A 57,671-nucleotide genomic window follows, 5' to 3' on the forward strand; every position below is an offset into this window, starting at 1 on the left:
CACCGGGAAACATGCTTGGTTTTCTAATTTTAAGTAATCCATCTCTTGCTGATTGTTGAACAAATATACATTGAGTAAAATTAAATTGTATACAATTTAATTTTACTTGACAATCTGATTACATTGAGCTTTTACAAATAGCCATGATAGTTTGTATAACTGATAAGTGTTAAATAAATATCAGAGCATAAAAGCGAAACAAGGAAATCAATATATCACACGAAATAATAAGTATAACCTGCAATACGGATATCATTATGCACGGTTTGAAAGGATATCTATTTGTTAATCAATAGACTTATTTCCCCGGTAACCTGACAAACGTTTAATTGATTGTTAAGAATGAAGAATGTTTTCGGGTTTGAACAGTTGGGTTCAATTAAAAGAATGCCTGAATTCCAGCGGGGATAGGGCTGTTTTTGTCTTGAATAGTTTACTGAAAGATTGCAGGTGTTCAAAACCCAGCTCATAAGCTATCTCACTAACAGAAAGATTGGTGGTTGAAAGTTTCTCCTTTGCCAGTTCTATCAGTTTGTTGTGCAAATGCTGCTGGGTATTTTGGCCTGTGAGTGATTTGAGAAGGCCGCTCAGGTAACCCGGTGAAATATTTAAGTTTTCGGCAATGTAAGTAACACTGGGTAAGCCTTTTTGAGCAAGCGCACCGCTGCTAAAGTAATTGCTAAGCAGGTTTTCCAGCTTTATAAGTATCTCATGGCTCGCAATTTTACGAGTGATGAATTGCCTTTGGTAAAATCTTTCCGAATAGGTGAGTAATAGTTCCAACTGGGCAATGATAACGCTTTGGCTAAACCGGTCGATATTGGCATGGTACTCCTGCTCAATATTTTGGGCTATGGTGGTGAGCATGGTTTCTTCCTTGTCAGATAAGTAAAGCGCCTCGTAAACCGAATAGTTGAAAAACTCGTATTGTTTGATGTTTTTGGCCAGCGGGGTATTCCATAAAAAGTCAGGATGAATTAATATCATCCAGCCTTCGGGGCGGTGCATTACACTGCCCTTCTCAATTTCTACCCCAAAAACCTGGCCCGGCGACATGAAAAAAAGTACGCCTTCATCAAAATCACTGGCTTGCTGGCCATATTTAAATTTGGCATTTTTTACCCTTTTCATCGATATTGAATAAAAATCATAGATCAAACTGAACGCACCCTCGGCCAGGGGCTTGTTCAGTTCGTCCATGTGTACCAGGCTGATGAGCGGGTGTGCCGGTTTAGGCAGGCCCGCGGCCCGGTGATATTCGGTAATTGTATGAAAATGGAAAAGCTGCCCGTTCATAGTAAAACTTAAAGTTCGTTATTTTTTATGATAAGCTGCGGCAAACTCTTTGGCGAAATCAGCGAGTTTAACCTTACCCATTTTGGGCTGATGGTTGTGAAAGTTCTCCATCGTTTTGCCGCTGTGCATAGCTGCCTGCATTTCTACCAGGGTTTCTGCCAGCTTTTCCGGCACTTTGGCCATCTTTAGTCCCCGTAACATTTCTTTATTTGTAAGTAGTACCCATTTTAACCAGGGCTTACCCACCGCACTGCCAATTATCTTTGCAGCTTCATTACAGGTCATTTCCTCACTGCCTACGTAGCGGATGTTGTTTTCACCGGGTGATAACAGTAATTCCTCCGCAACCGCATCCGCGATATCCTTTGGGGACACGAAAACGATACGGTCTTCGCCGCCATAGTTGCCCATCAGCAAGCCTGTTTTGCCGGTTAGCAAAGCCCAAAGGCCGGAGTAGCGCAGCGTAAGGAATTTACCGATAAAGCCTTTGCCTTTTATCAGATCTATAGATTGATAGAAGTTGGTATAAAATGCCGCAGGCCGCATAATAGTAATAGAAGCATCCAGTTCATTAAACAAGTGCTCTACATTTTCGGCTTTAACCAAATCTGCCGCCCATCCGCTCATGAGTACTATCCGTTTGGTACCGGCTGCTTTAAGAGCCTGCACATAATTTTGTGCCATACGGTGCAGATAATCACCCAGATCAGGCTCTGTAAAACTCAGAGGAATCATGGCGTAAACTGCATCCGCACCTTTAAAAGTAGCTGTAAGGAAAGTTGTATCTGAAATAGAACCAATTGCAGCCGAAGCTCCTGATGCCTCAATAGCTGCCTGTTTTTTGATGTCGCTGCTAATTACAATAACATTATTACCCTGCGCAATTAACATTTCAGTTAACGGTTTACTGATATTCCCTAAAGAGCCTGTTACAATAATTTTCATCTTTTCATTTGGTTTTACAACGGGTTATTTGGTATAAATACCATTTTCAATATCGGTAAGCAAAGTGGCATGTGTTGGGTGCCAATGCAATTGCTCTTGTGTGTATGTGCTTGATGTAGGGCAGTCTATCGCGGCCATGTGACCAAACCAGCCAAAGTGTTCGGCAACCGCTTCGGGCGCTATCGAAATCACCGGGATGTTCAGTTGTTTGCCTATGGCTTCGGCTATTGTTTTAACAGTGATAGCTTCTTCGGCAGCGCCATGAAAACGGGCTCCCGGTGTTGCATTCTCTAAAGCCAGTCTGTATAAACGGGCGGCGTCCAGCCGGTGCACAGCATTCCATTGATTAAGTCCTTCGCCAATATATGCTGAAACGCCTTTGTCGCGGGCAATATTAACGAGTATGGGTATAAAGCCATGTTTGTCATCATCGCCATGTACTGATGGCGATAAGCGCACCACCGATGCACGCACGCCCACTGTTGCCAACGCATCTGCCGCTTGTTCTGAAGCCCGTGGCCAGGCCGGGTTGAACGGCGGAATGATATCTTCAGTAGCCAGCTTTCCGGGGCTTACCAGTGCTGTACCCGAGGTAACAATAAGAGGACGGTTAGTACCAGCCAGTACCTGGCCAATGGTTTCAATAGCTACTTTATCTACTTGGCAAACTTCATCGAAGCGGGTAAAATCATGAATGAATCCGGCATGGATCACGCCATCTGCCTGTGCTGCACCGCTGCGCAGACTTTCAAGATCTTCCAGATCGCCCCGGTGCACTTCGGCACCTGCATCTATCAGTTTTTGGGCTGATGCATCTGAACGGGCCAGTCCTAACACCTCGTGACCGGCTCCTATTAACTCCTGCACAATGGCAGTACCTATGAAGCCTGTGGCTCCTGTAACAAATACGCGCATAATTGATTTATTTTGTTAGTACAAAGATGAAGGCGATTGCCCGCCGAAATTTATCCAAATCAGCTTTTGATTTAGCCAAAACCTTAAAAAGCATACAAACATCCTGAATTTGTATTACCTGTACCCCGTGTTTTGAACTGACCTTTGAGTTATTATATAAAACATAAAACAATGAAAAAAACTATTTTAATAACAGGGGCCAGCAGCGGTATAGGCGCGGCCACTGCACAATTATTTTTAAGTAAAGGCTGGAATGTAGCGATCTGCTTAAAAAAGAAACCGGCAAAAATACCCAGGACCATATTCACTTTTATGTGATAGAGGAAGCCAAAAATTTGTTGCTCGGTACTGATAGATCTGTTGGCGAAATAGCCTATGCTTTAGGGTTTGAATATCCGCAGTATTTTAATAAACTATTTAAGCAGAAAACCGGAAGAACACCTGTTGAATTTCGCAGTATGAATTAAATGGCAGATTCTGCGGTAATGATGTTTATCAATCTTTTGAAGGCTCCGTTTGATTAAGCTGCACTAAGAGTTTTCTTATAGATTCTTCAGTAGGGGAGGCAAAGTCTTTTATACCTTCAATTGCCTCTTGCCCTAATATAGCAGCTTTGGCCAGCATACGTTTCTCGTATGCAGCAATAGCCGCTTGTAAACTTTCAAATTCACCGTTGGTTAAACACTCGCTTAAATCCAGGGCATCCAGCATTGCTGTGTTAACACCTTCGCCTGATGGCGGCATTAAGTGAGCGGCATCGCCAATAAGTGTGATGTTAGCTTTTGCATCCCAATGCTGATCTAAAGGAAAATAATTCAATGGCCTGGGAACAAATTTGGTGCATGCTTTAAAAAGTGTAAAAAATATGGGGTTCCAATCTTCGTAATAATCAACTAAATAGGCAAATACCTCGTTGCTGGTGTTAAAGTTAATACCGCTGGTTGTAACCCAGTTTTCTGGGTATAATGATGCCGCGTAAAATGTTAACCCGCCATCGCCTCTTGGTTGCGCGGCTATGGTTTTTCCGGTTCCCATGGCAATCAAGTTGCCTTTGTTAACCAATCTGTAAATTTCGGGGCATGCAGTTTCAGGATTCTCTATTTCGCCCTGAATGATGGTAGCACCCGAATAAAGCGCTTTAATATCTGTTACATAAGGCCTGATTTTTGACCGGTAACCGTCTGCCCCAATCACTATATCCGCGGTAGCTGTTGTGCCATTTTTAAACCGAAGTTGCCACGTATCATTTACCTGTACCATATTTTCCAATTGACTATCCCAAACAATTGTATCCTGCAGCAGTGAATGTGCCAAAACATTTCTTAACGCGCCCCTGTCAATCTCCGGCCTGAAGTGTTCATTGCCGAAATCGTCATTAATTTCCAGGCTATGTTCATCAAGGTATATGTTCGCATCTTTATCAACCATGCGGTATTTATCGGCACCCTGCATATAGCTTGCTTTAAAAGCATCCATCAAGCCTGCGGCTTCCATAACTTTAAGGCCCGAATCAAAGTGTAAATCTACTATGGCTCCCTGTACCCGTGCTTCACTGCTAAAATCCCTTTCATATACTTTTACGTTTGCGCCTTTAAGTTGTAATAGCCTGGCTAATGTTAAACCGCCGGGGCCGCCACCTACTATGGCTATTTGTTTATTTTGTAATAGATATATTGCTTTTGATGTTTCCATTTTTTACCTTCTTTTTAATGAAGACAAAGGAACACGTTATGGTAGGTGTACACAATGCAGATACGCAGTGAGTATAGCACTAATCGAAGTTTTTGCTTCGGAAGCTTAATGGTGTCATTCCCGTTGTTTTAACAAACAAACGCGTAAAATAAGAGTAATCATCGTAGCCCAATTCAACGGCAATCTCTTTTACAGATCTGTTGGAGTGGAAAAGTAACCGTTTTGCCTCTAAAACAACACGTTGCTGTATTTGATAAGAAACGGAATGCCCGGTAGTGTTTTTAACACACTCGTTTAAATACGGCGTAGATATGTTTAATTGTTTAGCATAAGCTGTGGGGCTTTTCACCGTTGTAAAATGATGCTCCAAAGCTAATTTAAATGCCTTGGTGATCACCTCGAATCGCGAAAAACTATCGGTTGTTTTAGCTTGTGCTAAATACTGGGAGATAACCAATGCTACCAATGTATTACAGCTTTCTTTTAGAATAGCATCAAATAATTTTTCGTGTTTTCTTTCAGCAAGTTTAATACACAGTGAAGCGGTTTCTGAAATAATTGATAGTGTCTCCGCTGTTAAAGTTAAAGCGTTCACGGGGGTAAGGCTATCCAAAATATTTATATACTCGGGGTGCAGGTTTTCATTAGTGATGATCCAGCTGCTTGTCGTCGCATTTTCAAACGCTATTAAACGGTGTATTTGACTGGGATTTATATATATAATGGAAGATGCTTCTATATGGTGTATTTGAAAGTCGATTTCAATATGGGTGGTCCCTTGCTCCTGTAGTATGAATAAATGGCCGTTATCCCGGTGCGACCGTTCAACTTCTTTAGTGTTGGGTAATCCGTTAAACGATGTTCTGGCAATGTATATTCCTTCCCTTGTTCCGGCAGGCAGGGTGTTTTCAGGAATATGTTTGCTTCTTTTCTGCATTGTATACATGCAAAGATAGCTTTTTACGATATCGGTTTGAGCTGATCAGCCGGTTTGCCAATGACTTGAGTTACTTTCAGTGATAAATTGTGCACAGATGCCTGGGGTTTTCGCGATACTAAAATTAACCACTTTTTTATTGAAATTCCCCGATAAAACAGTGGTTAATACTATTGGTTAAAAGTGAATTATTCCTGTTGATTTTTACCGGTAACTTCTTTTCTATGCTCCATTCCCCAGGCAGTAAGATTATCAATAATGGTTTTTAGCGTTTTGCCGTGTTTGGTAAGCTCATACTGAACGGTGATGGGGTGTGTATCTAAAACGGTACGCTCAATTAATTTATTAATTTCCAGCTCTTTTAACTCCTTGCTTAGCATTTTGTTAGAAATACCGGTTACATCATTCAGTATATCAGAAAATCTTCTTTTGTTATAATGGCAAATAGATGAGATGATATATATCTTCCACTTTCCGTTCAGCACATCCATGGCGTCGTGAACAGCCATCATCTCTTTTTTACGATCTGTTTGAAATTCCGGTTTGCACTCCATAGGTTACTTTGTTACTTCAAGGTTACTGTTACTTTTTGATACAAAGTTACCAAAATATATTTTAACGCTATAGTTTTGCAGCTCAAACATCAGATAAATAAAATGAATAAACTAAAAAACAAAGTAGCTATAGTTACAGGCGCATCAAAAGGAATAGGCGCGGCTATAGCTAAATATTATGCGGCAGAAGGCGCAAAAGTGGTTGTAAACTATGCATCAAGTAAAGATGGTGCGGATAAGATTGTTAAAGAAATAACCGATAATGGCGGTACCGCTATCTCGTTACAAGCCGACGTATCGAAAGAAGCAGACGTGATTCGTTTGTTTGAAGAAACAATAAATGTCTTCGGCGCATTGGATATATTGGTAAATAATGCCGGTGTGTATAACTACGAACCCATAGAAGCCGTATCGGAAGCTACTATAACAGCGCACTTGAACATAAATATACTTGGCCCTGTGCTAACAATTCGCGAAGCTGTAAAGCTATTTGGTGATAAAGGTGGGAACATCATCAACATTAGTTCGGTAGCAGGTAAATTGCCAATGGCGACAGGATCAGTATATTCTGCAACAAAGGCGGCTTTAGATGCAATTACTGTTTCTCTGTCAAAAGAATTTGGTGGAAGAAATATACGGATAAACTCCATTTTGCCCGGTTCTGTAGAAACCGAAGGTACACATAGTTCCGGTGTTATGGGAAGCGATTTTGAGAAGGTATTAATTGCTAATACACCATTTGGACGTATGGGGCAGCCTGATGACATTGCGAAAGTGGCCTTATTCCTCGCGTCTGATGAAGCCGCGTGGATAACCGGAGAAAAGATCTCAGTTTCAGGCGGTATTTATGGGTTTTAATCAGTCAATAATTTAAATAAAAATGGCACAAAATAATTATGAAGGAGCGTTACAGAAACCGATAGGTTCTGGTTTTAACGCAGCATCAACCACAAATGATGTAATAAAAGGGATTGATCTTAAAGGAAAGATCGCCATTGTGACAGGTGGTAATACAGGTATTGGTTTGGAAACTGTAAAAACGCTTTCTAATGCCGGCGCAACAGTTATTGTACCAGCCAGGGATGTTGACAAGGCAAAGAAAAATCTGCAGGGAATTACTAATGTTGAAATTGAAGAACTGGACCTTAGCAATACGGTTTCCGTTGATGCTTTTGCCGGCAAATTTTTGGCTTCGGGGAGGCCATTGCATTTGCTTATTAACAACGCGGGTATTATGTTTGTACCCTTGCGTCGTGATGCAGAGGGGAACGAATCGCAGCTTGCTACTAACTACCTGTCGGTATTTCGGCTTACTGCCAAACTGTGGGATGCGTTGAAAAAAACGGATAGCGCCAGGGTGATCAACGTTTCATCCCTTGGTCACCATTTTGCACCTTTCAATTTTGATGACCCCAATTTTAAATATCACGATTACGAAACATTGCAAGCCTACGGGCAATCAAAAACTGCTGTCAATCTGTTTTCGCTCGAACTGGACAATCGCGCTAAAGCATTCGGTGTAAGAGCATACTCGTTGCACCCGGGTAATATATGGGGAACAGAATTGGCCCGGGAAGCACCAATAAAAATATTACAGCAATTTGGTTTTTTAGATGACAAAGGGAATCCTGTACCGGAAGTTATCGATTCGCTTAAAACCATACCGCAAGGTGCTGCTACAACTGTATGGGCAGCCACAAGTGCTTTGTTAAACGAAATAGGAGGTGTATACCTTGAAGATGTTGATATAGCGAATTTAGCGGCTGATCCGGCAGTGCCTAATGGTGTAAAATTATATTCCTTAAATGAAGCCGCTGCTAAACAATTATGGGAATTGACCGAAGAGCTAACGGGCGTTACATTTAATTTTAATTGATTCATGCGCGTAACATAAGTATATGATGTAATACTTTTAGAGCAGGCCTCAACTGTTACCGTAAGAAAAGCAAAAGCCTCCAAATGATTTATTTAGAGGCTTTTGCTTTTATAGGAAACCGTTTTTTGTACCCTTCATTTAGTATATTGGTGGATATGGCTTAGGCTCGTCAACACGTATAGCTTTCTCGCTTGTAAACGTGCGGCCAAAAAGATCGGTAGCGCGAATGTGCAAAGTATGATTGCCTACCGGTAATTCGGTGCTCACACTACCCTTCCACAGGTGCGATGATACTTCGGCATTTGACGGCCGTCTTCCCGGCATCAAATCATTAGTTAAATCCCAATGCAGATATGCTTCGTAATAACTTGGGTCAATGGTTTCTACGCGCCTTAGGGCTGTCCATTCTGTTTCACCGTCAACACGGTATTCTACTTTGCTGCTTTCGGTTCCCATAAAAAAATTCACAAAAAAATCAGCCCGGGTATCCTTTCTGTGCCCTATTACCTTGGGCGCAAAAATGTTCATCTGATAGTCGGAGGGTTTTCCGGCCACTTTATAATCTATTGAATAGTTATTGCCGTTCAGGTTTAAAAACGCGTAGCCTTTTTCGGTGCCATCCCTCATGGTGGCGTAGGGCACATTGTTTTTATCCAATTCGCCCGAATACCAGTCGCCAGATGTTGTACCGGCATTGTATTCATGGAGTTTATCGTCTTGCAGCCAGCCTTCTTCTTTGGTGTAAAAGTTTTGTTTTTGCAAATGAGTATGGCCCGAAAGCATCAAAACATGTTTATGATTTTTCAAAAACCCGAACAGCTTTACCCTGTCGGCAGTGCGAAATGCACGTCCGCCGTAATCTTTCATCGGGATATGGAACGCCAGTACGATCAATTTGGCGGTATCGGTATTCGCAACATCGTTCTTTACAAACTCCAACTGATCGGGTCGTAAACCGGCCCAGTAACCACTGTTCTTTCTCGGGTCGGGAGCCAGGATGTCATCCAGCACAATAAAATGGGCGCTACCGTATTCAAACGCATAGTTAGCCGGACCAAATACAGCCTCATAACTCTCATCAGAAAGGGAATCCAGCCCGGTATCAAAGTTGAGATCGTGATTGCCCACCATGTTATACCACGGGATACCGAGGGTGGCCATCTCCCGCTTATAATCAGCAAACAGGTGCAGGTTGTCGCCAACCAGATCACCCAGGCTCATACCGAAAGCAACATTTTTAACACCCTTAACCTCTTCAAGGATACCTTTGCGAAACCAGTCGAGATCCTGCTGCGAATATACCTGCGGGTCGCCGAATATAAGTGCCCTGAACTGCTTGGGTTCGTTCTTAGGCACTAAGGCGAAGTTGATTTCTTTAGGCAGCGGCCCGGTTGGCGCCACACCCGGATATTTCATTGACGCGGGCGAACCACCGGGTTTATGAATATAATAATATTTAGGCAACATGGCCGAGTCAACCGGTACAGCATAGCCCGACGGTTTGATAACGAAAAAGATATTATCATTACCCGCAGGTAGTTTGTATTGTCCGTTTTTATCGGTTTTTACCACCTGTATACCATTACTTACCGCTATGTTGGGTATCCCGGTTTCACGGGTATCTTTTTTACCATTGCCGTTTTTATCTACATACACAAAACCGGTAGCCGTTTGTGCCATAACGGCGCTTAAATGTAAAATGCCGAACAGGGCTATGAGAGAAAGCTTATACATGCCCCGGCATTTTGGTATATTTATTTTTGATATTTCAATTTTCATAAGGGGTTTTATAACCGATTAAAACAGATCGGGATAATACTTTTTAATAAGCGCCTGATCATCGGCAGATAGCTCGCTCAACAGCTTAGGAGTATCCTGCGGGCGCAAACCTTTCTGGTTGATCACATTGATCAGGCTCCAGTCTTTAGCAGGTTTATTGGGCATAGGGTCGGCGGGTTCTTTGGCAGGCAGATCATAACGTGTAAAATCAATAACATACGTTGGCGATGCTTTTTTGTGCCAGTCGCGCTGCAATGCCAGCCTGAAACTTTTGTTCATGAACCATTTAAGTTCGAGGTTATTATACGAGTCGCCCAGGCCCGATCCCCTTTCAATGAATTTATAGTTCCAGTCGTTAGTTTTGTGTGCATTGCGCCATAGCGTACCAAATTCGCCAAAGGATACAAAGCGGGTATCGGGCCAGCGTTTTTTGGTATCGGTTACCCACATTTCCATGGCTTTGCAAATAAACTCCTGGCCAAACTCATGCACCAGTTGTTCTTCCCAAATGTTGGTAACCCAGGCAAAACCATTCTGCTTAAAGCCTTCATCAAAATGAATAGCCTCGGTGTGCATCACCTCACGGTGACCAAGATCAAGCCCCCAGCCTTTATAGGTTTCAATAGGGCCAACACCACGGCGGCTGTTAAAACCTTCAATACCATGCCCCATAGCGCCACTGCGGCGGGCACAAATAAAATCCATCGTCCAGCCATCCAGGTTCACACAATCAATAAAATCTTTTGGTCCCTGGGCGGGCTTGCAAAAGTGTTCGGCAGATGGATAAAAAGGATACGATGGCGAACCATCGGCCCCGCCGCCGTCTATATTATGCTGGCTCCATATAGTTGCATGCGCTACATGGATGTTTTCTTTTTCGGCCAGGTATTTCAGGTTATCGGCAGATAAAAACCCACCGATGATTGATTTGGGGCGATAACCGACGCCAACCATTTTACTGATGATGTTTATAGCCTCTGTCATTTCGCGGTTTACGCGCTCGCGGGGTAAATACATAGCCGGGAAATAGCCCGGGAAATAAGATACCTCATCGCCATATTTTTTTTGGCAGGCCACCACATATTCGCGTATTTGTTTGTAGTTCTCCCGCTTATCTTCAAGCGCATTAAGGGTAAAGCCCCATGTTAAACGCCCATCAGGATTGTTTTTAGCGAAAGCCTCACGCAAAGCACGTGTACCGGCAAGGGTATGCCAATCGCCTTCGTCGCGCGGGTGCAGTTTCACATCGCGCGACACCTCCCAGGGTGTAGTGCGTATCATAATGCAAAGCGTTACAAAACGGTTGCCTTTCAAACTGTCGGCAGGCGGCCTTGTACCCGGCTGGGCAGCTTTTGCCGGTGATGCTTCAGCGCAAACTAATACAGTACCCCATATTAGTATTGCTTTAAATAAAAATTTGAAAAACAGTGTTTTATTTTTCATGGCTGATGTGTTATTACAGGTAAGAAAAAGTTGCCGGCATTGCCGGCAACTTTTTAATTAATTAGCAGAAAGGGAGGGGCTTATTGCCAGCCCGGATTGTTAGGCGCCAGGTTAGGGTTCAAAAACACCTCCGACGATGGCACCGGATAATAATAATGTTTAGGAGCAGTAAAGAAACGGCTGCTCGCCGGCTCTACAATCAGGAAACCCTGATCATCTACCAATCCCGGATTACCATTGTTAAGCACTTTTTTGGTTTCGTATTCGGTACCTTTATATTTAATACCCCTCAAAGGCTTAACCAGTTCTATCTCCGCGGTTTTCCAACGACGCAAATCATCGCGGCGGAAACCTTCAAAGGCAAGTTCTATAGTACGTTCGCGGCGAATCTCGGTAAGCATATCCAAACCATTGGCCTGTACAAAGCTGTTGGTAAGGCGGGGCATCTCTACCCCTTTACGCGCACGTATCATATTGATCGTTCTGTCGAGCAACGCATCGCTTACAGACCCACTTTTTTCAAAACTTGCTTCGGCCAATATAAGCAATACTTCGGCATAGCGTATAAGATGCACATCAAAGGTTGATTGGGTTGATAATGCCTTTATTTCGCCCATAAATTTCCATAGCTTGTAACCAGTGCGCGTTTCGGGACGTACCGAAAAATCGGGCACGCAGGTAAATGAACCTTCCGGACTCAGGAAGCTGGTTCCGGGTATAAGGATGGTTTGACGCATACGCGGGTCGCGATCCTGAAATTCATCTGCAATGTTCTGGTATCCTTTAAAACCCGAATTTGTTTTTTCAATAGGCAGGCCGGTGGTTTTAGATAAATACATATCAGCCAGCTTACGTGTTGGCGAACCGCGCCATCCCCAGTAAACAGAACTGCCCGTTGGGTGTGTACGGATATCCAGCTGGTACCTGTTGTCAAAAATAGACTCCGGCGAATCATCTCCGTTATCTATAAAAAGCTTACGATAGCTTTCGTCGCCCGCGCCTTCAAATAGTTTATAATCGCCAATGGCTATTACACGTTCGGCAGCATCAATTGCCTGATCCAGCAACTTAGGGCCATCGGCACGGTGCTGATGGTATTTGGCCCAGGTACCGGCAAACAAAGCTACACGCGCCTTTAAAGCTAAGGCTGCGCCCTGTGTAACGCGGCCAAGCTCAGTAGCTGCCAGCTGACTTTGTTTGGGTAATTTAGCGGCAGCCGTTTCCAGTTCCGCTAAAATAAAATCCTCAACCTCGGCTTGTGTTGCCCTTTTGCTGTATAACTCCGGCGATTGCGTAGTAAGCACCTTGGTTATGATGGGTACGCTGTTGAATTTTTTAAGTAAACGCCAGTAATTGTATGCTCTGAAAAAGTGTGCTTCGGCTACGTAACGCTCAATTTCTGCAGCATTGCCTGCATAAGTGGTGCTTTTTTCGAGTATCTTGTTACAATCGCGCAAATCTGCAAAGCGGTTGCTCCAATCGCCATCGTTACTGGGCGTGCTCCAGGTACCGTTACTTACGTTATTTGGGTTAAGCTCGTAAGAGATGTCGCTCTCTACCTCCAGCAAAGCTAAAGCTTCAACCGTGCTGTATAATTGGTTAGTAGCTTTCTGATAATCACTGGCGCTTTTCCAAAACTGACTGTCGTCAAGCTCATCTTTGGGCGATAAATTAATTTTCTGGCAACCTGATATTCCCATCAATAAAACGGAGGCGGTTACAATAATCGCAATATATTTCTTCATGTTATTTTAATAATTGTTGTTGTATAAATTAAAAAACTATACTTGCGCCAAACGAATAGTTACGGGTAAAAGGATAGCTCACATAGCTGCCGCTCTCTTCAGGATCCCAGCCGCCGGGCGCGTTATGAAACTCAAACAGATCTTCGCCGCTGAAGTACAGTCTGATCTTATCGATCTTCATTTTTTGCGTAAACCTTTTTGGTATGGTATAGCCTACCTGTAAATTTTTCATGCGTACGTAGGCCACATTATGTTTGGTATTGGTTGATACCGCATAATTGTATGAGCGTTTACCGGTAAGCGTAATTGCCGGGTATTTGGCATCAGTGCGTTCCGGGGTCCAGGTTTTGCCGTACCAGTACGAAGCCGACTGGAACCATGGCTGCGAGAACGGCATGCTGGCTTCACCCTCTAAAAACATAGTACGCTGGCCCACGCCTTGTATGAATGTGCTAAAGTCAAAACCCTTATAGCTTGCACCAAGGTTTAAACCAAAGTTATACCTTGGGTTAGTGTTGCCTAAATAGCGTGCATCGCCTTTACCGGGGCTGCCATCGCCAAGTACCGAAAGCCTGCCATCGCCATCCAGATCCTGGTATTTGGCATCGCCCACTTTAACTTCCGACTGTATGATACCCTCTTGCGGGAAACGGGCGCGGTAGGCGGCCAGTTCCTGTTCGTTTTGAATAATGCCGTCAAACACATAACCGAAGTAAGAGTTTGTTGAGTAACCCAGCGGCGTGCCGTTTAAGCCCAAACCTATCAGGTTATTACCTACCCTGCTGGCAACTTTGTTTTTGGCATCGCTTACGTTGGCACGTACCGAGTAAGAGAATTCGCCAACCTGATCTCGCCAGCCCAGGGCAACTTCCCAGCCTTTAATTTCTAAACGGCCGCTATTGGTAGCCGGTGCCGAAATACCCAGCATTGAAGGATACGATACCGGGATCAGCATATTCCTGTTCACTTTCCAGAAATAATCGAATGATCCGTACAACCTGTTTTTAAGTATGCTGAAATCAACACCTATATTTTTTGAAACTATTGTTTCCCAGCTGCGGTCGCCCGATACCAGGTTTGACTGGCGGGCCATTTGGCCACGTTGCGCGTTACCAAACGGATAGTAAGTACTGTTGATGGTAACCAGCTCGATATAATCATAAGGACCGATACCTGATTGATTACCCATTTCGCCATAAGAGCCCCTGAATTTCAGATCGTCAAATATGTTCAGGTTTTTCACAAACGATTCTTCGCCCACGCGCCACGTAGCATTTACACCCGGGAAATATCCCCAGCGTGAGCTTGGTGCAAAGCGCGAACTTCCGTCGGCACGTAAAGTAGCTTCAAGCAGGTATTTGTTAGCAAATGAATAGTTGAACCTCGAAAAGAATGAATTGATCGTCCAGGCATTGCCTTCGCTTGATGCGGTTTGATCCTGCGGGCTGCCCAAGTTAAGTGGCATGGCCTCCTGCTGATCGAAATTGATACGTTTGGCCCAAAAGCGATCGTAATTTGATGATTCGTTTGCCGCGCCCACCATTAAAGCCAAATCGTGCTTACCCAATGTCTTTTTATAATCGGCATATACTGTAAAGTTTTTATACAGCATTTTTGAGTAGTTACGCTCGGCGCTGTTAGGCCTGCGCGCTATACGGTGATTTACATTCTCCCAATTGTAGTTGTAAATCATTTTTTGAACAATGTAGTTATCGCCATCATTTTTACGCACTACAGCACGGCCGGTAATGTTAAAATCTTTACTGATCTTCCAGTTCAACTGGTTATTAACGGTTAGGTTACCGCCTGTTGATTGCGTGTTACCGCCCTCTTCCAATACCTGGGCCGGGTTATCAAAACCCTCAAAGGTGTAAAACCTGCCCGCCGGATTGTACATAGGCGCCCAGCTACGGGTTTTATAGATCAGCTCCCATAAATTTTGCCCGTAACCCAGTACCGATGAGTAATTACGATTGCTGGCCTCGTATGAAAAATTGAGGTCGTACTGAAGGTTTTGACGAAGCTCAACATTAGCCTTTGTTCTGATATAGTAACGCTTATCGTTATCAATACCAAACTTAGGCAAGCCCTGTTCAATTGGCGCACCTAACGATATGAGGTAAGAGTATTTATCGCCACCGCCCGAAAGACCCAGGTTGTAGTTTTGCAAACTACCGTTACCTATAATGTATTTGTTCCAGTCCTGATTTTTGTAAAACTTAGCATAGTTTGACCAACGGCCCCATTTAGTTAAGGGCTGTACAAGGTCGCTGCCTTCTTCAATTAGTTTCAACTCATCCTGCGTGTATTCAATAGGGAAAGAGCCGTCGGTAATTTCTAAGGCCATTGAAGCATGCTCGTACAGGCTGGCCGGTTTTTTTAATAATGCCGGTTTCTTTATAGCGTAAGAAGCATCAAGGTTGATCTTCAGGTCCTGGTTTCGTTTACCGGTTTTAGTGGTTATTAAAATAACACCGTCAGCGGCACGTGCACCATAAATGGCAGCAGTTCCATCCTTAAGTACCGATACATTCTCAATATCAGCAGGATTGATCAGGTTCAGATCACCTTCTGCACCATCTATCAAAACCAATGGCGAACCACCATTGATAGAAGACAGATCACGCACCCTAAGTGTAGGGCTGTTGCCGGGCGCACCGCCGTTACGTGTTACCGTAAGGCCTGGTATAACACCTTGCAACGCATTGGCCGCGTTACGTACAGGGCGTGCCTCAAAAGTTTTGGCATCGGTAGTGGCAACCGCGCCGCCAAGGTTAGCCCGTTTAATGGTGCCGTAACCAATAACTACCAGTTCGTTCAATGTTTGCGGGGCAGGGCGCATAACTATCTTTAAATCGGTAGTTTTAGCAGCCGTAAATTCTTGTGGTTCGTACCCTATAAAAGTGAAAGCAAGTATTGATCCTTCTTCTGTTTCAATAGTAAAACGTCCATCGGCATCGGTTACGGTACTTTGGGTACTGCCCTTTACTTTGATACTTACGCCGGGCATAGTTTCGTTAGTTTCGTCTCTTACAGTACCGGTTATTTTAACGGTTGCTTTTTGGCGGGTATCTTTATTAATTCCCGAATTGCTTTTATCAGCTAAACGTTCAACAGTAATGATGATCTGTTTGGCATCAACCTCGGTTACGGTACCATCATAACCTTCAAGTATTTTGTAAAATACTTTTTCAAGTACCTCGTTCTTTACTTTTAGAGTGATATGGCGCGTAGCATCAAACTTTTGTGAGTTATAAGCTACATAAAAACCGGTTTTACGCTCAATTGTTGCAATGATGTCAACAATGGCCTTATCCTGTTCGTTAAGCGTGATACGGGTATTTTTTAGTATTTGCAGGTTGAATTGAAGTTCGGCGAAAGAAGGGCACGAAAAACATAAAAGTGCAATTGAAAAAACCAGCGTAAACAGGCGTATCGTATTATTTTTTTGATTTTGTAAAAAGGCTTTACAATAATTATTTTGCATTTTTGAAGTAAGTTTTAATGATAAGAGATCTTAAAATGATTGCCTGTGCTGCTTCAGCACGGCATATAACGGGGAATGTTTCAGCATTTCCCGTTATTTAAATTTTCGGGTTAGTTTATTTGCATGCTGTAGTATTGATAATTAATTGTTTGGGTTGATTAAACTTATAGGAGATGCCAGACACGCTGCCTAACAGCTTGAGCGTTTTAACGAGCGTTTCATCACTAATGCGAAATGTGTAGCGGCAATCCGGACTGATTTTTCCGGTTACGCCAATACTGATATTGAACTTCCTTTCCAGTTTCCTGGCAATCGCCGGTATTGATTCGTTATCAAAGTAAAGCACACCTGTTCGCCATGCACTTACATGCTGGGCATCGGCTGCTATTGTTTTTGCGTTATGCGTTGTTTTATTGTAGATCAGCTGCTTGCCCGGCGTAACACCCGGCGATAGGTTAGCCTGATTGCTCTGCCCCGCATCCTGATCTACCCTTACCTTACCTTCGGCTACGGTTACGGTTAGGTCATTTTCGTTTTTGTAAGCCTGTACGTTAAATGCAGTACCCAACACACGGGTTTTAACTATGCCCGTACTTACAATAAACGGGCGGGTACGGTCTTTAGTCACCTGAAAGTAGGCTTCGCCTGAAAGCGAAACTTCCCTGGTGTTTTGCCCGAAATTGGACCTCACAACGAGCGATGAACCCGAGTTCAGGGTTACTACAGAACTATCAGGCAATGTAATTACCTTGAACTGCCCGTTAGCCGCCCGGTATTCCATCATTTGCTCATTAGGTATGTGAGCGGCGCGATAGATCAATATGGAAACGGAAATTACCAGGGTTAATAAAGCGGCAACCCTTAAGTACACCGGCAAACGGAACACTTTACTTTTACCTGATCGGTCTGCACGAATTTGCCCAAGCAGTGCATTCTTTACTTTTTTCACCGAATGCTTTTCCTGCAATGTCCCGGGCAGCGGCGATTGCTCAAAAGATTGGTACCAGCTTTCAACACGCTCCCTTTCTTCGGGAGTGCAATTGCCTGCCAGGTACTTTTTCAGCAGCGCCCTTTCTTGTTCGTTATTAGATGATGTTTCCATTCACCTATATAATTAAAGAAAGAGCCTACCGGTACCGTTAAATAATTATAACTAATTCGTTAATTTAAAAACACAAAGAATGGCAGGAGCTGAATGATGCGTTTGGCGGTCAGTTTTCCGCGTAAATGCTGTAGCGCCAGCGTGATGTTATTTTTTACCGTTTGTTCTGAAACGCTTAGCATAGCGGCAATCTCCCTGATAGAGATGTGCTCTTTGCGGCTTAAAAGGAAAACCTGCCGCATGGTTGAAGGCATCTTTTGCACTTCTATTTCCATTAGCCCTTCCAATTCGCGGGCAATCAAAAAATCTTCTGCCGGGTATTCAAACGGTTCCGGTTCAGCTTGTAAAAGTTGGTGGCGTTCAATTTCTTTGGCCGATTTGGCATACAGCGCGAAAACGCTTTTTTTTGCCGCCCCCATCAGGTAAGGCAAGATACTGTCATGAACAATAATGGTTTGCCGGTTTTTCCAGAATGAGATAAAAATATTCTGCAAAATCTCTTCCGATTCTGTTTCGGAGCCGGTACGCTGATAAATATGCCTGAATAAAATTTGCTTGTGGCGGTCAAACAAGATAGAAAATGCACGTTCGTTATCCTGGCGGACCAACGTTACCAATTCTTCGTCTGATAGCTTTTTCATAAACCTTAACTGGCACAAATGTATTGTTTCAATGTAAAGGTGATGTTACGCTACTTTTGCATTTTGTAGATGAAAGCAGTAAGGTACCCGTATTTATAACACCATAAGTTAATTTAAGCGAAGTGTTTATTGTTAATGAATTTTTAACAATAAAGCAATTTGTTATTCTATAATTTTACATTCATAAACCTATTGGCCATGTTATCACGCCCTAACTTTCGTTTATGTTTTTTGTGGAGCGTGATATTGCTTTCTTTTTTAACCGGTTGCCATAAAAACGATCCCGGTCCTGATTATCCCGATGGTTCTGATCAGAGTATCAACAAGTGGGTGCTGGATAGTATGCGGGTATATTACTACTGGAACAACCTGCTGCCCGGGCAACCCGATATTAATTTAGAACCCCTGCGTTTTTTTTCGTCAATAAAAAATCCTGCCGACAGGTTTTCGCTGCTGGTCAATCCCGATATACCGCTAAGTTATAACCCCACATTGAGTTCAACTTTCGGTATTGATATGGTTACCTACAATAACGGCACAACACGGTCACAGATCAGCCTGGTTGTACCGGGTTCGGAAGCCGAGCAATTGGGTTTAAAACGGGGTGACGAGATTGTTGCTGTTAATGCGATAACACTTGATGAAAGTAATATTGGCGGTATTATTGAAAACAGTATCAGGCAAGGTAATATCAGTATACAAATTAGAGGGAACTCCGTGCCTTTTGAAATTACAGGCTCAATTGTAAGTGATAAACCGGTTTATACTTACAAGGTTATTAAATCGGGTGCTAAAAATATAGCCTATTTATTTTTTAATGCCTTTCAGGAGCGGGCTATACCTGAGTTGCAGCAAGCCTTCGATTATTTTAAAAACCAACAGGCAAATGAATTGATTCTCGATATGCGTTATAATGCGGGGGGCGATGTTGCCGTATGCGCTTTTCTTGCAGCGGCGATAGGGCCGGACATAACTGCTGATGCTATTTTTGCCGAATACAGGGGTAATGCGGCAGCTGGAACACGCAGATACAGTTTTGATAAAGAAATAAGCAGATTGTCACCTGTTTCGGGTGGCCAGTTTAGCCAGGCCAGCGCCTTACGGCTTAATATTAGCCGGGTGTTCATCCTCACCGGGAGGCATACCATATCGGCAGCGGAGTTGTTAGCCAACAATTTAACGCCATATATTACCACGGTTAGGGTTGGTGAGCAAACGTTCGGGAAAGATATGGCATCCTTTGAAATAAAAGACTACCGCGAACCGGTTAAAATACCAAAGTGGAGCATCCATCCGCTGGTGTTTAAATTATACAATGCAAATAGCAGAGGCGATTACGCGAACGGCTTATTGCCCGATATTGCTGCAAGCGAATTAAATAATTTGCCGCTTCTTCCCTTTGGAGATGAAAGCGATCCGCTCATAAATGCCGCTATAGCCCGCATTAAAGGTTTGAGTAAAACAAAAGCGCTTACTGCAGATATACCTGTTAAAGTACTGTACGATTCCCGCAACAAAACAGATGAAGTTTCGGCCCCTGTACAGGTACAGCATTAATTAATAATTTAAAGTAAAACGGATAGTATCAATACTTAATATTGGTATAACCTGCTGTTAATTTTAGTTTCCTCCCTTTATCGTTATCTAAACCATAAAGAAAAACTACCTGACCATGATTGCGCACCAAGTTATACAGGATTTAAAGGACGGCAGAACGGATGCTTTTGATCGTATTTATGATTATTATGCTGAAGATATGTGGGCGCTATGTTATAAATACACCCGCTCGCGCGAAATTACCGAAGAATTGGTTAACGATATTTTTCTGCGCATTTGGAACAGGCGGAGTTATATTGACCCGGAACAAGGAATAAAAAACTACTTATATGCTACGGCCAGAAGCATCCTGCACAATTGGTTTCAGTCGGTTGCGCGCAGTAAACGCATGCAAAAAGCATTTGAGCAGGAATTTTTGAGCGGGCTGCAAGAGGCTCGTGATAGCGGTGTAGATGCCGGTATAGATGTTAAAACGTTAAGAACCATGCTAAATGCCCTGCCACCTAAAAGAAGGGCTATTTTTGAACAATGTAAAATGGAAGGGATGAGTTATGCCGAACTGGCCACTTATTTTTCCATTACCCGTAACGCGGTAAAAGACCATATGGTAAAAGCGAATAAGGTAATTGCGCATTTAAATAAATCGGGAGAGTTTTTTAGCCTGCCTTTATTTGTGTTGTACCTGCTATACCTGGGCTAAAATTTTATCAATTCTTCCCTGTTCGCTTATCATCGCCTCGTAATTCGGGCAGTGATTTCCTTCATTAATACAATCAGTAAAATTTATTTTTTTTAGAGCTACCCTACATTGCTGCTTATACTGTATTAGTAGTATAAGTGCAGTATATGGGTATTACCCAAAAGGAATAATGAATTACTCGGAAAGAAAAGAATTATTAAAAGGTTTTAGAAACAGGCAGCTATCGGCAGCCCAACAGGAGATTTTTTACAAATTGGTAAAGGAGGGCGCGTATAAAAATGATTTCGCCCGCATGTTGGAAGAAATTGAGAATGGTTTGAGCTACGAACCACAGGTAAATGTTGATCAGCATTCTCTCTTAAATATCAAATCGAAATTAATACTGCAAATAGCAGAAAATAGCAAGCGTAAGCGGTCACTAATAAGAAACATAGCGGTTGCGGCAAGCATACTATTAGTGCTGGGTGCCGGCTGGGGATTTTATACCTACCAGCAATACAGCCAAACACAGCATTTTATTACGGTTAATGTGCCACAGGGTAAAATGTACGAGCTGAAGCTGGAAGATGGCACTGTAATAAAGCTGCTGTCAGGATCTTCATTAAAATACCCCGAAAAATTTGAAAAACATCAAAGGCGTGTACACCTGATGCAGGGGAAAGCTTTTTTTGAGGTTGCTCATGATAGTAAACGCCCTTTCACTGTTAAATCCGGCGAATTATCTACTACCGCTTTGGGTACTTCTTTTACGGTACAATACAATAAAAATTACCAATGGGAAAAAGTTAACCTATATACCGGTAAGGTAGTTATTGAGCACGACCCTAATGGAGATCACCGCACATCGGGCCCAACATTTTTAACACCGGGCCAGGCTTACGAAATTAAAGGAAGAGAGGAGCGCAACAGCAGCGTAACCAAATTTGAAACTGCTACAAACCCAATGGCTAACGGGGCACTATTATTTGCATCAACGCCATTTGAAGAAGCTATTTATCAGATATCCTCATACTACCAGGTGCGTATCCGCTTTAATGCTGCCGAACTGAAGAAACATAAAGTGAACGGCGAATTTCAAAATCAGTCGGCACAGGAAGTACTTCATACCTTAACTCAAATGTATCATTTAAACCTTGTCAGAAACAACGATTCAACCTATGCCATCATAAATAAAACAGCAAATTAACCCGGAAGCCTTGTCAAATAAAAAGGTACCGTGGTAGTAACACGGTACCTTAAATAGCCAGGAAGTATTCCCCGAACTAAACTAATAAATACGCCTAATCAAAAAAACGTATAAATATTCTGTAATTCTATGTATTTAAACCTAAACTACAAAAAAAGAGCCAATTTTTCCCAATGTTTTATTAAAAGAGCACATTTTTTTAGTGTAATTGTATGCTTTTTATTTACTACCCCTTTGTTTGCCCAGGCTTACGCTACCATTACCGACCCTATAAGTGTTAGTTACAGCAAAGTTAAGGCAACCACATTAATAAAGGCTATAGATCAGCAAACCGCTTATCAGTTCTTTTTTGATGACGAACTGAATACCATCGAACTCGAAAATATAAATTTCAAGAAAGCCCCGATGGGGAAATTACTGGAAGAGTTATCGCGTTCGGGGTTGAAATTTACCCGCATCAATAAAAATATTACAGTAGCATATAGCAAACCCGAACCCAAAAAGAAGGCCGCGCCGGGCAGACTGTCCGGCAAGATCATTGACGAAAAGGGAGAATCTTTACCCGGCGCCAGTGTTAAAGTGATAGAAACCGGGCTGGCCATGCAAAGCAGTGTTGACGGAACTTACCAGTTTAGTCTTGCTCCCGGCACTTATACCCTCGAAGTTAGTTATGTGTCGTTTCAAACCAAAAGGATAGCGGATATCGTTGTAAAAGATAACCAGCTAACCAAGTTAGATGTGGTGCTGAATGTATCTACAAGCGCTTTAAGCGAGGTAGTTATACAATCTTCGTATCGTAAAGAGTCTATCAATGGCCTGTATGCGCAGCAAAAAAATGGCGCCTCCATGACCAATGGTATCTCGGCCGAGCAAATTGCCCGCACCCCCGATAATAATATAGGCGCGGTGCTTAAAAGGGTAAGCGGTGTTAACACCATCGATAATAAATATGTGGTAGTGCGCGGTATGACCGAGCGCTACAACCAGGCCATGATTGATGGCATTATTGTACCCAGCACTGATATGAACCGCCGCAACTTTTCGTTTGACGTGATCCCTGCCGAACTGGTAAGCAACGTTGTGGTTAACAAAACCGCTACGCCTGATGTATCATCAGAGTTTTCGGGCGGGCAGGTTACGGTGAATACCCTGGCTATACCCGAGCAAAATTTTATATCATTTACTTTGGGTACCGGGTATAACAGCCGCACAACCGGTAAAGATTTTTTGGTAGCCGGAGGCCGCGGTAAATATGATTACTGGGGTTTTGATGATGGCCGCCGTAAAGAGCCGGTAGGTTTAAAAGGCTGGGTTTTCGGCGATAAGGGTGATGATCCTCGCCAGTATGTTCCGGAAGCTATAGAGCAGGGTAAACAACTTAAGGCGCAATCGTTCGCGGTAGCTAAGTCAACAGCTTTGCCCAACCAAAACTACCGTTTATCAGTAGGCCGGTTGTATAACCTGCAACAGGATTTGAAATTGGGTTTCGTAGCAGGGTTAACCTATCGTAATACCCAGGAGAATAACCCATTTGAAACAGTACGAAACCTAAGCGGGGGCGGAAACTATATTGATAGCGCGGAGCTGCGTGGTACGGGCAATGCCTACAAATTTAACACCACACTTGGCGGCTTGCTGAATTTTGGATTGCAGGGCGAAAAGTTCAAAATAGTATCAAGAAACCTATATACCAGGATGCTGAACGACGAGCTTTACGAAACCTACAATTATTCGGAAGATGCCGGGGCGAAACAGCGGGACTTATTTCAGGATCCGGTATTTACCGATATTTTGCAGAATAAGCTGGAAGGTGAACATACCATAGGCAAAAGTGGCCTGTTATTAAACTGGAGTACAGCCATAACAAACATTAACCAGGATCATAAAGACTTACGGAACTTCAGTTATTCAAAAGTTAAAGCACCGGGTACCTATTATCAATCGCCCAATGTGGATGCAAGTAACACTATACCTTCACCTTATGAGTATGATTACCGCCTTTGGACAGATGTAAGCGAACACGATTATAACTGGATGCTGAATTTAAGCCAGCCATTTAATTTTTTGAAAGATAAAAGCCTGGTGAAAGTTGGTTACACCGGCTGGTATAAAAAACGGGCGCAAAGTAACGTACTGGCCAGAACCTACAGGCAGGCGGGCGGTACAAGCGACTTTAACGACTTTTACGAAAATATAATGACCCCTGAAAAAATGGGGTATGGTCTTAACCAGGCTTATTACTTTGTTGATGCCGAAAATGGCGGCGATCAGTACAGTGGAGCCTCAAAATACCACGCGGTTTTTCTGATGCTCGATCAGCGTTTCTTTAAAAAGCTGCGTGTTGTGTACGGCGTTCGTGCAGAGAATTTCAATTTAAGGAACAGCCAGCTCGCGGCCATACGCTACAACGAAACGCATCCTAATAACCTGAAACCTATATTGAACGGCGAAAAAAACTGGAGCTTTTTGCCATCAATTAACGCTACTTACAGTTTAACACCGCAAATGAACGTTCGTGCCGCTTACAGCACAACAATGGTACGGCCTGATTTTAGGGAGACAGCCGCGTTTGCCTTTCCCGATCCTTTGTTGCAGGGCTCGGTATCCGGCGGTAATATTGTAAGCACAAAGATCCGCAATTATGATATTCGTTATGAGTGGTACCCAACAGCGGGCGAAATTATTTCCGTTTCCGGGTTCTATAAAGAATTTGACCGCCCGGTTGAGTTGGTTAGGCAGCAAATAGCGGCTTTTTATATTTTTAAAAATCAAAAATCGGCCAGAAATACCGGGTTTGAAGTAGAGTTTCGTAAATCATTAAACTTTTTAGCCGACTATAAATGGCTTAGCAACTTTAGCCTTTTTGGTAATGCTACCTTCATGAAATCGGAAGTTACGGGTGTAACCACAAATGCCGCGGGCGAAGAGATTGAATACAAGGTAAAAAGGGCATTATACGGCCAGGCCCCTTACATTATTAACGGCGGTATTAGCTACTACAGCGACTTTGGCGGCTTTAACTTAGTATATAACCGAACCGGTTACCGTACCAACTATGCCAATGCCGACCCTACAACCACCGAATTTGAAAACGACAGACATATTCTTGATTTGCAGTTAAGTGCAAAGTTATTGAAACGCAAAGCGGAGATCAGGCTAAACATCAGTAACCTGCTCGACAATGAATCGATGTTTTACAGGATTAACCGCTACAAGCAAGACGCGGATAAACTGGAAGTAGTATTATCTGAAGGCAGTAACAAATACGAAAAAGGGACAGACTTTGAACGATACCGAATTAAATATGGCAGAACAGCCAGCCTAACATTTACTTATAATTTTTAAATACAATGCAATAACACCATCAATAGCCTATCTGTAAAAACTAATAAATAATCAAAAAAATGAAAAACATCAAATTTCTAAGTGGTCTTGCGGTAGTAGTAGCTGCTGGCCTTAGCCTAACCGGCTGTAAAAAAGATTTAGGTAACAACTTTGATCGCAGTGCAAACGCGGGTATTTTGGCAGTTCGCCACATCCCTACAACTTCTTGCGGTCAGTTAATTGATAATGTGGACGGTAACGCAACCGATCATATCATCACCCTTACCTCAACTGATACCTGGTTGCTTGATAGTATCACTTATGTACAACCAGGCTATACCTTGAGGATTCCTGCCGGTACCCGCATCATATCTGGTGATGCAAGAACTTACTCTGCTACTGATCCTATAACAGGTACAACAACTACTAAATCAATCAAAGGCGTTTTAGTTGTTACAAAAGGTGGTAAATTAGAATCAAACGGTACTGCTGCAAATCCTGTAGTTTTCACATCTGCAAACGCGGCTGGTTCTCGTAAAGCCGGTGATTTTGGTGGTATTATTTTATTAGGAAGAGCCCGTACTAACTGGCCTGATTCAACAGCTACCAGAATAGAAGGTTTACCTACACCTGGTTGTGGTTTATCATTAACTTACGGTCGTCAAGATGCTACTAAAGATAATGATAACTCAGGTAGCATTACTTACACACGTATTGAGTATCCGGGTTTGAAATTGTTTAACGACAATGAAATCAACGGTTTAACTTTAGGTGGTGTTGGTTCTGGTACTACTTTGGATCATATCCAGGTATCATATTCTGCTGATGATTCATTCGAATTCTTCGGTGGTAAGGTTAACGCTACTTACCTTGTAGCTGCCGGTGGCGATGATGACGATTTCGATTTTGACAATGGTTATACCGGTACTATCAATTTCGCGGTAGGCTTAAAAGCGGTAAACTCATCTCACAGCAAATCATCATCAAACCCTTTATTGTCTGATGCTAATGGTATTGAGTCTGATAACAACGCTGCCGGAACTTCAACTTCTTTACAAACACGCCCGGCATTGAATCACTTTACATTGTTGGGTTTCGCTAGCAGCACTACAAAAGCTGATACTTTGAAAAACAACGCTCGTTTAAGAAGAATAACCAGCTATAACATTCAAAACTCGCTTTTAGGTGGTTACCCAATAGGTATCGCTATTGAAAACAGCTCTTCAGGTACATTAACCAACAACCTATTGCATGCTTACACTGCCGGTGGTTCTGTTGTACCTAACAGCACTGTTACATCAGCAAATTCATACCTGCAATTAGGTAGCGGCACCAGTACTTCATTTTATGCCGGCCCAACAAGCGCGAACTATACTACCTATAGTTTCAATCCTGATGTGTTAATACCGAACGCGAGCTCACCGGCAGGTACTACTGTTGGTGCTATTCCTTCGGGCACTACAGCAGGCAGCACATGGTTAGCCGGTTGGACAGATTTTAACCCACAAAACTAATTAACCAATTATTTAACAGATAGGAAAGGATTGGCAGTGTTTCACTGCCAATCCTTGTTTAATTTAATTACTAATTATGAAAGCAAAAATGTACGCTATAATACCTTGTTTGTTGTTGCTCATGGCATCTTGTAAAAAAGAAGAATTTGAGCAAGCCCAACGTTTCGGAACAGTACTTATTAATAATCAATCAGGCCTTAATCAATTACAATTAGCTTATAATAATGAATTGTATATCAATCCGGGCTCGTCAAACAGTGTGAAGATACCCGCCGGTAAGGGACTTTTTTCGTTTATTGATCCATCTACCAAAAACAGTTTACTGGATACGTCTTTAACTATTGAAGAAAACTCTACACAAGAGTTAGTGCTTTTTAGGCAGAATGATGAAACCCCGCTTATACTTTTACAAAATACGCAAGCTAATGAGCCTGTACCCGAAGATGGTTACATCAAATTGAACCTGGCTAACTTAGCTAAAAACGCTTTGCCTAACCCCATAAAAATTATAGCCTATCAGATTGATGAAAACATTGGTGATGTGGTGCCTATAGATACGCTTGATAATGTTCAGAGCACTTTCGGCAATTATGTAAAAGTGAAACAAACGTATTTATATGGTTCACTACAGTCCGAATATTATCTTATAATAGTTGATGCTGCTACAAACACACCATTAAGTTCAATATATATAACATTTTTAGCATCAGATACGCAAGGTGTAAGCGGTAAGGTAATTACAGCTTTTATTGAAGAGAAGTTAAACGGAACTGATGGTGTACAGATCAAGGCTCCAAACGGAAAAACATACGGAGTACAAGTGAAAACATTGTTCTCAAATTAAACGTCACGTCATTAATAACTAATTATCAAATGTTTTATGCTGCAATAGTTAATGATAATTAGGATATAATATAAATATGAAAGCACAAATGCCCTGCTTCGCCCGCAGGGCATTTGTTGTTTTATAACTGGCCGAATATTGATTTTATAGCTATACGACGCTATAATTGAACTGTATACAGGCTAAATGATGCAACAAAATCGAAAGCATTTGCAACATATTCGAAAGTGTTTTTTTAGCGGGATATGTTTATTTGTAAGTAATTGTGCCGCTGTTACGAATAGGTAATAGTGCTTATGATCATGGTGGCAAAACTTTTCTACCTAATGTATATCCTATATTTTATCTAAACCTGTAAATGAAAAAACTACAAATCATACTCATATTAAGCAGCGTACTATTTACCGCATGCAATTTTAGTAAGGGTACCAAAAAAGACCTCCGCACCGGCTTATCATTCACCTATAATGGCTTTAGGGTAGATGATGTTTTATTGGTTGACCCTACGGGTAAACCAATGACCGATAATAAAGTACAACTAAATACCCGCGTGGCTGTAGTAGCCGTGGGCATAAGCAATTACGCGCTTAAAGATGGTAAGGCTTATCCCGGGATGATGTTATTGGTTACCGACAAAAAAGGAACACCTGTGCTTAATGCCGCCGACTTGTTCAATGGCGACCAGGGCCATCCGCCCACCGAAGCTACCGAACTACACGGAGATATCACCATAGGAAAACCAATGGTTGTGGGCGAAACCTACCACGTTAAGCTGCGCATTTGGGATAAGGTAAAAACCGATAACGAGATCAATATAGAAACAAACCTTGTGGTAGAATAAATAAACCAGGTCGGCACAGATGCTCAGTAACATAACAACTCAATTAACACTAACCAATAATATTTTATAACACTACCTATGAAAACAACTTTTTACTCCGGTGCTTACCGCTTTGCGGTGAACTCGTTAAAATTTACCCGGTTAATTGCCGTTATCGGCCTGCTGCTGTTTGCCGGTTGCAAAAAAGATTCGCCTTCAGAAACTAAAACGGATACCGGTAATGGTAATGGTACAGGAACGGGCACAGGCACCGGGACGGGAACTGGTACCGGAACCGGTACGGGGACAGGCACTACTACCGACACCCTCGCTGCCAGCAAAGTTGCGGTAGCCGCTTTAGATGACGAGGTTAATGCTTTTATGACTACCTACAATGTTCCCGGGGTATCGGTAGCCATTACTAAAGGCGAGAAGCTGGTTTATTTGAAAGCTTATGGCGTAAGCGATCAATCCAAGGCTACCAAAGCCATTATCAGCGACCGCTATCGTTTGGCGAGTCTTTCAAAACAGATCACCGCGGTTGCCATTATGAAACTGCTCGATCAGGGTAAGATAAAGCTCGACGACAAAGTATTTGGCGATGGCGCCTTATTGGGTAAAACCTACGGCACCAAAACTTACGGCGCTAATGTTACCAATATTACGGTTGACCAATTACTGCACCATACATCCGGAGGGTGGGGTAACTCCGTGAACGACCCTATGTTCAGTAACCCAACCATGACGGCCGCGCAGCTCATCACCTGGACTTTGGATAACCGCCCGCTCGACCAAGTACCGGGCACCAGTTACGATTACTCGAACTTTGGCTACTGTATTTTAGGCCGTGTGATAGAAAAAATCACCGGGCAAACTTATGAGGAAGCCGTAAAAACCTTAGTGCTGAAACCTATCGGCATTACAGATATGGTTATTGGCGGTAACACCCTGGCCGATAAAAAAACGAAAGAGGTTACTTATTACGGCCAGTCGGGCGAAAATCCTTATGCCTACAACATCAGCCGGATGGACGCGCACGGGGGATGGATAGCTACAGCTGCCGATCTGGCCAGGTTCCTGGTTTATATTGATGGCTTTTCGGTACGTACAGATATTATTACGGCATCATCGTTAAAAACAATGTATACAGGTTCTACGGCCAACGCCGCTTATGGCTGCGGTTGGGCTATAGCGAACAAAAACTATTTTCACACCGGAAGTTTGCCCGGTACTGCTACGGAGCAAGCCCGTTTAGATAACGGTTTTAACTTTGTTATCCTCACCAATACGCGCAGTTTCAAAGCCAATTTCGACCTTGCCTTAGACCAGATCTTCTGGAAGGCTTACGCTAAAAATCCTAACTGGGCCACGGAGGATTTGTTTCTTAAATAGTTAATTAATAAGCCGGGGTGAGCGCTCCGGCTTTTTTTTATTTCTGTTTATTCTTGAATTTCCTTCCGTATTTCCCATCCATTGTGCAAGTTATCGTTTGAGCAACGACTATAATGGTATAAGTAAATAACCGGGTTGTAAGACGAAACTATCGCGCAAAATATACTATGCTATTAAGCACGACTGTATCATAACCGCACACTCCGTGTTCGCAATCGCACGCTGAGATCTTACTGTTCGTTTTTTAAATTGTTGATTATTAGCTATTTTAAGATGAGGCATTTATTTGGCTCATGATATAATCGATTATTAATCGACCTTAAACAATTTTGCGATGCTAAGTATGCGGATTAAAACAATATGGCGCAGCTTATTAAAACATAAGCTTACAAGTTTTATAAACATTGGTGGGTTGGCTGTAAGTATGGCCGCGGTAGTGTTAATATTTATCTGGGTGCAAAACGAGCTCAGCTTTGATAAGAACATACCGGACAATGCCAATATTTACCGCATCAAAAATTATATTTCGGTTGATAAAACCACTACCTGGGTTTGGGAGCACGCGCCGTTTAACATGGGCGAGGCAATGAAAAATCAAATACCCGGGATTGAAACCGCAGGCCGTGTATTGCCGCTCAGTAATGTAAAAGTGTACCTCAATATAGACGGGCAATATTTTGACGAAACCCGCACCGCCTTTATTGACTCGGGTTGGCTCGACATGTATAAGTATGATTTTGTACGCGGCAGCGCCGGCGCGTTTAATAGTAACGTTTTCGGTATGATACTTACCGAAAGCAAAGCCAAAAAATACTTCGGTACTATTGAAGCCATTGGTAAAACCATTAAGATAGATACCAATATTTACGCGGTGCAGGGCATAATAAAAGATATCCCCGCAAATTCAAGCTTTAATTTTGATGTACTGCGCAGCATAGCAGGTCGTCAAACCGACGCCCACGAAAAAAAGAACGACCTCAGCTGGGGTAATTTCAGTTACCTTACTTTTTTTAAGGCACAACCGGGCACCAATGTTAAAAACGCGATGGCGAAGCTGCAAAAAATAGTAGCCAAAGCGCGTGATAATGACAATACGAAGATTTCCTATATCCCGCTTACCGATCTGCATTTTGAAAATGATCTGCAAAGCAGTTCATTAGTGCAGGGTGATAAAAAGGTGGTGACTATTTTCGGTATATTGGGATTGTTGGTGCTTATTATAGCCTGCATCAACTATGTTAATATTACTACCGCGCGGGCCAGCCTGCGGGCTAAAGAGGTAAGTGTACGCAAAATTGTGGGCGCAAGCCGTTGGTCGTTATTTATGCAATTTGTTACCGAAACAGCCTTTGTAAGCCTGCTGGCACTCATTTTTACGCTGATAATAGTGCAGCTTGCACTGCCTGCATTCAACAACTTTACCGAGAAGCACTTTACCCTTTCGTTAAACAATATATGGCTTTGGATAGTGCTGCTTGGTACTTTGTTCATCACTATTCTGCTGAACAGTATTTACCCGGCATTACTGCTGTCGTCATTTAAACCACTCAACTCGTTCAGGGGCATGAGTGTACTGCGTATGAACGATGCCTTGCTTCGCCGCGGATTGGTGGTGCTGCAATTTACGTTCTCGGTATTTTTGATAGTAGGCGTGATCACCATTTATAAGCAAATGGAGTTTATCCGTAACCAAAACCCGGGTTATAACCGCTCGCAGGTATTTTCATTTACCATGCCGTGGCAAATGTTCAGAAAAGTGAGCAGCGAACAACGTACCGGCGCCATGCAAAACGTGAAACAGCAAATTGCCGGTCAGAGTTTTGTGGAGAATGTCTCTCTTGTAAATGGTGCTTCGGTTCAAAATTTTGATAATCAGTCATCCGGTGGTTTCGATTGGGATGGCCGTCAGAAAGATTTTGATCCGCCTTTCGCTGTTTTCCAGGTTGATGCGGATTTTAATAAAATAGTGAAGCTTAAATTTGTTGAAGGGCGCTGGTTCCTGCCCAACAGTAAAGGTGATGGAAAGAATATCGTTTTAAATGAAGCAGCCGCGAAGGCCATCAATCTGCATAAACCCTACGTGGGGCAGCGTTTTGTTGCGCAGGGAGATACAGGTGTAGTGGTAGGCATAGTGAAAGATTTCGCTTACCGCAGCATGCACGAAAAGATCGGTCCGGCGGTATTTAAAATCAGCAGCGATTATATGCTTACCAGTCTGGTTAAAGTAGCCCCGGGAAAGAACGCGCAGGCCATCGCCGCCGCAGGCAAACTGTGGGATAGTTATAACACGGGCAGGCCGTTCAGCTACCAGTTTTTGGATGACGAATTTGACCGCATTTATAAGAATGATATTAAAGCATCGGGACTGATCTCGGCCTTTGCCATTATCGCTGTGATTATATCATGCCTGGGCTTGTTCGGCTTGGCCGCTTTTACAGCCGAGCAACGCGGAAAGGAGATAGGTATCCGCAAGGTGCTGGGTGCAAGCGTTTCGGGCATTGTATCGCTGTTATCGAAAGATTTTATCATACTCGTAGTGCTTGCACTGGTAGTTGCAACGCCGCTGGCCTGGTGGCTGATGAGCAAATGGCTGCAAAACTTTGCCTATCGTATTCACATGGAATGGTGGATGTTTGTTGCAGGTGGATTGCTTGCGCTCATCATCGCATTTGTTACGGTAAGCTTTCAGGCTTTCAAGGCAGCAATGATTAACCCGGTAAAAAGCTTGCGCAGCGAATAAGCGTTGCAGTAAATCAGTAACTACAGCTGTAAAGCCTAACCCGTTCCCGTCATAATACCGATAACAGGAAAAATTGGCCGGAGTGCATTGGAATACTGGTTTGTTATCCGGTTGTTTATGATCGAGCCTAAGCAATGTATAATGTCAGCATCTATGCGTTACTCACTAAACCTAATAAGTTAATGTTTTGATAACATTAGGAGTGGGGCCTGATATTTATTTTTGCCGGGAGCTTTTTTCTATGTATGCGTAAGGCAAGTCAGGATTTACCGGATAAGATATTAATGGAAATGCACCTTGAAGGTGATGCAAAGGCATTTGAAATATTATTCAAACGGTATTACGATTCGCTTTTACGATACGCGTTAAGGAATACCAAAGAATTGGAAACTGCCGAAGAGCTTACCATGGATGTAATGCTGCGGATCTGGCAAAAACAAACCACGGTTACCCTCGAAACAGATCTTCGCCCTTACCTGCAACGGGCAATTAAGAACGCCATCTTTAATTATCACCGTAAAAAAATACTGGATATCGTTACCATAGAAGAAGATAAGCTGGAAGCAATAACCAACGGAAATAACGCCGATGATAAAATAAGGCATACCGAACTTAAGATGCTGTATCAGCAAAAGTTGGGAGAACTAAGCCCCCAGCGCCAAAAAGTATTCAGAATGAGCCGGGAAGATAATATGAGCTATGCCCAAATAGCCAAGCAATTGGGCCTCTCAGTAAATACGGTCGAAAATTACATGGTTGCCTCATTGCAGTTCTTCCGCGAGCACATGAAAGAACATACCGATTATATTGCTGTGCTGGTCATTCTGTTATCTCTTTAATAAAACCCTCCTTTACAATTCCTGTCGTTTTGTAGCCTACATTAATTTGGTGGGCGGTTTTGCTGTGATTTTGCCCCCACTGAAAATATTTTCATATTTTTTTAATTGGATAGGTGGTAGCCTGTAAAAATGGTGTTTGTATAAGTAAGCACCCTAAAATGGATAACACCAACACAAAGAAAAACCTTATCAGAAAGTACATCAATAAACAATGTACACCGCAAGAGTTACAGGAAATTAAAAAACTGATGAACTCGCCCGGGATAGACATGCTGTTTGAAGAAGTACTGTCAGAAACCTGGACAGAACTCGAAGCGGAGCAAAATATTGATCAGCCTCATTTAAATACACAACTTAATAAGTTTTACAATAAACTGGGCAATGACACAGCCGGGGCTGCACAGCAGGAGGCCGTGGTGAAAAAATTAAACTGGCGCAAATATCTTTCATACGCGGCCGTGTGGACAGTAGTAATTATGGGCTTTGCCGGATATAGGTTGTTTCGCTCTAATAACCCTGCATCGTTACCAAGAGTAGCGATGCGCGAAATAGCCAATCCTTACGGAAAAAGATCGAAAATTATTTTGCCTGATAGCTCTGAGGTGTACCTGGGCGCGGGCAGTAAGCTAACCGTTCCGGAAAGTTTTACAGGCAACACACGTACCATATCCCTGCAAGGAGAAGCATTCTTCCAGGTAACCAAAAATCCTGCTAAGCCTTTCATTATCCGCACCGGTACCATACAAACCAGGGTGCTTGGTACATCCTTTAAAGTCGACGCGTTTGAGGGCCGTGCAATGGAAGTAGCGGTTGTTACCGGCAAGGTGCGTGTAGATCAGTTTGCCGGCGGAAAGCAGGTATCACTGGCCATACTTACACCCGGCCAAAAAATGACCTATGCAAACAAACAGGCTACGGTGAACGAAGTGCCCATTAATGATGTAAGCGCGTGGCAGGATGGCAAGCTTGTATTTAAAAATCAAAAAATGAGCGAGATAACCGAGGTTTTGGAGCGCTGGTTTAATGTAAAGTTTCAGTATAAGAACGCTGCCAAGGCTGATGAAAGAATCAGTATTACCCTACAGGGTAATGCACCGCTTAATAAGATCATGAAGGTGCTTAGTGCAACCGGGCACTTCAAATTCTCTATCGACGCGAAAACCGTCATCATTAAATAAACAGCAAAAGAAAATAAATGAAAGGATGAGTATGTAAATAAGCGCTACCCATAAACAACATTCCCCGCCAAAGGCAGGGAACGCATTTTACGAATAAACCGTGTGAATTTCCACGTCCTCGCGGTTTAAACAAAGCCATATCCTTTGCAGGGTATGGAATTAACAGATTATCGCCTTAAAGGCGAATAACCCGTAATGTTCAAAAATATGCAAAAAGGATTAAAACGATATCCTTCAATACAATTTATTATGAGATGCTCCTTTATTGTTGTTATAGCCCAGCTCGTTTTTATGAGTATGCTTTTGGCTAATAACGTAAAGAGCCAGGATCTCAGCAAAAAAATTGATCTTAACTTAAAAAATGTTTCTATAGCCCAGGGCTTATCAGCCATCAGCGGCCAAAGTGATATCATGTTCTCGTTAAGGGAAGAAGCCCTTAAAGGCAATACAAAAAAAGTAACTCTTGTTGCCAGCGCCATTAGTATAAAAGATGCCATTGGCGAACTGCTGGCCCATACCAATTTAGAGTATAAAATAGTAGAAGGTTATGTAGTGATTGATAGTAAGCCGGTACTCATAGCCATTACTGGTATTGTTACCGATGAAAAAAGTAAGGAAACCCTTATAGGGGTTAGTGTTCGTGTAAAAGACGGCAACGCCGCAGGCATGACCGACGCGAACGGTCGTTTCCGCATTTCGATACCCGAAGAGGGGGCCATACTGGTTTTCTCCTATATTGGTTATCAAACCAAAGAAGTTAAGGTAAGCGGCAGCGCCAAAGAGATCAATGTTAGCCTTAAAGCATCGTCAACACAATTGGGCGAAGTGAGCGTACAGGCCAGGCGACAAACCAACACAGAAATATCAGTACTTAACGAGCGGAAAAAGGCAGCCATAGTACAGGATGCTATTTCGGCCGTTCAAATAGAACGTACCGCGAGTATCACCACTACACAAGCCCTGCAAAGGGTAGCGGGTGTTACCGTAACCGACGATAAGTTTGTGGCCATTCGCGGTTTGGGCGACAGGAGTGTGGTGGGCCAGTTAAACGGCGTACGTCTCGCATCTTCAGATCCCGACAGGAGTTCGATACCGTTTGACCTGGTACCGGCATCCCTTTTGGATAATATCACTATTTATAAAACAGTAACGCCGGATAAACCCGCTGACGCGGCCGCCGGTATTGTTGAGCTGAAAACCAAATCGGTACCTGATAGCATGATATTTAACATCATCGTACAATCGGGCCTTAACTCAAATATTGGTATAGGCGGGCAGTACAATAGTTTTTATAATAGTGATATGGGCCTTTGGGGCAGCAAGATCAACAAAAAGAACCTATCGCCCGATTTTTTAAACCTGGCAACCCAATATAAAGGCGGGCTTAATCAAATACAAAACCTGATAGCTAACAGCGGCTACAGCCCGGCTGTAAAGCAGGAGGTAGGGCGCATAAATAACATTATGCAATCCTTTGATCCGGTTATGACTACGAGGTATCAGCAAGCCCCTTTAAATCAGCTGTATTCGGCAACGTTTGGTAATAGTTATACGGCTTTTAACAAGCATAAGATAGGCCTCATTATTGGTGGTAATTATTACCGCCGCATAACTGATATTTCCGGTGGCGATATTCAGCAGTACAGTATTTATCAGGGTGTGGTTACCGGTAATCCGCAGGTTAGCAGTCCGCGTAACATACCTAATTATATTACGCCCAATAATTTATATATGGGCAGGTACCAGCGGTACAAAGAAAATACCGGTACCGAAACGCTCAATTACGGCTTGCTTACCGGTTTAACGTATCGTTTTGATGCGCGCAACGAAATAAGCATGCAATATCTTGGCAGCTGGGGCGGCGAAACGCAGGCCACCAATATGTATGGCAACTATGAGTACAGCGGCTTGCCCGGCGAGGTAAAGAGTACTATTTACTCGTTAAAGCAAAGCTACCGCAAGCTGAATACGTTTAACTTACAGGGCGAGCATAAATTGCTGAAATCGGAGTATTCGCCACGGTTAAGCTATAACGTAGCCTCATCAAAATCGAGTCAGAACGACCCTGATTACCGCTTTGTTACCCTGGCAGATTATATGCCGAGAACCGGTGCAAACTATGAGCAGCCTTCTACAGGCCCAATTAATACCAATCCCGGCCAAGCATATACTCCGCATTTATACGCGCTTTCTTCGGGTTATGTAAACGGATTTGGTGCTTACGGCATCATCCAGGCCGAACCTAATGGCCGCAGGTACAGGTATCTTGATGAAACCAACTATAACTACAAGGCCGATTTAGCTATACCATTTAAGTTGCTGGGACAAAAGCAGGAGTTTAAAACCGGGGTGAATTATCTTAACCGCGACCGTGTTTTTACCGAGAATGTTTTGTTCCTGCCGGGTTCTAACTTTTCATCCAACAAATCATTACCTCTATATACCGTTTCCGGTAATCTGGACAGGTTAGTTGGTCCCGAGATAATTGGCATACATCCTATGGCTCCCGGTGCGGGCGAAGGTACAAGTCCGGTTGGCGGGTTTTTATACAACAGCCAAAAATCGCCTAATAACTATACCGGTTTCTTTGAAACTAAGGCAGGTTATGCCATGCTCGATCTGAAACTGACAGAAGATCTGCGATTAGCAGGTGGTGTACGTTTCGAGTCGACTAACATCCAGTCGGCGGTGGATACATCGGGTGTGTTTCTCGACCCGGCTTTAACCGCTCCGGGTACAAACATTCCATTAACGTTAACCAACCCTAATTCGGTTTATAAAGTTGGTTACAAGCCTTATTATTCATTAAACGCTACCTATACCTTAAAAAGTGATATGAACTTCAGGGCGGGGTATAACAACACCCTGGCAAGGCCCGAGTTGAGGGAAATTACCAATGTGTTTGAGTTTGATGCCTTTCAAATGGGCCTGGTAGTAGGTAACCCAAACCTTATAAATCAATCAACCCAAAACCTCGATTTCAGATGGGAGTGGTTCCCAAGCAGCGGTGAGGTACTGGCAGTATCATTATTTGGTAAGCGGATAGAAAACCAGCTGTATAAAGTATTCAGCCTTAAAACAAGCGGACTTGCGGCAACCTACCCGGAATATCCAACCATCAGGTTTGAAAACGACCCTAATATTGGTAAGGTATGGGGTATTGAGCTTGAGGTGGTAAAAAACCTGGGTAAAGTATGGCGCCCGCTAAATAACTTCTTTATAGGTTCTAACCTGATGCTGGCGCAAAGCGATATCAAAAAATCGCCCGAAAGGCTTGAGGCCAACAGATCGTTAGACAGGCATACGCCAAATAACAGTCCGCTGTTTGAACAGGCGCCTTACTCTATTAACGGCTGGCTTAATTACGATAATAAAAAGTCGGGCACAAGCCTTACCGGTACGTTCAACATGGTAGGCGAGCGTCTCATCCAGATCAATCTTACCGGTGAACCCGACCTGTACACACGCCCTGTACCTATGCTCGATTTTGTTTTTAGCCAGCGTATAACACGCCGCATAATTTTTAAAGGTTATGCTAAAAATATCCTTAACCCGGCAATACAAACGGTGTATGCCAACCCGGGTACAGGTGGCAAATGGTATGGTAACCAATACCTTAACCGCAGCTATAAACGCGGCGGCGAGTATATGATGGGCTTTACCTATAATTTATACTAATAATGAAAAATATAAATAGATATACACTGCAGCTACCTGTGTTTATAGCCCTGCTTGTGCTGATGGTATTAAGCGCCTGCAAAAAAAACAAGCAGGATTTTGAGTACGATAACCGTGTTACCACTGATGCCCGCAAAAGTTCATCGTTGCGTGTTGTAAACATAGGCGGTTACGGGCAGGTAATTATGGATGGCGATACGCTTACCAGCTTCAAGTTCGCTGCACCTACTGATCCTGCTAACCCGGTGTTTCCGGGTACCAAATACTTTCCGGAGAATGGGAGCCTTGGTACAACCTGGAGTATTCCTCAGTCGCTGTTAAAGGGGGGCAAAGCAAACCTTAAAACAGTATTAGGCGGTTATAATATACCTTCACAGGTATTGAGTATCGATCTTCAGGAAACACTACAGGCTACTGATTTCTACCTGCAAATGAGTGATAACCTTGTAGGCGAACCTGTTCCTAAATATCTGAAGCTACCGAGGGATGTTTCTGCTCCGTCTGATCCTACCAAGTTTAAGATCCGGATACTTAATCTTTCGGCGTTGGTAACCCGTAACCCCGATATGGAGAATTTGATTGGCCCGCTAAGCCTGACCTGGGCCGATGGTACACCTATCAGCAATAAAACCAACAATATAGCTCCGGGGCAATATTCAGACTACATAGAGCTGCCATACACCACCGCGCAATTAAAAGTGTTAACATCAGCGGGTATCCAGGTACCGGGGATAGGTTCAGGTCCGTTTTTTCCTGCAACATCAACATTAACCTCGGGACGCGGCTGGCCGCCCGAAGATTCGCGCTTAACCTTTTCGGCATTTAAAAGTTTTGCACCCGGTGGTATTTATACCATTGTTGTGTCACCATATTATTTTACCGTTCCGTATTTGATCGGTAATCCCGGCGAAGCCTTTAAAGATTACCAAAATGCCAGCCGCATTATTAATGACATCAGCGAGCCGCTTAATGTAACTTATGCCAGGGTACAGGCCGTTAACACACTACCGGGCGTAAATGATGTTAAGATCACCATGAACGGGCAGGCTTTAGGTAATGCGTTAACCTATACCAGCCATACCGATTATCAAAACTATGTAATTGGCAATTACACCATTGAAGCTAAAAACGCGGCAGGTAACCTGCTGGCTACCGCGCAGGTACAGCTTGACCCTAACACGAATTTTACCCTGTGGCTGCACCCTGATGCTAACGGAAAAGCGACCATTAGCCCCGTGGCTAATGATTTGAGCGGAGTTATACCGGGTATTGATGCCGGTGATGATGCTACTTACGTTCGTAATAAGCTTAATTACCCTTTCAGCATCAGGTTTTTAAACCTTTGCCCGGATGTGCCTTATCTTACTTTCACAAAAGATAACGGGCAATCCTTTTTGCACAACTATAACCGCAACCCTGCTGCTGTAAATAATTTAAGGCCGGGTATTTTCCCTATTGAAGCGCCGTACATCCAACTCGATTATGATGATATGGCTTACAAAATAATGGCCTTCCGCTCGCAACCGGGAGTGGTGCCGGGTACATGGGCTAATGATATCCCCTTGCTAACCGGTAAGGATTTGATTGCCAGGCCCGAATTATATGTACGAGGCGGCTTGCCCAATCATGAACCGGGTATTTACACCATAGCGCTGGTAGGCAGCACAAAGGCATCGGCACCGGCCGGTGAAAAAGCCAAAATGATTATTCTGAAACATACCAAATAAATATCATCATGATAAGATCAGGAATGAACAACATGATATTTTGCGCTGCCGTACTGTTGCTTTTTGCAACCGGCTGTGCTAAAGTAAAATACGCAAAAATAGACGACCCTGCTTACTTAAGGGTGTTTAACAACCTCAACTATAAAATAGGGGTTGATAATAAAGATGAAATGCTGCCCTTTTTAACCATGCTGATAGATCCGCAGGTTGACGAAAGCGGTATGCCCATAAGCGCGGCCATCAAAGGCGACTTTTTGGATCAGCGCGATCCGTATGCCCCGCCATATCCTTCGCACATAGGCAGTGGTGTATCGGTTAACAACCCCGAGTATCCCGGCCGCGAAAACGTATTGGTTGGCCCTGTACTGAACGGGTATGACCTGAGCAGCTGGGCGCAGATCCCATCGGGTAAGCACCGCATCATGTTTATGTTCAGGCCCAAAAACACGGTTCCGTTTTTCAACCTGGAGGCCAAATTAAAAAGGAATGTACTTATTGATACCACCATTACGCTGGATATTAAAGAAGTATATACCCTGCACGTGTTGCAAAAAGATTATAACACCAAAAGGAACGGTATTTACCTGCGTAAAGAGAATTTTCAAAAACTCCCGCTGTCCGACTCCATGATCTATGTTAACTTTTACAACATGAGCGCCAAAGGCTACTGGCAGGCCGATAATGAAATTAAAGGCGGCAACGTATACGGCAAGGGTGCTTTAGGTAATGGCATTAAAGATGATATGAACATTTTTGCCACCCTGTATAAAGATGCCGCTCTCAATACCCTGCCCACTAAATTACCGGGTTATAGCGGTAAATATCTTGGCAGAATGGTGCGCAATTCAGACGTGCTGGAGGTTACTCCTTACTACAGTTTCCCGTTGTTTGCCGATGCAAAGGCAGGCGGCATACATACCGATATGTGGCAGCGGTTTGATTTTGTAGCACAGGGTATGGATATCGCCGCTATTCCGTATGGGCAAACCGATCTTAATACCGATGCTAACTGGGCGCCTGTACTATGTTTTATGGCCGGTAAAACAGGGCGGAACGATCAGCAAAACGCTGTTTTTGTGCCTAATATGATCGTTAACATTCACTCGGGTACTTACAATCCGCGCTCTTTCGCTACGGTGAACACTATAGAAGTTGTAAATGGTAATGTTTACCTCACCACTATACAAAGAAAGTACGCGCCGCCGGTTTACTAAATCATCTTAAATAAAATAGCTGATGAAAAAGATAACATCATACCATAAAATATTTTATTTGCTGCCATGGATATTGTTACTGGTGTTAAGCGCCTGTAAACACGATGACCTGCAAATTTTTAAAGCCAATGACAATTTCAGGCCCGGGTTTGATTTTGTTAAAAACAATTATGACCTGAGCATTTTTGCCGCCGCTATTGAAAAAAGCGGGCTGGCGGAGCAATTGAATACAGCAGGCCCTTTCACCATACTTGCCCCGGCTAATGCCGCATTCAACGTAATGGGTATCAACAGCCCTGCCGACCTGGACAAAATGAACCCCGATACGCTGAAATTTTTGGTACAACGCCATATTTTGAACGAGCGTTTGCAAATACAGGATATCCCGCGTAATTCGGCCGATGTACGGTACCGCACGCTGGCCAGCACGCAGGTATATACTTCTACAGCATTTAACGGCAGCCAAACTGATACTTATTTCGACGGATCGTATGTAAGGCGCCAGGATGTAACCATTGCCAATGGCACGCTCCACGTTTTGGACAGGGTGATGAAAGCCGATGCCAACACCACCGTACAAGACTGGCTGGCTAAACGCCCCGAATACAGCACATTGGTTGCCGGGTTAAAAAAATTCGGGTTTTGGGATGAACTGGCAACCGAGGGGCCATATACAGTTTTAGCGCCAAAAAACGAGGTATTTGAAGCGGCCGGTTTAACGCCCGCGGTTATCAACAGTTTAGATACCTCACGATACATAGGCGCCCGTTTGTTCGGCTGTTATGTAATGCCAAAGAAACACTTGTTTGTATCTGATCTGGTAGTGTTTTCCATAATCAACGGCGACTACTTTTATTATTACGCCATACCTAACGATACCTATATAATGACCATCACTGCCGGGAGGATTAATAATACCGCCGGTGATTATTCCCTCGGTTATGGTGTATCGGTGCGTTCAAAGAAAAACTACCCCTATGATATTATCTCCAATGTTACGGGTAATAACCAAAAAGGGCTGAATAATTTGGTTGATAATGGGTTGGTTCAGGATCTGGGCGGAATTATGATCATGCCTGATCAGGCTATAAAAAGATAATAAGATGAGCTATAAAACTGAAAAAATGAATATAAAGATACTTGCCCTGTGCCTGCTGGTGTTGATACTGGCATCGTGCACAAAAAAAGAATTTCAGCCTGAAGTGGAGGGAGCACCTATACCGGCCGAGGATATTGAGAGTATTAAGTTTACTGTAAAGCAAGTGCTTGAAGCATCGCCATATACACTTTTTAAAGCTGCCTGGAAACGCAGTGATATGGACAGCATTATCAACAAGAGAGGGGTAGATGCGCCCTTAACCTTACTGGTGCCTACCGATGCGGCGTTTTTGGCAGACGGCCTTACGCTGGAAGTGATCAATAACACTACCCCCGCCATGCTGGATAGTTTGCTGCTTTATCATACCTTAAGTCAGGCAACAACTCCGCATACTTTAAGCAGCCGCGATGATAATACCTCGGTGTTTACCTTACTTGAGAACCCGTATTTAAAAGCAAGGCCCTTTGAAAATGTATATACGCCCGACAGATACTTTTACAAGCAATATATGAAGGTGAAAGGCAACGAACTGTTTTTAAATGGAAAAAAGAGCGGAAGCGCTGCTATTACCCAGGCTAAAAACGGCGTGTTGTGGCCGGTAGACCACGTGTTGCATAAACCAACAAAATCTATAATGCAGGTTTTGCAAGAGGACAGTCGTTTTAGCATGTACCTTGAAATTATGACCAAAACAGATATGCTTTGGGACGAAGCCATGATGGGGGTTTATCAAAGACCCAGCTATTTTCAGGATGGGTTGATAGTAACTGATAACCCATATTCTATTTCTTATGCTATTAGTTTCACTTCCGTTTTTGTGCCAACCAATGAGGCTTTCCGCGCGGCAGGTTTTAATAGCGTTGATGATTTGATGGCACTGAATAACCGCAATCCATTACCCTATTTTGACTGGGATACCTTTGAAGCAGTAGGCACCGGTTATGCTACCGATACCTTGTTAACCATGCACCGCTGGGGCAGGCTGTTTAAACAGCAGGATGCCTTTGGTTATGGGAAGGATAATCCTGATGCATTTTATTCTAATGATCTGAACAACACTTTGCTGGCAAACTACGCGCTTAGCTCTTCAGGGTATACAGGTACCATCCCTATACTTTATGTGCCGCTTGATTTTGGTGCCGATGGTGGTGGCAGGGTAACTGTAAAGGTAAAAGGATCAGAAAAAGAGGCCGCCACGGTTATAGAAGCTGACATTAATACGCTGATGGGGCCGGTTCATGTGGTAAACCGCCTGATGCCGCCAAAAGGGTTCAAGTATTAAATTAATCGTAACCTTTTAAAAACAAACGATGAAAAATTTTAAATATCTGCTGCTGGTTTTAGCGGTGGCCTTTACGGCCTGTGCCAAAAAGGATAATATTATAACGGTAGATAATACTAAGATAAGCGCGATTGTAGCCGATAACTTTAACCTGTCGGTTTTTAACACCGCTTTAATCAGAACCGGTTTAGCTAAAGTTACCGATCAGCCGGGAGTATTCACGGTTATAGCACCTTCTGATGATGCTTTTGTTGTCGCCGGTTTTCGCGACGCTAACGCGATATTAAGTGCTGATCCGTCAAGGGTATCGGCTATTATGAACTACCACATCCTTAACGGTAGTTACGAGTTTAATAAACTGCCTTACCTGTTTAACCAGGAAATACGTTCGGCAAACGGCGGTAAGCTTTTTGTAACGCATTGGGTAAAAGGCGGCGATACAGTATTAACCATAAACGGATCGAAAGTACTTTCGCAAAATGTAAAAGCATCCAACGGTTTTATACAGGTGGTTGACAGGGTGCTTGAACCATATACCCACAACCTGGTTGTCGAAGCCATCGCGTCAGACCGTGACCTTACCTTGTTTTACCAGGCACTGCAACGTGCGGGGCTGGTAAATACCATAAGCGGCACAGGGCCTTATACCATATTCGCGCCTAATAATGCCGCCATGGCGGCTTTCGGTTTAAGTTCTATAGAAAGCATTAACCAGATGCAGCCTGCCGAACTATCACGCCTGATGAGTTACCACATTATTACCGACCGCCGGTTTGTATATGATTATGTGTTGAGCACCGGCAGTACCAATAAAAGTGAGCAAACCATGCTCGATGGTAACTCTATAACAATAACGCTCAAGCCTAACCCGCAAATACAGGGCGCATTTAACGGCATAGAGTTAAAGGGAACAGGAAACACATCTGTTATTCAGCTAATAAAACAAGATGTACTCACTGGTAACGGTGTAGTGCATACCATAGGCAGCATGTTGAAAATTACCCAGTAATAAAGCATTTCACGATGATTAAAAGATATACATTTCAGAAGATATTAATGCTTCTGCTGTTGTTGCTGCCATTCGCGGTAGCGGCACAGGAAACCAGCGGTACCCTTAACGGTACCATATTTGATGCCGCGGGGCAGCCATTACCTGGCGTTACGGTTGTAGCTATACATCAGCCTTCGGGCACAAAATATGCCGTATCGGCAAATAAAGATGGTTATTATTATTTAAACAACCTGCGCATAGGCGGCCCTTACAGTGTTGAGGCAACCATGATAGGCATGGCAGCTGTAAAAAAAGAAAATATAACGATAAGGCTGGGTACGGCGCTTCAGCTAAACTTTGTATTAACCGATAACACAAAACAGCTTAGCGAGGTAGTAATTAAGGCAACTAAGAACGGAGCGCAGGCAAGTACTTATGGTACGGGTAAAAACATCAGCGCGTCGCAGGTGCGTAATATGCCCACGGTATCGCGCAGTATAACTGATATTACCCGCCTGGTGCCACAAGCCAGTAAGGATAACAGTTTTGGTGGCAGCAACTTCAGGTACAACAACGTAACAATTGACGGTGCCATTAATAACGATGCTATCGGCTTTAGTCCTTCGTTAGGCGGGCAGTCGGGTACATCGGGTATGGCTGGTAGTTCTACCCGTACCAACCCGGTATCGCTGGATGCTATTGAAGATATGCAGGTATACCTGGCCCCTTACGATGTTAAAATAGGGAACTTTACCGGTGGTTCCGTAAACGCGGTTACACGCAGCGGGACTAATACGGTTAGCGGCTCTGTTTATGGTTTTGGCCGTAACGCAGGCTTAACAGGTAACGATAGGGTAGGTACACTTGGTAAAATGAATAGTGATTTTTATGATTATCAAACCGGTTTCCGTTTGGGTTTCCCTATCATAAAAAACAAGTTGTTCTTTTTTACCAACGAAGAAATAACCCGCCGCCAGGATCCTGTACAATTAATGGCCGGGCAGGCAGAAACCAGCCAGATCTTAAGCCTGGATGATGCCAATGCCATAACTGCCGCCAATTTCATCAATACAGGTACGGCAGGTAATTTTAACACCTATTCAAAATCGACTAAGTTTTTTAACCGATTAGATTGGAATATCGACGATAATAATCAGCTGGCTATCCGCAATAATACCATCTTATCCAAGGCTACTAACCTCGATCGTGATCAGCAGGATTTTAAGTTTAGCAGCATGGCTTATCTGCAAAAAAATAACCAAAGCTCAACCGTTGCCGAGTTGAAAAGCAGGCTGAACAATAATCTTTCGGGCAATGTATTGGTTGGTTATACCATTGTAAATGACTCGCGTGATCCTTTAGGCGATCCCAGTCTTCCGCAGGTGCAAATTATGGGCCGTACCCCGGGTACAACCATTTATTTAGGCACAGATCGCGAAGCCAGTATATTTGATATGCAGCAGCGCACGTTGGAGCTTACCGCCAACCTGAACTGGAATTTGGGCAAACACCGCATTACCGTTGGTACCCATAACGAGCTTTACAACATTACCTATGGTTTTGTAAACGCCTGGAACGGTCGTGTAGATTATAACAGTATAGAAGATTACCTAAACAATATCCCATATCGGGTACGCGGCGCTTACAACTATCAAAACAATAGCCGCGAATACATTTTAAACAACCCCGGCGCAAAGTTTAACATCAACCTTTATAGTTTATATATACAGGATGAGATCCGGGTATCAGACAAGCTGCGGGTTATCCCCGGCTTAAGGGCAGATATGGCTTACCTGGGAGATAAGCCCGAGCTAAGCGAAAAAACACGCACTGCCGCCGCTGATCCGTTTTTTGGGAACACGTATACCTATACGCCTTTAAACCGTATCACTAATAATTATCTTAACAGGGTTCAGTTATCACCAAGGTTAGGTTTCAGGTACGACTGGAATGGCGATCAAAGTGTGATACTGCGTGGCGGCGCGGGCTTATTCACCGGCCGTATACCAATGGCCTGGCTGGCCTATGCTTTTTACAACAATGGCAACAGCTATGGCGGGTTTGACCAAAAGGCAGACCAAAAACCATTTTTGCCGGGTACCAATCCGTTACAGGGTGGGGCCAATGGCATTGCAGGCTTCATTAATCAAAACGGTACTAATACCAACAATGTAAACAGCGGTAAAACACAGGTCGATCTTATTGATAATGATTTTGTTATGCCGCAGGTGCTCAGAACAAGTTTAGGCGTAGATTATTCCACAACCGATCAATGGAAGTTTGGTGTGGAAGCCATTTATACCAAAACCATAAAAGATGTGCTTTTTCAGCAATTGAACGTGCAGGATAACCCTACTTACTATGGTTATGATAAACAGCGGCAGCAACCGGTTTACAGCGGTACTGTTGATCAGCGTTTTTCAAACACCTATTTGTTAAGCAACACAGGTAAAGGTTACCGTTACAGCCTGACGGCAAGCATCAGTAAAGCTATTGCCGATGTATTGCAGGTATCGGCATCTTACACCTACGGGCAATCGAAAGACCTCTCGAACGGGGTACGTAACTCTATGGAATCAAACTGGCAATTGAACCAGTCGCTGGTACCTAACAACCCGGTTTTAGCCAACAGTAATTTTGATATCCGTAACCGCATAGTGAGCACTATAAGCTATAATAAGCTATGGGCGAAAGCTGGCAAAACAAACGTTTCCTTATTCTTTAGCGCGCAATCCGGGAGTCCGTTTACCTATGGTATTGTAAATAACAGCGTACAGGGCTTGCCACAGCAGGTTAGTTTAGCATACATCCCTCAAAAAGATGAAGCTATAAAATACTTCCAGGATAACGCTACCGCGACAGCAGTGCAGCAGGCCGATGCATTTAACCAGTATGTAGACGGAAATAGCTACCTAAGCAGCAGAAGAGGACAGTTTACCGAACGTAATAAAGGCCGCACGCCATGGAATATCCAGGCCGATCTGCACCTTTCGCACGATCTGTTTGTAACAGCCGAAAAGAAGCAGTTTGTAACCTTCACCGTTGATGTAATGAATTTGACAAACCTCATCAGCAAAAGCTGGGGCGTACAATACTTTTCGCCAAATACATTTAACTCCACTTCAAGTGTTGGCTTAACGCCGGTATTGTTTCCGCCGTCGCAAAATGCAGGGGAGTACCCTTTGTACCAGTTCAAAACACCGGGCAAACCGTATAGTATAGACTATTATGGCTCACGTACGCAGGTACAGCTTGGTTTAAGATATACCTTTTAATGATCAGCACCAATCGAGATAAAAAAGCTATGAATTATCAAACAAAATTTAACACAGCTACCCGTATGGTGCTGTGTTTAATGAGCCTGTGCATGCTTCTGTTAGGCGCTTGTAAAAAGGACGGGAAGGATGAAGTTAAAGTGCCTGTAGCCGTTACCGATTATTACCCGAACAGCGGTAACCAGGGTACGTTAGTTACTATAGAAGGCACAGGTTTCAGTAGTAAAACAGATGGCGTATCGGCCACGTTTAATGGTGTTAATGCCGATGTAGTGAGCGTTACCGCTACCGCCGTTGTTGTACGTGCGCCGGCGGCCGGTGCTACGGGCAGCATCGTTATGAAAATGAATAACGAAACCCTGACGATAGGCAACTATACTTACCAGGAATTGAGTGTACAAAGCCTCAGCCCGGCAAATGGTGCCGCAGGTACGCATATTCGTATTGTGGGTGCAGGTTTTAGCAGTACAAAAGGCCCGGCAACGGTATTTGTGAACGGCAAACCGGCTTTGGTGGTTAGCGCGAGCGATAACCTGCTGGTTGCCGAAGTGCCGGTTGATGCCGGTACAGGCCCGGTTACCGTTAAAGTAAACGGCAGTGAAGCCAACGGACAGATCTTTAAATTTCAGGTGATATCTGCAATTAAACCTGCTTCCGGAGGCAAGGGTACGCAGGTGAAAATTACAGGTGGCGGCTTTGATGAAGTGAAAGCGGGCAACCTTGTCGACTTTAATGGAAAACCAGCCGTAGTTACCGAAGTAACGGCCGATTACCTGATGGTAACCGCCCCGGATGGCGTGCAAACAGGCCCGGTATCAGTAACCATTAATAAGCAGAAAGCTACAGGGCCAATATTTACGGTAGTGCCGATGCCTAAAATTAACGCGGTTACGCCGTTAAGCGGTCCGGCAGGTACCGAAATGACCATAACAGGTGAGAATTTCAGCACCTTTAACGACGAAAATAAAATAACCATAAACGGTAAGAATACCGTTGTGCTTACATCCAATCCCTTTAAAATAACGTTAACCATTCCCGGCAGTACAGGCGATGGTAAAGTTATTGTGAACGTGAATGATCAGATAGTTCAGGGTCCCGATTTTAAGGATCAAACCTTAGGTATAGCCTCTATGGCCCCGGATAACGGACTTGCAGGTACGCAGGTAACCATTGCCGGTACAGGTTTTAATGCCAACGCGGCTTTAAACACGGTTACGTTTAATGGCGAGAAGGCGCAAATAATCAGCGCGACACCTACAAGTTTGGTGGTGGTAACGCCTCCTGCGCTTACCTCGGGCCCGGTAGTTGTTAGCAACGCGGGGCAAAATGCAAAATCGCCGGTAAACTTTAACCGTGCCGGGATCATGACATTGGCGGGTGGCCCCGGCAGTACTGCCCTTAACATATCAGACCGTGGCGCAAGTATCACGGTAGATAGCCACGGCAACGTGTTTTTAGTTGATTTCACCAGCCAATGTATCAGAAAGATCAACCCTCAAGGCGTAGTATCTGTATTTGCAGGCAGTGCCTCCAAGCAATCGGGTAATCAAAACGGACAAGGGACAGACGCACGCTTCAGCTTTAGTTTTACAAGCGGTATTGTAGTTGACAAGCAGGATAACCTGTTTGTTTCTGATGGATCTAACAACACTATACGTAAAATTACACCTGATGCTGTAGTAAGCACTTACTCTGTTAACCTTATATCACCGGGGAAACTGGCTATTGATGATGATGGTATTTTATATGTACAAACCCAATATAGCCTTACCAGGGTAGATAAAGCAGGTGTAAGAGCAGTTACGAGCAATTTTTATGCTAATGACTATGGTTCGCCGGTTATTGTCGGTTCCTATTTGTATTCTTCTGATAGTGACGGCTTGTATATAAACCGTTATGATTTAAATACCAAAACTAATTTGCGTGGCTGGGCAGGTAATGGCGAATTCGGTAATTCTGACGGGCCAAAAAATCAATCAATGCTGGCCATTCCTTTAGGCCTGATAACCGATGGGCAGGGTAATATTTATTTCTCTGACGGATTTGCGCAAACAACCCGTAAGATAAATTTAACCTTAAATGAATTGAGCACCGTTTCTACCCAACCGGCGCGCGGGTATAAAGATGGGGCATTGAATGAAGCGCAATTCATGAACAGATCAGACATGGCGATAGATAAGGAGGGCAATATTTATATTGTTGACCAGTTCAATAATGCTATTCGTAAAATGTTTTTGAAATAAGCGTAGTACATTTTTAAGTATTAAAAAGCCACCGCCTCATAAGTTACTTATGGGGCGGCGGCTTTTATATTGTGAAAAGGTATAAGCCCAATTAATGAAAAACTTAATAAATAGAAGATAGCTACCCCGCCTATACGTAATACCAGATTTTGATTTTAGAATATCCGACAACGCTTCTCTATGTACTAATTGTTTATCAGATACTATTAAAGTATATAAACTTAAGTTAGCCGATCAGCAGTGGCCCGGCTTCTTTCTAAAAATGTATCTGCATGTAAATATGATCAGGATAATGGTTATTTTGGCACCAAAAAATGTTAACCATACACCTTATCAAAAAATGAGTAAACAAATTTTGCCCAATGCGGCCACTCTTATAACACCATCTCTAATTACAAAATTTGCATTTAAATATAATCTGAAATTAGTTATTGCCGTGATGCTGATGTTCACGTTGGGATGTAAAAAGGATAAGGCTGATAAAGATCCGATGACTTTACTAACCTCTAAAAACTGGACACCAACAGACAGGGACGAAGATAACAGCACAAACCCTGCCGATGGTACTTCCTATTATGCAGTACACAATTGTGAAAAAGACGATACGTATACTTTTAATAAAGATTTAAAACTTAGCATTAATGGCGGTGACAGCCCTTGCCAGTTAAACGAAGTTAATCCGCAGGTTAGCGACTATAATGTTGATTTTGCCGCTAAAAAGATAACTATCAAAGGAACAACTTACACCATTGCTGCTATTACAGCTACGCAGCTCAAAATCTACATAACACTACCACCCACATCGATTGTTCGGCATAATGTATATGTATTTCATCATTAATAAAATGCCGCAAAGTGTTTAATTTGATACGGCCTTTGCGATATAAAAATGATTAGCGGGGATAATACTCCTGTTACAATTAGCTGTTAAAAAGGCGTTTTGATTTGTCGCGATAATGCATTATCGCCAACTGTACCATATTTTGTGTGCCTGTTTTTTTTAACATATTTTTCCGATGATTATCTACCGTATACTTCTCTATGTTCAGTAACGCTGCTATTTCATGACTGGATTTTCCCTGCACAACCAGTTCCAGTATCTCACATTCCCTGGGCGTTAAAATATGTGTCACCAAGTCGGGTTCGTGTATTCTTCGGTGCAGTAGTGTATTACCTTTGATATCTATTTTTTCGATAGTATGTATGATAGCATTGTCGGTGGTTCTGTTCGTTATGTCCCGAAGGAAACCTATAGTCATTAAAGGCATGCCATTATCCAGAGATTTGCTAAAAAATGACGATTGTTCTATCTTGATATATCTGCCATTTCTATGCCTAACCCGGTAATTACATGTGAATAGATAGTTGCCGTAATCAGCTACGGATACTTTCCTCAGGAAAGCGAGGTTGTCAGGTAGTATAAACCGATCATAAACGGCCAGGTCATCGGGATGCCAGATCTTCAGGGCCAGTTTTAAGCCGCCTGTCATCAATATGGGTATTGGATAATCTGCCATAGAAGCCATAACCTCGTTGCAATACAGGTAAGCTTGTTTGGTAAAGTCGAGTACGTAGATGCCGGGTTTGTATTCCTTATAATATTTGTAATAACGCCCTTGTTGAATCTGTGTTTCCCAATGCTCCTGGTTCATGTCGTCTGCATCAACCAGGCGGGCGCGTTCTAAAAATTCGGTGTAAGAGTTTAGGTCATTCATTTCCTCAATTATAGTTAAAAAGAGTTATTTTATAGCTATAAATAGCTATTGAAGTGAGAAAAATTGAGAAGTAAATTTGTTTCTTACAAAAAAACATAATGAAACAACTTAAACCTTATTTTTTTGGGAGCGTAATTTCGCTCTTAGCCGTTTTCTCCTCATGCTCAAGCAATAAAACTGACCCGACGCCGGAGACGCCACAACTCACCGTTACAGCCTTTAGTCCGTCGAGCGGCAAAGCAGGCTCATTGGTAACAATAACGGGTACAACATTTGGTACTGACGTGAATGCCGTGACCATTAAGTTCGGGAATGCCGCTGCAATAAAGCCTAAAACAATAAAGGCTACCGAATTAACTGCCGAAGTTCCTGCGGATGCAACAACCGGTAAAATTACCGTTGCTATTGCAGGTGGAAATACAGTGAGTAGTAAAAATGATTTTACGGTTACTGTTGATCCGGTGGAAGATTACAGCGCTTACACCAAGATAGAACACACCGGCACAGCAAATCTTTCCGTAGCCCGTGACGGACTTGCCGCTGCGGCATTAGGCGACTATATCATATTTGCCGGAGGACAAACCGCCGCCAATGAATTTTCAAAAGCTGTAGATATTTATAACATTAAAACAAACACCTGGACCACCGCAGAGCTAAGCGAAGCACGCTACCAATTATCGGCCGCTGCGGCAGGCACAAAAATTATTTTTGCCGGTGGGGTAGGAAATGGCCCCGATTCTAAAACAGTAGATATTTTTGATATTGTTACTCAAACATGGTCAACCGCGCAATTAAGCCAGGGACGTTATCGCCTAACGGCAGCTGCCATTGGCAATAAAATATTTATAGCCGGCGGCGCTGATGACGGGGTAGAGAGCAAAACCGTTGATATTTATGACGCAAGCACCAACAGCTGGACTACTTCTCAACTAAGTGCCGGACGCAGGAGGTTGGCTGCCGCCGTAGCCGGAAACAAAGTACTTGTTGCAGGAGGAAGCGGAGATAAGGAAAAAGTGGTTGATATTTACGATAATACTACCGCTACGTGGACTACTGCTGAATTAAGCGAAGACCGCAGCCATTGTGTTGGCGCGGGAAATGCTAACATTGCCATCTTCGGTGATGGAAAAACGGTAGACATTTATAATGCGACTACCAATGCATGGAGCATATCGAACCTAAGTACATTTAGATACGACTTCGCATCGGCCGCCGCGGGCACCAAGATCGTATTCGCCGGAGGGGCTTCAGAGCATGTTTCTGTTTATCCGAAAACAGCAGATATTTATGATGTTAAGACCGGCACCTGGACAACCTTACCGCTAAGCGAAGGCCGCGACCTGCTTAAAGGTGCCGCTACTAAAAATAAAATGCTTTTTGCGGGTGGAAGTACTGATAACGGACCTTCTAAAACTGTAGATATTTACACGCTATCAAAATAAACCTTTTGCAGTAGTACCTGCCCTACAGTTAATGGAAGGTACTACTGCGGTTTTACTCATATTATACTTAAACCTTATTACTATGTTTCAGATTACAAAAAGACTCTTTCTTTTAATTTTTGTTATTAGTACGTTGGCGACAGCTAACGGCTGCAAAAAAGATAGCAATAAAAAAAATGAAGATCAGGCATCACTCAAAGGCAAATGGACATTCACCCTTGAAAATGCCAAAACCTACAAAAATGGGGCTCTCATATATGATGTTGACGATGATGGCAATGGCGATAGCTTTTTGGAATTTACTGATGATAAAGTGACTTACACTTATCGCGATGAAACACCTCAAACCTATGGTTATACCTATGACGCTTCAGTTAAACGACTGCACATTGCCGGCAATGATGCGCTTACCTACGAGGTGGAAACATTGACCAACAAGAAACTTGTTTTGATTTGGAAAAGCGATGTTAGAGGCGGGGGACAAATGGATGTTTACACAACCACCTACACCAGGTAACTTATTATAAATTACGGGTTACAGGCGTTTAATACAATAAGTAGTGTCTCATAATAGTGCTCAAGTTATTCTTCTGTCTCTTTTTTTGAAAAAGCTATTCTAAAAGCTAAGTATTGCCTATGTGTCAGCAATACTTAGCTTTATAACAATCAGTTGTTTACCGATGCGAAAAATTGTCTTCGTGATGATCTGGGCGTATCGCCAAAGCTATCTTTCCACCAATCACCTGTGCTTAATGGTTTTGGCGGATTATGCTTTCTCCAGGCAAGCGACTCGCGAAAGGAAAAGTGAGAGAACAAGCGCATAAACTCTCCTATATAAATATCCGCAACTCTTTTATTACCACAAATAATCAGCATGTTTTCGTCATTGTCTGTTGTAGATGCGTTACTGAAATTAGCTGACCCAGCAACTACGATCGGTTTTTCCCCAAGCGGATCAATGAGCATAAATTTATTGTGAACATACCTTACATTTTTATTCAGATCAGTTAACGATTCTTTCAGCCAGCCATCAAATTTATTAGTCCTGATCAGGTCACCAATGGCGAATACATTTTCGGGGAGATTTCTAAGATTTTGAATGATCCGTTCTTCAGCCAGTTTGGCCGCTTTTTCCTCCGGTGTATCATCACCCATCGGCCGGGTTTTCTTTTCTAATAATGCAAAGCGTACCTTCGCTGTTGATGTTTTAAAAACATCTTTGAATATGCTGTTAAGGCCAAAAGCAAATGTCATAAATAGGCCCTGCTTTGCAGTTTTGGCAAGTTGGCCATAAAACTCAAGTGCCTCCAATGTTGTTCTTGGGCTAAAAATTGTGGTTGTGCCATCTGCAATGGGTATTGACGGAACTTTTGAAAGAGCTTCGGTTGCCTGCTTTATAGTAGCTTGTTTAGGATCTTTCTGTAATTCTGTCCAATAATTAAAATATTTGTTTGCCACGGCGGGCTCTTCCACTACGTGTGCTACGTTAGAATGACCGAATATACCTCCCGAAGAAAAATTAGTTCCACCGGTCCATACACTTACCGCATCGTCTCCTTCCAGCTTAACCATAAATTTATTGTGAGAAATGTAGCTTTTACCCTTTGTGCGTTTAGTACAAATAGTTTCTAACCCGCATTTTATAACTGCTTTTTCGTTTGCTTCACCGGGGTTTTTCTTCCGGTAATCATATATAATCTTGATGTCTAAACCATTGTTCATCGCATCAGCCAGCACCAGTAAAAACGGCTCGTAATGAAATTCATAGGCTGCAATACGAAGTTTATGTTGCCCCGGTACACAACTTTGCACAAATTGAACCATTGCCTCATATAGGCCCCTTGACAGCCAGTCGAAAATCGGCTTGTCTTCCGGATCGTTTTGTTTAGGCTTTTTATCCCCGAAACGGCGTACGTACTCCTGCGAAGCAGCAGCACCACGATTGAAATATACATCGTGGTCTCCGGATTCGGGTGATTCGGTTTTTATTTTTATAGAGACAGATGCGAATGATGTAAGCAATTGAGGGCTGCCTTTAAGCGCTGTGACGACGTAGGTATAATCGTGCCCCGGTTTAGCTGAATAGTCGGCCCATTGGAAACTTTGTACAGGATGATCTTTAGTTGAATACAATGAGCCTGCCGGAAAACCCGGATCAGTTGCTTCAAATGCTTTCATGCCTTCAAGGTAATAGGCTTCATTCTCCGTATGATCAGTACGGTGTATTGAAAAGCCCAAGAGACCATCACATTTTGCTTCGGGCAGATGAAAGCCTAAAGTAACTACATAAGTACCTGCAATGGCAAGAACTTTAAATTCGTTGGAAGTTGATGTTTTACGCATTTTGACAAGGTTTAAGAAGTGATTTTAAAGATGTTTATAGGTGAGTTAAATATATGTAAAATGCTGTAAATCAATAGTTGTATAATGTTAAATAATTAACAATAATTGCCTTTATTCTTTATTGAAATCAAGTAAGGTCTTGTATTATTACATGATGGCGGGTGCTCTGTTATTGTGCAAAGATGGTTTGATGATTGAGGCTTCTTAGAAACAGTTGAATTACTTCAGCACAATAAAGAATGGCCTCAAATAATTACTATTAATTTGTACCGGAAATAAGGCCTTTATAACGCCAATCAATCTTGTTGTTTTTAATGATTTGCGAAATACACGTTTGCGGTAGAGTGGGTTGTGCAAAGCAGCCCGCATATCTCCGGCGTCGCCCGGGACAGAAAAACAGCTTTTTTTATGCGGGAATCAGAGAACCAGGCCCGTCGGCCTTATATCCGTTTTAACATTTTGTTTATATAAACGGCGTATATTTGTATATGACTGTATCTTCTGCCATCATAGCAAATCTTAAACAGGGTGATGCGGACGCGTTCAGTTATGTATTTGATCAGTACTGGCAGCAGCTCTTTCGTGCGGCCTATAAACGCGTTGCCGATGACCAACTGGCGCAGGATATCGTTCAGGATGTTTTTCTGCAATTATGGGATCGCCGTGAAACGCTGAACATGGATAGTGAAACGCTTGAGTTTTACCTGTTGCGCGCGGTACGGAACAAGGTGATCGATCATTATAATTCCACACAGGTTAAAGAGGACGTATTGCAGAAAATAATGTATCGGATGGAGACTATGAGCCAGGATAATCATGACCTGAAACGTTACCTGGAGCTGGAAGAATTTGTTAACGATCATATCGATACCTTTCCGGAAACTATGCGCGCTGTCTTCCTGATGCGCAGCGATAAATTTACCGTACGGCAAATAGCCCTTGCATTAAATCTGGCCGAGCAGACCGTAAAAAACAATATCACAGAAGCCACGAAGCGGCTGCGGGCAGCGCTCAGCAAAAAGTTCAGTGACGAAGAATTCATAGCGGCTTTTATTATTGCCTCGGTATTAACAAAAATTTAACCTAACTATAACATTTTCTTGAGGTACTTTAAGGCCGGTTTCCTGTGTATAGGTTAAACACCAGTACACATTGAATAAAAGAAGCTTTAAACAACTCCTTACTAAATATCGGTCGGGCAGGTTGGATCAACCGGGCGAACGTTTCGTGGAAACCTGGTACGAATCGCTGGAAATAACCAGCGAAGATCCGCTCAAAGACGAGCATAAAAGTGACGCCATAAAAAAGGCGTTACAGACGGCACTTTTCGCACACGTCCGTCAACCACAAAAAATCCGCCGGATCAATCCATGGTATTATGCGGCTGCCGCCTGTTTCCTGTTTGCCATGCTGGGTGTCTGGATGCTGAATAAGCCCGCAAAAGAACTTTCCGCTGATACCTACACCATGATCAAAACCGGGCCCGGTGCACTGAAAAAAATTGTCCTGCCGGATAGTTCCGAAGTTTGGCTGAATGCAGGCAGCGCATTGCGCTACAATGACCGCACTTTTGCAGCACGGCGTGAAATTTATCTGGATGAGGGCGAGGCGTTTTTCAGCGTGGTGAAAAATCCGGCGCGTCCATTTGCAGTATATGCGCAGGGCATATCAACAAGGGTACTGGGAACATCATTCAACGTGAAAGCGTACCGTAAACTCAGCTATGCTTCGGTACAGGTTAAAACCGGTAGGGTACAAGTAAACACCGGCAAATACAAGCTGGATACGGTTACCGGTTCGCAAAGCATTGTCTACGACAAACGATCCGGCAAAACCATCAAAAACACAGCAGATGAAACTACTCCCGGCAGTTGGGTAAACGGCATAACTGTTTTACAAGAAGCCACTTTCGACGAGCTTGCGCTCGCTTTGAAAAATCAATATAATGTTACGCTTACCACCAGCAATGCCGCCATAAAAAGGCACCATTATACTATCAATATCTTACAGCAAAAAACAGCAGATGAAACCCTGAAGCTGATTTGTGCTATTCATCAAAATAAATACAGGAAGGATAAAAATGAAATTATAATATACTAAGCCCGAACCCAGCTCACAAAAAAGAAAGCGGGCTGTGCTAACAACCCGCTGACTTC

43 protein-coding genes (1 of these 43 running past the window's edge) are annotated in these 57,671 nt (G+C 43.2%); 28 read left to right on the plus strand and 15 right to left on the minus strand.

Annotated features, from left to right (window positions below; all coding sequences use genetic code 11):
- The 4 genes from ABD894_RS07770 to ABD894_RS07785 form a co-directional block, all read right to left on the minus strand.
- Window positions 1-42 carry the beginning of a MarR family winged helix-turn-helix transcriptional regulator gene (locus ABD894_RS07770; RefSeq protein WP_345210439.1) on the minus strand. Its footprint begins 393 nt before the window's first position, so only the first 42 of its 435 coding nucleotides appear in the window; it begins with the start codon at window positions 40-42; the stop codon falls past the left edge of the window.
- 333 nt (window positions 43-375) lie between these two features.
- Entirely contained in the window at window positions 376-1,296 is a 921-nt protein-coding gene (locus ABD894_RS07775) for a helix-turn-helix domain-containing protein (RefSeq protein WP_345210440.1), read from the minus strand.
- Between the two features lie 18 nt (window positions 1,297-1,314).
- On the minus strand, window positions 1,315-2,241 hold the full coding sequence (locus ABD894_RS07780) for an SDR family oxidoreductase (protein WP_345210441.1): 927 nt from the start codon (window positions 2,239-2,241) through the stop codon (window positions 1,315-1,317).
- A 24-nt stretch (window positions 2,242-2,265) separates the two neighbouring features.
- Window positions 2,266-3,156, minus strand: a complete 891-nt coding sequence (locus ABD894_RS07785; RefSeq protein WP_345210442.1) for an SDR family oxidoreductase — start codon at window positions 3,154-3,156, stop codon at window positions 2,266-2,268.
- Window positions 3,157-3,327: 171 nt separating this feature from the next.
- Between ABD894_RS07785 and ABD894_RS07790 the strand changes: the two genes are divergently transcribed.
- Window positions 3,328-3,474: an SDR family NAD(P)-dependent oxidoreductase gene (locus ABD894_RS07790; protein ID WP_425562929.1), complete on the plus strand. Its 147-nt coding sequence runs from the start codon at window positions 3,328-3,330 to the stop codon at window positions 3,472-3,474.
- Window positions 3,471-3,623, plus strand: coding sequence for a helix-turn-helix domain-containing protein (locus ABD894_RS07795; protein ID WP_345210443.1), 153 nt, complete (start codon window positions 3,471-3,473; stop codon window positions 3,621-3,623). Before ABD894_RS07790 ends, ABD894_RS07795 begins: the two co-directional genes overlap by 4 nt.
- A gap of 28 nt (window positions 3,624-3,651) precedes the next feature.
- Here the strand turns inward: ABD894_RS07795 and ABD894_RS07800 are convergent, their stop codons facing one another.
- The 3 genes from ABD894_RS07800 to ABD894_RS07810 form a co-directional block, all read right to left on the minus strand.
- Window positions 3,652-4,848 (minus strand): FAD-dependent oxidoreductase, encoded by a 1,197-nt coding sequence (locus tag ABD894_RS07800; RefSeq protein WP_345210444.1) that lies wholly within the window; start codon window positions 4,846-4,848, stop codon window positions 3,652-3,654.
- Window positions 4,849-4,927: 79 nt separating this feature from the next.
- A complete protein-coding gene (locus ABD894_RS07805; RefSeq protein ID WP_345210445.1) occupies window positions 4,928-5,785 on the minus strand; it encodes a helix-turn-helix domain-containing protein in 858 nt (285 codons plus the stop codon).
- Window positions 5,786-5,973: 188 nt separating this feature from the next.
- The gene (locus ABD894_RS07810; protein WP_345210446.1) at window positions 5,974-6,339 is read right to left on the minus strand and encodes a winged helix-turn-helix transcriptional regulator; all 366 of its coding nucleotides are present in this window, start codon (window positions 6,337-6,339) and stop codon (window positions 5,974-5,976) included.
- Window positions 6,340-6,441: 102 nt separating this feature from the next.
- On the opposite strand from ABD894_RS07810, the gene ABD894_RS07815 reads away from it, so the two are divergent.
- Window positions 6,442-7,197 (plus strand): SDR family NAD(P)-dependent oxidoreductase, encoded by a 756-nt coding sequence (locus ABD894_RS07815; RefSeq protein WP_345210447.1) that lies wholly within the window; start codon window positions 6,442-6,444, stop codon window positions 7,195-7,197.
- Window positions 7,198-7,219: 22 nt separating this feature from the next.
- Window positions 7,220-8,215, plus strand: coding sequence for an SDR family NAD(P)-dependent oxidoreductase (locus ABD894_RS07820; RefSeq protein ID WP_345210448.1), 996 nt, complete (start codon window positions 7,220-7,222; stop codon window positions 8,213-8,215).
- 138 nt (window positions 8,216-8,353) lie between these two features.
- Here ABD894_RS07820 and ABD894_RS07825 read toward each other — a convergent pair whose 3' ends face one another.
- The 6 genes from ABD894_RS07825 to ABD894_RS07850 form a co-directional block, all read right to left on the minus strand.
- Window positions 8,354-9,994 carry a calcineurin-like phosphoesterase C-terminal domain-containing protein gene (locus tag ABD894_RS07825; protein ID WP_345210449.1) on the minus strand — a complete coding sequence of 547 codons (1,641 nt, stop codon included), beginning with the start codon at window positions 9,992-9,994 and terminating at the stop codon, window positions 8,354-8,356.
- A gap of 18 nt (window positions 9,995-10,012) precedes the next feature.
- The gene (locus ABD894_RS07830; RefSeq protein ID WP_345210450.1) at window positions 10,013-11,437 is read right to left on the minus strand and encodes a DUF3863 domain-containing protein; all 1,425 of its coding nucleotides are present in this window, start codon (window positions 11,435-11,437) and stop codon (window positions 10,013-10,015) included.
- Between the two features lie 80 nt (window positions 11,438-11,517).
- On the minus strand, window positions 11,518-13,182 hold the full coding sequence (locus ABD894_RS07835; protein WP_345210451.1) for a RagB/SusD family nutrient uptake outer membrane protein: 1,665 nt from the start codon (window positions 13,180-13,182) through the stop codon (window positions 11,518-11,520).
- Between the two features lie 28 nt (window positions 13,183-13,210).
- The gene (locus tag ABD894_RS07840; RefSeq protein ID WP_345210452.1) at window positions 13,211-16,669 is read right to left on the minus strand and encodes a SusC/RagA family TonB-linked outer membrane protein; all 3,459 of its coding nucleotides are present in this window, start codon (window positions 16,667-16,669) and stop codon (window positions 13,211-13,213) included.
- A 115-nt stretch (window positions 16,670-16,784) separates the two neighbouring features.
- Window positions 16,785-17,771, minus strand: coding sequence for a FecR family protein (locus tag ABD894_RS07845; protein WP_345210453.1), 987 nt, complete (start codon window positions 17,769-17,771; stop codon window positions 16,785-16,787).
- Window positions 17,772-17,830: 59 nt separating this feature from the next.
- Window positions 17,831-18,412 (minus strand): RNA polymerase sigma factor, encoded by a 582-nt coding sequence (locus ABD894_RS07850; protein ID WP_345210454.1) that lies wholly within the window; start codon window positions 18,410-18,412, stop codon window positions 17,831-17,833.
- A gap of 198 nt (window positions 18,413-18,610) precedes the next feature.
- Between ABD894_RS07850 and ABD894_RS07855 the strand changes: the two genes are divergently transcribed.
- From ABD894_RS07855 to ABD894_RS07950, 20 genes are all read left to right on the plus strand, one after another.
- Entirely contained in the window at window positions 18,611-19,969 is a 1,359-nt protein-coding gene (locus ABD894_RS07855; protein ID WP_345210455.1) for a S41 family peptidase, read from the plus strand.
- 115 nt (window positions 19,970-20,084) lie between these two features.
- Window positions 20,085-20,669 carry an RNA polymerase sigma factor gene (locus ABD894_RS07860; RefSeq protein WP_345210456.1) on the plus strand — a complete coding sequence of 195 codons (585 nt, stop codon included), beginning with the start codon at window positions 20,085-20,087 and terminating at the stop codon, window positions 20,667-20,669.
- A 169-nt stretch (window positions 20,670-20,838) separates the two neighbouring features.
- Entirely contained in the window at window positions 20,839-21,855 is a 1,017-nt protein-coding gene (locus ABD894_RS07865) for a FecR family protein (protein WP_345210457.1), read from the plus strand.
- 234 nt (window positions 21,856-22,089) lie between these two features.
- A complete protein-coding gene (locus ABD894_RS07870; protein ID WP_345210458.1) occupies window positions 22,090-25,200 on the plus strand; it encodes a TonB-dependent receptor in 3,111 nt (1,036 codons plus the stop codon).
- A gap of 59 nt (window positions 25,201-25,259) precedes the next feature.
- Window positions 25,260-26,693 carry a hypothetical protein gene (locus tag ABD894_RS07875; RefSeq protein WP_345210459.1) on the plus strand — a complete coding sequence of 478 codons (1,434 nt, stop codon included), beginning with the start codon at window positions 25,260-25,262 and terminating at the stop codon, window positions 26,691-26,693.
- A gap of 121 nt (window positions 26,694-26,814) precedes the next feature.
- On the plus strand, window positions 26,815-27,537 hold the full coding sequence (locus tag ABD894_RS07880) for a hypothetical protein (RefSeq protein WP_345210460.1): 723 nt from the start codon (window positions 26,815-26,817) through the stop codon (window positions 27,535-27,537).
- 358 nt (window positions 27,538-27,895) lie between these two features.
- Window positions 27,896-28,378: a hypothetical protein gene (locus tag ABD894_RS07885; RefSeq protein WP_345210461.1), complete on the plus strand. Its 483-nt coding sequence runs from the start codon at window positions 27,896-27,898 to the stop codon at window positions 28,376-28,378.
- Between the two features lie 78 nt (window positions 28,379-28,456).
- On the plus strand, window positions 28,457-29,749 hold the full coding sequence (locus ABD894_RS07890; protein ID WP_345210462.1) for a serine hydrolase domain-containing protein: 1,293 nt from the start codon (window positions 28,457-28,459) through the stop codon (window positions 29,747-29,749).
- Window positions 29,750-30,092: 343 nt separating this feature from the next.
- On the plus strand, window positions 30,093-32,489 hold the full coding sequence (locus ABD894_RS07895; protein WP_345210463.1) for an ABC transporter permease: 2,397 nt from the start codon (window positions 30,093-30,095) through the stop codon (window positions 32,487-32,489).
- 245 nt (window positions 32,490-32,734) lie between these two features.
- Window positions 32,735-33,328, plus strand: coding sequence for an RNA polymerase sigma-70 factor (locus ABD894_RS07900; protein ID WP_345210464.1), 594 nt, complete (start codon window positions 32,735-32,737; stop codon window positions 33,326-33,328).
- A gap of 158 nt (window positions 33,329-33,486) precedes the next feature.
- Complete coding sequence (locus ABD894_RS07905) at window positions 33,487-34,506, plus strand: FecR family protein (RefSeq protein ID WP_345210465.1); 1,020 nt, start codon at window positions 33,487-33,489, stop codon at window positions 34,504-34,506.
- A 249-nt stretch (window positions 34,507-34,755) separates the two neighbouring features.
- Window positions 34,756-38,184, plus strand: a complete 3,429-nt coding sequence (locus ABD894_RS07910) for a carboxypeptidase-like regulatory domain-containing protein (protein ID WP_345210466.1) — start codon at window positions 34,756-34,758, stop codon at window positions 38,182-38,184.
- A gap of 2 nt (window positions 38,185-38,186) precedes the next feature.
- Window positions 38,187-39,911 carry a DUF4397 domain-containing protein gene (locus ABD894_RS07915; protein ID WP_345210467.1) on the plus strand — a complete coding sequence of 575 codons (1,725 nt, stop codon included), beginning with the start codon at window positions 38,187-38,189 and terminating at the stop codon, window positions 39,909-39,911.
- Between the two features lie 8 nt (window positions 39,912-39,919).
- Window positions 39,920-41,125 carry a hypothetical protein gene (locus ABD894_RS07920; protein ID WP_345210468.1) on the plus strand — a complete coding sequence of 402 codons (1,206 nt, stop codon included), beginning with the start codon at window positions 39,920-39,922 and terminating at the stop codon, window positions 41,123-41,125.
- A 22-nt stretch (window positions 41,126-41,147) separates the two neighbouring features.
- Window positions 41,148-42,224, plus strand: coding sequence for a fasciclin domain-containing protein (locus ABD894_RS07925; RefSeq protein ID WP_345210469.1), 1,077 nt, complete (start codon window positions 41,148-41,150; stop codon window positions 42,222-42,224).
- A gap of 4 nt (window positions 42,225-42,228) precedes the next feature.
- A complete protein-coding gene (locus ABD894_RS07930) occupies window positions 42,229-43,506 on the plus strand; it encodes a fasciclin domain-containing protein (protein WP_345210470.1) in 1,278 nt (425 codons plus the stop codon).
- 28 nt (window positions 43,507-43,534) lie between these two features.
- Window positions 43,535-44,515 carry a fasciclin domain-containing protein gene (locus tag ABD894_RS07935; protein WP_345210471.1) on the plus strand — a complete coding sequence of 327 codons (981 nt, stop codon included), beginning with the start codon at window positions 43,535-43,537 and terminating at the stop codon, window positions 44,513-44,515.
- 14 nt (window positions 44,516-44,529) lie between these two features.
- Window positions 44,530-47,772 carry a TonB-dependent receptor gene (locus ABD894_RS07940; RefSeq protein ID WP_345210472.1) on the plus strand — a complete coding sequence of 1,081 codons (3,243 nt, stop codon included), beginning with the start codon at window positions 44,530-44,532 and terminating at the stop codon, window positions 47,770-47,772.
- 29 nt (window positions 47,773-47,801) lie between these two features.
- A complete protein-coding gene (locus ABD894_RS07945) occupies window positions 47,802-50,015 on the plus strand; it encodes an IPT/TIG domain-containing protein (RefSeq protein ID WP_345210473.1) in 2,214 nt (737 codons plus the stop codon).
- A gap of 340 nt (window positions 50,016-50,355) precedes the next feature.
- Window positions 50,356-50,856 (plus strand): hypothetical protein, encoded by a 501-nt coding sequence (locus ABD894_RS07950; RefSeq protein ID WP_345210474.1) that lies wholly within the window; start codon window positions 50,356-50,358, stop codon window positions 50,854-50,856.
- A 79-nt stretch (window positions 50,857-50,935) separates the two neighbouring features.
- On the opposite strand, the gene ABD894_RS07955 is transcribed toward ABD894_RS07950, so the two are convergent.
- Window positions 50,936-51,730, minus strand: a complete 795-nt coding sequence (locus ABD894_RS07955; RefSeq protein WP_345210475.1) for a helix-turn-helix domain-containing protein — start codon at window positions 51,728-51,730, stop codon at window positions 50,936-50,938.
- A gap of 98 nt (window positions 51,731-51,828) precedes the next feature.
- Between ABD894_RS07955 and ABD894_RS07960 the strand changes: the two genes are divergently transcribed.
- Both ABD894_RS07960 and ABD894_RS07965 read left to right on the plus strand, forming a co-directional pair.
- Window positions 51,829-53,172 (plus strand): Kelch repeat-containing protein, encoded by a 1,344-nt coding sequence (locus ABD894_RS07960; protein ID WP_345210476.1) that lies wholly within the window; start codon window positions 51,829-51,831, stop codon window positions 53,170-53,172.
- Window positions 53,173-53,254: 82 nt separating this feature from the next.
- The gene (locus ABD894_RS07965; protein WP_345210477.1) at window positions 53,255-53,689 is read left to right on the plus strand and encodes a lipocalin family protein; all 435 of its coding nucleotides are present in this window, start codon (window positions 53,255-53,257) and stop codon (window positions 53,687-53,689) included.
- A gap of 149 nt (window positions 53,690-53,838) precedes the next feature.
- On the opposite strand, the gene ABD894_RS07970 is transcribed toward ABD894_RS07965, so the two are convergent.
- The gene (locus ABD894_RS07970; RefSeq protein ID WP_345210478.1) at window positions 53,839-55,515 is read right to left on the minus strand and encodes a phospholipase D-like domain-containing protein; all 1,677 of its coding nucleotides are present in this window, start codon (window positions 55,513-55,515) and stop codon (window positions 53,839-53,841) included.
- A gap of 488 nt (window positions 55,516-56,003) precedes the next feature.
- On the opposite strand from ABD894_RS07970, the gene ABD894_RS07975 reads away from it, so the two are divergent.
- Together ABD894_RS07975 and ABD894_RS07980 are read left to right on the plus strand one after the other, a co-directional pair.
- Complete coding sequence (locus ABD894_RS07975) at window positions 56,004-56,597, plus strand: RNA polymerase sigma factor (protein ID WP_345210479.1); 594 nt, start codon at window positions 56,004-56,006, stop codon at window positions 56,595-56,597.
- Between the two features lie 70 nt (window positions 56,598-56,667).
- A complete protein-coding gene (locus ABD894_RS07980) occupies window positions 56,668-57,615 on the plus strand; it encodes a FecR family protein (protein ID WP_345210480.1) in 948 nt (315 codons plus the stop codon).
- Window positions 57,616-57,671: the final 56 nt, after the last annotated feature.

The sequence above is a fragment of the Mucilaginibacter gynuensis genome, from assembly GCF_039541195.1.
Classification (GTDB): domain Bacteria; phylum Bacteroidota; class Bacteroidia; order Sphingobacteriales; family Sphingobacteriaceae; genus Mucilaginibacter; species Mucilaginibacter gynuensis.

Coding starts and splice junctions, on each gene's coding strand:
- ABD894_RS07970 (WP_345210478.1), bottom strand. CDS start 55,515: ATGCGTAAAACATCAACTTCCAACGAATTTAAAGTTCTTGCCATTGCA.
- ABD894_RS07900 (WP_345210464.1), top strand. CDS start 32,735: ATGCGTAAGGCAAGTCAGGATTTACCGGATAAGATATTAATGGAAATG.
- ABD894_RS07925 (WP_345210469.1), top strand. CDS start 41,148: ATGAAAAAGATAACATCATACCATAAAATATTTTATTTGCTGCCATGG.
- ABD894_RS07860 (WP_345210456.1), top strand. CDS start 20,085: ATGATTGCGCACCAAGTTATACAGGATTTAAAGGACGGCAGAACGGAT.
- ABD894_RS07895 (WP_345210463.1), top strand. CDS start 30,093: ATGCGGATTAAAACAATATGGCGCAGCTTATTAAAACATAAGCTTACA.
- ABD894_RS07885 (WP_345210461.1), top strand. CDS start 27,896: ATGAAAAAACTACAAATCATACTCATATTAAGCAGCGTACTATTTACC.
- ABD894_RS07810 (WP_345210446.1), bottom strand. CDS start 6,339: ATGGAGTGCAAACCGGAATTTCAAACAGATCGTAAAAAAGAGATGATG.
- ABD894_RS07815 (WP_345210447.1), top strand. CDS start 6,442: ATGAATAAACTAAAAAACAAAGTAGCTATAGTTACAGGCGCATCAAAA.
- ABD894_RS07845 (WP_345210453.1), bottom strand. CDS start 17,771: ATGGAAACATCATCTAATAACGAACAAGAAAGGGCGCTGCTGAAAAAG.
- ABD894_RS07880 (WP_345210460.1), top strand. CDS start 26,815: ATGGCATCTTGTAAAAAAGAAGAATTTGAGCAAGCCCAACGTTTCGGA.
- ABD894_RS07930 (WP_345210470.1), top strand. CDS start 42,229: ATGAGCTATAAAACTGAAAAAATGAATATAAAGATACTTGCCCTGTGC.
- ABD894_RS07965 (WP_345210477.1), top strand. CDS start 53,255: ATGTTTCAGATTACAAAAAGACTCTTTCTTTTAATTTTTGTTATTAGT.
- ABD894_RS07865 (WP_345210457.1), top strand. CDS start 20,839: ATGAATTACTCGGAAAGAAAAGAATTATTAAAAGGTTTTAGAAACAGG.
- ABD894_RS07840 (WP_345210452.1), bottom strand. CDS start 16,669: ATGCAAAATAATTATTGTAAAGCCTTTTTACAAAATCAAAAAAATAAT.
- ABD894_RS07785 (WP_345210442.1), bottom strand. CDS start 3,156: ATGCGCGTATTTGTTACAGGAGCCACAGGCTTCATAGGTACTGCCATT.
- ABD894_RS07780 (WP_345210441.1), bottom strand. CDS start 2,241: ATGAAAATTATTGTAACAGGCTCTTTAGGGAATATCAGTAAACCGTTA.
- ABD894_RS07910 (WP_345210466.1), top strand. CDS start 34,756: ATGAGATGCTCCTTTATTGTTGTTATAGCCCAGCTCGTTTTTATGAGT.
- ABD894_RS07825 (WP_345210449.1), bottom strand. CDS start 9,994: ATGAAAATTGAAATATCAAAAATAAATATACCAAAATGCCGGGGCATG.
- ABD894_RS07975 (WP_345210479.1), top strand. CDS start 56,004: ATGACTGTATCTTCTGCCATCATAGCAAATCTTAAACAGGGTGATGCG.
- ABD894_RS07800 (WP_345210444.1), bottom strand. CDS start 4,848: ATGGAAACATCAAAAGCAATATATCTATTACAAAATAAACAAATAGCC.
- ABD894_RS07890 (WP_345210462.1), top strand. CDS start 28,457: ATGAAAACAACTTTTTACTCCGGTGCTTACCGCTTTGCGGTGAACTCG.
- ABD894_RS07830 (WP_345210450.1), bottom strand. CDS start 11,437: ATGAAAAATAAAACACTGTTTTTCAAATTTTTATTTAAAGCAATACTA.
- ABD894_RS07920 (WP_345210468.1), top strand. CDS start 39,920: ATGATAAGATCAGGAATGAACAACATGATATTTTGCGCTGCCGTACTG.
- ABD894_RS07940 (WP_345210472.1), top strand. CDS start 44,530: ATGATTAAAAGATATACATTTCAGAAGATATTAATGCTTCTGCTGTTG.
- ABD894_RS07905 (WP_345210465.1), top strand. CDS start 33,487: ATGGATAACACCAACACAAAGAAAAACCTTATCAGAAAGTACATCAAT.
- ABD894_RS07935 (WP_345210471.1), top strand. CDS start 43,535: ATGAAAAATTTTAAATATCTGCTGCTGGTTTTAGCGGTGGCCTTTACG.
- ABD894_RS07915 (WP_345210467.1), top strand. CDS start 38,187: ATGAAAAATATAAATAGATATACACTGCAGCTACCTGTGTTTATAGCC.
- ABD894_RS07945 (WP_345210473.1), top strand. CDS start 47,802: ATGAATTATCAAACAAAATTTAACACAGCTACCCGTATGGTGCTGTGT.
- ABD894_RS07855 (WP_345210455.1), top strand. CDS start 18,611: ATGTTATCACGCCCTAACTTTCGTTTATGTTTTTTGTGGAGCGTGATA.
- ABD894_RS07950 (WP_345210474.1), top strand. CDS start 50,356: ATGAGTAAACAAATTTTGCCCAATGCGGCCACTCTTATAACACCATCT.
- ABD894_RS07805 (WP_345210445.1), bottom strand. CDS start 5,785: ATGCAGAAAAGAAGCAAACATATTCCTGAAAACACCCTGCCTGCCGGA.
- ABD894_RS07955 (WP_345210475.1), bottom strand. CDS start 51,730: ATGAATGACCTAAACTCTTACACCGAATTTTTAGAACGCGCCCGCCTG.
- ABD894_RS07790 (WP_425562929.1), top strand. CDS start 3,328: ATGAAAAAAACTATTTTAATAACAGGGGCCAGCAGCGGTATAGGCGCG.
- ABD894_RS07875 (WP_345210459.1), top strand. CDS start 25,260: ATGAAAAACATCAAATTTCTAAGTGGTCTTGCGGTAGTAGTAGCTGCT.
- ABD894_RS07960 (WP_345210476.1), top strand. CDS start 51,829: ATGAAACAACTTAAACCTTATTTTTTTGGGAGCGTAATTTCGCTCTTA.
- ABD894_RS07820 (WP_345210448.1), top strand. CDS start 7,220: ATGGCACAAAATAATTATGAAGGAGCGTTACAGAAACCGATAGGTTCT.
- ABD894_RS07775 (WP_345210440.1), bottom strand. CDS start 1,296: ATGAACGGGCAGCTTTTCCATTTTCATACAATTACCGAATATCACCGG.
- ABD894_RS07835 (WP_345210451.1), bottom strand. CDS start 13,182: ATGAAGAAATATATTGCGATTATTGTAACCGCCTCCGTTTTATTGATG.
- ABD894_RS07850 (WP_345210454.1), bottom strand. CDS start 18,412: ATGAAAAAGCTATCAGACGAAGAATTGGTAACGTTGGTCCGCCAGGAT.